We start from the raw sequence: 57,671 nt of genomic DNA on the forward strand, positions 1-57,671 counted from the left end.
ACCAAGACCGAGATCAAGCGCGACTTCGACTATCTCGCCCGCCTCTGGGACGAACTGCGCGAACAGACGATGCGCTCCGCCGCACCGGCGCTGATCCATTCGGACAGCGACCTGATCAAGCGTGCCATCCGCGACATCTACAACCGCGACATCGAGGAAGTGATCGTCGAGGGCGAGGAAGGCTACCGCGCGGCCAAGGACTTCATGAAGCTCCTGATGCCGAGCCACGGCCGCAGGGTGAAGCCTTACGCCGATCCGGTTCCGTTGTTCCAGCGCTTCGGCGCTGAAGACCAGCTGACGGCGATGTATGACCCTGTCGTGCAGCTGCGTTCGGGAGGCTACATCGTCATCAATCCGACCGAGGCGCTCGTCTCGATCGACATCAACTCGGGCCGCGCCACCAAGGAGCACGGCATCGAGCAGACCGCCGTCGCCACCAACCTCGAAGCCGCGCAGGAAATCGCCCGCCAGCTTCGCCTGCGCGACATGGCCGGCCTTGTCGTCATCGACTTCATCGACATGGAGTACGGCTCCAACGTCCGCAAGGTCGAGAAGGCGATGAAGGAAGCGCTCAAGAACGACCGCGCACGCATCCAGGTCGGCCGTATTTCCAGCTTCGGCCTGATGGAAATGAGCCGCCAGCGCCTGCGCACCGGCGTTCTGGAAGCAACCACCCGCTCCTGCCCGCATTGCGATGGCACCGGCCTCGTCCGCACCGCCAGCTCGGCCGGCCTTTCCGCGCTTCGCCTCATCGAAGACGAAGCCGCCAAGGGCAAGGGCATCGTCGTTTCGCTCTTCGCCTCGACCGAAGCGGCGATCTACCTGCTCAACGCCAAGCGCACAGACCTTGCCGACATCGAGGAACGCTACGGCGTTGCGGTGGAAGTGATCCCCGAAGGCGAGAACGAAGGCGCAAAGATGCGTGTCGTCTCTTCAGGTCCGCGCAACGAGTTCGTGCCCCGCTTCGAGCCGATCGCCGAAGACGTCGAGGATGATTTCATCGACGACGAGGAAGAGATCGAGGAAGAAGAGCGCGAGGAAGCGCGCAGCCGCGACGAGGACGGTGATGGCGGTTCGCGCCGCAAGCGCCGCAAGCGCCGCCGTGGCCGCAACCGCCGCGACGAGCAGACCTCGGAAGACACTGAAATCGAAGCCGAAGGCGACGAGGAAGCAAGCGAAGCCGAAGACGAGGTCGAATCCGACGACGACGCGGGCCCTGCCAGCGAAGGCAACGGTGACGACGACGAATCCGAAGCGCCGCGCAAGCGCCGCCGCCGTGGTGGTCGCCGCCGTCGCAATCGCCGCAATGGTGAGAACGGCGAAGGCGAAAACGCCGGCGATTCGGCCGAAGGTGACGATGGTGACGAAGCACCGGAGGTTGAAGCTGCACCTGCGGCAAACGCCCCGGCTGTCGAGGCCTCCGTTGCAGAAGCCGCAGTGGAAACCGTTGCGGAAGTCGTGGCCGAAGTGACAGCACCCGAAGTGGAAGAAGCCCCGAAGCCGAAGAAGCGCGCTCCACGCCGCAAGAAGGCAGAGACTGCAGAAGTCGAAGCACCTGCCGTGACCGAAGCGGTTGCGGAAGAAGCACCGGCTCCGGTCGCCGAAAAGCCGAAGCGCACGCGTCGCAAGAAGGCCGAGCCCGCCGAAGCGGTTGCCGAAGTCGCAGCCGAAGAAGCTCCGGTTGCCGAAAAGCCAAAGCGCACGCGTCGCAAGAAGGCCGAGCCCGCCGAAGCGATTGCCGAAGTCGCAGCCGAAGAAGCTCCGGTTGCCGAAAAGCCGAAGCGCACGCGTCGCAAGAAGGCTGACCCGGTTGAGCCCGTTGCCGAAGCCGTGGCGGAACCCGCCGCCGAACCGGCTACAGTGGAAGTTGCAGAAACCGCCGACGAACCCGCCGCACCGCGTCGTGGTTGGTGGCAGCGCACCTTCGGCGAATAATGCCGTTGGATCTGCTGCCGGCAGATCCAACACCTGAACAAAGCTCCGCATGGCAACATGCGGGGCTTTTTCATTATGCTATGGGCCTTTGATCCGCCCCCGTCAGGCCAGTGAACAACGCTCCGTGGTCGGGTCGATCACGCTTGCGACCTCGGTGATGCGTGTCGCCGGGAAGCCGGACAGTTCGGCATGCCTGCGAATCTGCCCCTCGTTCTCGGCCAGATAGATGCAGAATGTCTTGTCGGCAGCGACGTAGGAGTGTTCCCACTGCACACCCGCGACCTTCGCGAGCGCTTCATTCGAAGTCCGGGCCGCGCCGCCCAGTTCCGACTCGCTCATGCCGCCAACCCCCGGGAGATCACGTTCAATTACAAATCGCTTCATCATGGCCTGAACCTTTCCCATGCCAAACCCCGCCCTTTCCTGTGGGCGGAGCCATCACCCCACTGGCATTCTACCCTCAAACAACAGCGTTTCCGTGCGAGAATTTGGTCAAGTCCGTGACATTTGCGCCCGCCCGGGCGCTTGCAATTGTCGTCACGGCACTTGCAATCCGCCATGGCGTGCACACTTGCCCTTGCTACGCGCCGCACAATCGCTAGAGGGAGGTCAACTGTCGCGGCTCATGCCGCAGTGCAAGATCACGGGGATTCTTTCATGGCGACCTTCACCCTCCCGGCCAACAGCAAGATCAAGAAGCAGGGCAACGTCCACAAGGCCGAAGGTGCGACGCACGCCAAGAAGTTCACCGTCTACCGCTACGACCCGGATTCGGGCGAGAATCCGCGCTACGACACGTTCGAGATCGATCTCGACAAGTGCGGCCCGATGGTTCTCGACGCGCTCATCAAGATGAAGAGCGAACAGGACCCCTCACTGACCTTCCGCCGCTCGTGCCGTGAAGGCATCTGCGGCTCCTGCGCAATGAACATCAACGGCAAGAACGGCCTCGCCTGCACCACCGCGATCGAGGACCTCAAGGGTGACATCCGCATCACCCCGCTGCCGCACATGGAAGTGATCAAGGACCTCGTTCCCGATTTCACGCACTTCTACGCGCAGTACGCCTCGATCCGTCCCTGGCTGCAAACCGTCTCGACCACGCCTTCGGGCAAGGAACGTCTTCAGAGCCCCGAACAGCGCGAAAAGCTCGACGGCCTCTACGAGTGCATCCTGTGCGCCTGCTGCTCTACTTCGTGCCCGAGCTACTGGTGGAACTCCGACAAGTTCCTCGGCCCGGCCATCCTTCTCCAGGCCTACCGCTGGCTGGCCGACAGCCGCGATGAAATGACCGGCGAACGTCTCGACGAGCTGGAAGATCCCTTCCGTCTCTACCGCTGCCACACCATCATGAACTGCGCCAACGTGTGCCCCAAGGGTCTTTCGCCCGCACGCGCCATCGCCGAAATCAAGAAGATGCAGGCCGAACGTCAGGTCTGATCGACCTGACTGCCGGCCCCGGATCTCTCGTGATTCGCATTGACCCAGCGCGACGCCGGCCCGATTTTCGGGCGGGCGAGCGCCGCGTCGTCGCCGTCGCGACTATCCGCAAGCACGCCCTGCCATGACTGCCATGCTTGAACGCTACGAAACGCTGGTTGCGACCGGCGAGCTTCGCTCCGACCCGGAGCAGGCTGCTGCCGCGCAGCGTCTGGATCGCCTCCAGCGCGAGCTCTACAAGGCCAACGCGGCCTCCGGGCTATTCGGCAAGCTTCTGGGCAAGAAGGCAGCCCCGCCCCGCGGCCTCTACATGTGGGGCGGCGTCGGACGCGGCAAGTCGATGTTGATGGACCTGTTCCACAACACGCTCGACATGCCTGAAAAGCGCCGCATCCATTTCCACGCCTTCATGCTCGAAGTTCACGCGCGTCTGCGTGAAGAACGCAAGAAGGAAACCGGCGACCCCATCCCACCGGTTGCCGCCGCGATCGCACGCGATGTGCGTTGCCTCGCGTTCGACGAGATGGTCGTCAACAACTCTGCCGACGCCATGATCATGAGCCGGTTGTTCACGCACATGATCGTAAACGAGGGCGTGACCATCGTCACCACCTCGAACCGAGCACCAAAGGACCTCTACAAGAACGGCCTCAATCGCGAGCATTTCCTGCCCTTCATCGATCTGATCGAGAAGGAACTGGACGTGCTGACGCTCAACGGCCCGACAGACTATCGCCTGCACCGCCTCGGCGGCATGGCCACCTGGCATTGCCCGCTTGGTGAGGAAGCCACGAACCAGACCCGCGAAGCCTTCTACCGCCTGACCGACTATCCCCCGGAGGATAGCGAGCACGTGCCGTCGGCCGAGTTGGATGTCGGCGGCGGCCGCTTGCTACACGTCCCCAAGAGCCTCAAGGGCGTAGGCGTTTTCAGCTTCAAGCGCCTTTGCGGCGAGGCCCGGGGTGCGGCCGACTATCTGGCGGTTGCCCGCGCCTACCACACGGTGATCGTCGTCGGCATCCCCAAGATGGGGCCCGATCGCCGCAACGAAGCCGCGCGATTCGTGACGCTGATCGACGCTCTGTACGAGCACAAGGTCAAGTTGATCGCTGCAGCCGACGCCGTTCCTGAGGATCTCTATGCCGCAGGCGACGGACGCTTCGAGTTCGAGCGCACTGTCAGCCGCCTCAACGAGATGCAGAGCGCGGAATATCTCGCCAAGGGGCACGGGGAAGACTGACCGCCGGCGGGACGACAGTCCATGCGTCCTGCAATCCACCACCGATCGCCGAGCCGGATTGAGGGCATTGTGCTGGCGTAGTGCCAGCAAGGTAGCAGCACCTCGATGATGCTGCGTTACGCCCACCCAGAACACATATAGGCAAGATAGTCGGACAGGCGGTTAACCACGCTTTCCAGTTTGCGCCAGAAGCGCAATCGCCCCGCATGCCGAGAGGCAATGGCGTGATTTTCCGTCAGACTGCGGAAGTCTCTCTCGGGCCAAGAACAGGTCCAATCCTACACGCAATCGGTGCGCGGCCTTTGAGGCTAGCAGTTCGGCAACCTGTCAACCGGCGCGCAAAACTGACCCCCTATCGGCGCCCAATATTGACCCCACCTTTCGGTAGTCTGGCGGTTATCCCGGTAGTCGATAGGAGGGGCCCACGGACGACGACGCGCACCGTCAGGTGTGCTGGCGGCGGCGTCCGTGGGAGGTCCCTGTTGACCCACCGGGTTAACCGCCGGGGATGGGGGTCCGGGGGAAGGGGTTTTCGGCTCAGTTCCGGTTTTTGAACCGCCAGCTGTCATTGCCCGTCTCGATGATGTCGCAGTGGTGCGTGATGCGATCGAGAAGAGCGGTGGTCATCTTGGGGTCGTGGAAGACGCTCGGCCATTCGCCGAAGGCGAGATTGGTCGTGATAATGACCGAGGTCTTTTCGTAGAGCTTGCTGATCAGGTGGAAGAGCATCTGGCCACCGGACCGGGCGAACGGCAGGTAGCCGAGCTCGTCAAGCACCACGAGATCAAGCCGCGAGAGTTGGGTGGCAAGGCTGCCGGCCTTGCCCAGGCGAGCCTCTTCCTCAAGCCGGTTCACCAGATCGACCGTATTGAAGTATCGGCCTCTGGCACCGGCGCGCACCACTGCGGCGGTGATGGCGAGAGCCAGATGAGTCTTGCCCGTGCCTGTTCCGCCGATCAGCACGATATTGCGCCGTTCCGGCAGGAACGAGCCCGTATGAAGCGAGCGGATCAGTCCTTCGTTGATCGGCGTGCCATCGAACATGAACCCATCCAGGTCCTTGATCGCCGGAAGCTTGGCTGCGGTCATGCGATAACGGATCGATGCCGCATCCCGGTGCGCCGTCTCCGCACGCAACAGGTCGCCCAACATCTCCATGACCGTTCTGTCTCGGCGGATGCCGTTGGTGACGGCATCATCGAAGGCCGCCACCATGCCCTTGAGCCCCAGCCCCTTGAGGGCGGCCATGATCTCATGCCGCTGCATCGAGGTCTCGCACGGTATCGTAGCGGCCGCAGTTCGCCTCTGGCGGATGCTTGAGCTTCAGGTTGACGACGACGTCCATAGCCTGGGCATCATGAGGCTCGCGGCGACGGGACAGGATGTTGAGGATGATCTCGTCGCTGATAGTACCGGCGCTGAGTGCCTCGCGCACTGCGGCCTCGACAGCCTCCAGGCCATCTTCGGGGACAGCGGCGAGGACGCGTACAAAGCGCCGGTCGGCATCGTCGCCCTTGCCCAACTTACGCCGCAATTGGGCCAGTGCAGGTGGGAGAGCCCAGTCCTGGAAGGGAGCACCATTGCGCAACGCACCGGGCTTGCGGGCGAGGATGGGCAGGTAGTGCCATGGATCGAAGATTGTCTGGTTCCGGCCGAAGACCCGTTCGTGTTCGGCCACGACAGCGCCGTCGCAGCGGATCACGATGCGCGTTGCATAGGCCCGCACCTGCACAGCCTGATGGGCCGCCTTTGCCATCACCGAGTACCGATTGCGATCGAAGCTCACGAGGCACGTCGAACTGGCTACGTGTTCGCTCTCGAAGAACCCGTCGAAGGGAACCGGTAGCGGTTGCAGCATCGGCCGCTCCACCTCCAGCGCCTGCGCGATCGTCATGCCTTCCTGGTCAGGATGCTGGTTGCGTTCCGCCCAGCGCCGGCACTCGGCTTCCAGCCAGATGTTCAGTTCCTCGAGGCTGGCAAAGCGCAGGCGCGGCTTGAACAGGCGCTCCCTACTGGTCTGAACCTGGTTCTCGACCTGACCCTTCTCCCACCCTGCGGCAGGACTACAGGCCACCGGCTCAACGCGATAGTGGTCCGTCATGATCAGAAACCGCCGGTTGAACAGGCGTTCCTTGCCGGTGAACACCGTCGTCACCGCCGTCTTCATATTGTCGTAGATGCCGCGCGTCGGAATCCCACCGAAGAAGGCAAAGGCGCGGGCATGTGCGTCGAACACCATCTCTTGCGTCTCGCGAGGATAGGCACGGACAAATGGTGCCCGTGACCAGCAAAACCGCATATGCGCGACCTTCACGCGCATTGGCTTGCCGGCGATCTCGACGTCCTCATGGCTCCAGTCGAACTGGTAAGCCTCGCCGGGCCGGTACATCAACGGGATGAACGCCTTGGTCATATCGCCGGCGTCAACGCGACGCTCACGCTTCCAGCGTGCAGCATAGCGCCGCACAGCGTCATAAGAGCCGCCAAACCCTTCGCGCTGAAGCAGATCATGGATCCGCGTCATGCGAAGCCGGTCACGCCGGGGCAGCCCTTCGTTCTCTTCAAGCAGTTCTTCCAGGCGAGTGCTGAAAGGGCCGGTCTGCGGCCGATGCTGTTCCTTGCGCTCGTAACTGGCATCCGCGTTCGGCGCCCGGATCGCCTTGCGCACCGTGTTGCGCGACAGCCGCAAATCCCGCGCTATCGCCTTGATCGGCTTACCGTCCCGGTGCTCCCGACGGATCCTCGTAATCGTCTCCACAACCAACATCCCTGTACCCGCCGTCCGGAACCGAAACGGCGGCGCTTCTCACAATGAGATGAAGGGGGTCAATTTTAGACGCCGATCACCCCGCTAAGGGGGTCAATTTTGCACGCCGCTCCACAGGCAACCATCCTGACGGCGTCATTGGCCCTTGCCCGCAATATCGCAGCCTGGTGTTTCCTGCGACAATCGCCAGTTTCATGTCGCGTAAACACGCTACCGATTGGCCGCCGAGAGGCATCGCGCCAATCAGCGCATTCCTCTCAACCGATTCGTTAAAATATTGAAACGCCCCTCCCGATCCGGCCTTTGGGAAGCGTCTCCGCGCTTCAATGGGGTTAACGCTGCTCCCCCCGGTTAACGATTCTCCGCCCCCAGACCAATTACGCGCAAATCGGGAAAACGCTTGCCGCACGCATTCATCACCTCAGGCCCAAGCAAAATTAAAGCGCCCGATCCGTTTAGGAGGGCGCTGCCTGAAGGTGGTATTCATGAGATAGGATGGAGGACAACGCCTCGAAATTTCCCAGAATTCCGTCAATTTTTATTGATTTAGTTACGGCGTTCCACGGTTATTACCGTGAAACGCCGCAAAGTACTTAAAGGATTAACGGCCGCCGAGGCCGCCCCAGTACCAGCTGTAAAGACCCTTGGTCATTGTAGTTACCCCATGTGAACCACCGCTGTTTCGCGGCTGACACAATGGATAACAATAGGTTAAAGGGTCATCAAGACTTTTTTAACCAGTTCGCCTCGCTTCCCGCTCCTTGATTTCAGCCAGCAAATCCCGGAATGGGACGGGACGACAGACGTAGTATCCCTGAATGGTGTCGCAGTTCATGCCCTTGAGAATCTCGAGAGCGGCAAGGGTTTCCACGCCTTCAGCGACAACAGTGCGGTCCTGCGAGTGCGCCATCTCGACGATCGACTGCACCAGCAGGAGATCCTCCTTGTTCGCCTCCATCGCCTGGACGAAGACCTTGTCGATCTTGACTTCCGTGGCCGGCAGATAGCGCAGGTAGTCAATCGTCGCGTTGCCGGTTCCGAAATCGTCGATCGAGAGCCGCAGCCCTGCCTGGACAAGCTTCTGCAACATCTGAAAAGTCCGCGAGCTGCGATCGAGACGATCAGTCTCCGTGATCTCCAGCGTAAGCTTCTCCGGCTCAAGCCCATGGACGGCAAGAATCTCGAGAATCGTGCCCGGCAAGCCCGGATTGCGCAGCAGCTGCGCCGAAATATTAACCGACATCGAGAGTTCAAGGCCCTGACGACGAAGCTCGACGGCGGCACGAACGGCATCGTTGACAACAAAGCGCGTGATACGCTCGATCCGGTGGAATTCCTCGGCGATGCGAATGAACTTGTCCGGGCTGATCGGCCCGCGTTCGGGATGCGTCCAGCGCACCAGTGCCTCGGCACCGGTCACGCGATTGGACGCGACGTCCAGCTTGGGCTGATACGCGACCCATACCTCGCCATTGTCGATGGCGCGGTCGAGTTGGGTCAACAACGAGATTTCCCAACGGGCCTCATGCTTGTGGCTGTCGTACTTGTAGACGAGTTCATCGTTGCGAACCGCCTCCTCGGCCGACTGCATGGCACTGGCGACACGGCTCGACACCGGGCGGTCGAATTCGGAATCAATACCGCAGTTGAACGACAGGTCGATGTCGAGCCCGCCGACCTGAATGCCGTTCTGAACGATGCGGTGGAGGCCCTCGAGATTCTCGAACAGGTCGAAGGTACTGCGGATGGTCGACAGCCAGAGGAACATTCCGCCTTCGTGATAGACCACCACCTGGCTGTCGCTGATGCGGATGCGCCGGACGATTTCGTGCGCGATCTGGGCCTCGACCTCGCCTGCGAAACTGCCAATAATCGCCGAATAGTTGCGTATCTTGAGCGCCACCAGGATGCGGCTCGAAACGGCGTCATACTTGCGCAGTACCTGCACGCTCGGCAGGCCGGACCCTGCATTGGTTTCACCCGCGACTTCCACCTTGTCGAGATGCCGCATCCGGAAGACCGCCACTGCCGCCATCGCGATTGCGGGAACGATGTCGATCTGAATGCGTAGCCCGTCGAGCGCAAGCGGCGCAGCCACAAGAATGGCCACAAGCCCGGTAAAGCGATAGATATCCAGCGAACGCCCGCGGCCGACGCCGGTAATGATCACGACCAGCACTAGCAGAAACGCAGGAAGCCATCCCAATTCCAGCGGGACACCTTGCTTCAGCGTCTCCGCCGCAATCGCATGGAAAAACGCCCCCGGCGTATAGCCCTGCGTGGGCAGCGGATGAATGTCATGATAGACGTCCGCGCTTGGCGCGATAATGATATCCTTGCCGCGCACGATCCGCGGATCGGCACGCCCCTTCATGACATCGACGTAGCTTACCGTGGGTATCGTTGTATGATCGATCGAATAGTCGGGGCGGAACACGCGATCGATCGAACCGGACACACCGGCAATCCTGGCCGCCAATCCCGGGATCTTGCCGATCGGGCTGTCCGACGCGAAGGGAAGGCTCATGCTGAGATTGAACGGGTGGTTGAGCGCCAGCAGGGACACGACGTCGACGTTCGCCCGGAAAGCCGCTGCCGGGACCATGCCGGCATAATTGCCATGGGCACCATCGCTGCTGGGCAAGGCACCCAGAAAGATCCTGCCCTGATTGGCCTTGAGCGTGTCGATAAAGGCGTTCGTGCCCTTATCCTCATTGATGTAGGCCAGCGTCCGATCGAAAAACACGCGCTTGGCACCGCTCGCAAAGAGGTTGCGTACGGTCGCCGCATCCTGTCCGCGGGTGATGTCGTAAGTGCCCAGTTCCTGGAGCGTCCTCTCGTCCTGCAGGACGATCACGATCTGGCCATCGGATGGATGGCTGCGCAACATCGTTCGTCCGTTGACGGCGACGTCCTCCAACGGCAACCCGACTTCTGTGACGCCAAACAGCACTCCGGTGAACGCCGCCCAGAAAACGATCCTGAACCGAGGGCTTTTCCAGATCTTGGCTAGGCGCGCGAGCAAGTCAGCCATCGGTACTCTCACCCATGGCTGCATCGCGCACGGTTTCGCGAGGCGCGAGATATACGCGCTGTTGCGTCCGACATTGGCGACCTACTGTCTTCATGCACGTCCCGTGATGAGGCCTGGACACTCGACCTAAGCCGAAGATCCTAAGAATAGGTTAGGTTAATCCACGTTCACGATGATTGGTGACGATGCATGATCGCGCCCACCACGCAACTGCCCGCAGGGTGAACATCCCCATGGAATTGCTTGGCAGGCGCATGTTCTAGGCGATTCCCAAACCTGCAAGGGACTTATCCAGCATCAGAAGTTGCCACAGGAGTCTCGAATGGTCCGAAACTCCACCGATATGCGCCTCGGCAAGTTCAGAAATACGCCGCGAATCGAACCACCCTGTGCGGGTGAGTGCCGCACTGGCGGCAATATCGCGGGCCGCTCCCGCCAAAGGTCCGCGCAGCCATTGCGCGATCGGCGTTACGAACCCCTGTTTGGGACGGTAAAGAATAGGATCGGGAAGCACGCGGCGCATCGTCCGCTTCATCAGCCACTTGCCCTGCCCCCCTTGCACGCGCATCGCTTCGGGCAGGCTCGCGGCAAATTCGATCAGACGGTGGTCCAGCAACGGCTCGCGCGCTTCCAGTCCGACTGCCATGCTCGTGCGGTCGACCTTGGTCAGGATATCGCCGGGCAGCCAGTGCTTGAGATCCGCATACTGCGCGCGGTCCAGCCCGGACCGCGCAGGTGCATCTCGCATGAGCTGCGTCACCCCGTCCTCGGCACGATAGTCGCCCCGCAAGCGCTGAAACGTCTCGGAATAGAGCGTTTCGCGCAGTTCCGGCGACGTGACACCGATGGAGCGCGCGTATCCGGTAGCGCTGTCCGCTGCGAGCGAGAGCAGCGTCGCCTTGGCCCGCAACGGCCGCGGCGCCCAATCCGCCTTCGGCCAAGCCCGTCCGAGCGCGCCGAACACGGGACCGCGCAGTCCCTGCGGAAGCAGCGCCCGCACCCGATCCTCGCCATGCTGGAACACGTGCCGACGGTAGCCGGCAAAAGCCTCGTCCGCCCCATCTCCCGAGAGGGCAACGGTCACCGATTCGCGCGCCAGCTGGCAGACCCGCCAGGTCGGCAAGGCCGATGCGTCGGCGAAAGGCTCGTCGAACATCGCGGCAAGGCGGTCGATCGCCGTAAAATCATCCGGCGAGACCCGCCGCGACACATGATCGGTGGCGAACCTGCGGGCCACTTCGTCGGCATAGGAACTCTCGTCCAGCGCCGCGACATCAAAACCGATCGAGCAGGTTTTCACCGGACGGGCACTGACTTCCGCCATCAGCGCCACCACGCTGGAACTGTCCACCCCGCCCGAAAGGAATGCGCCCAGCGGTACATCCGCCACCATGCGCGATGTGACGGCCTCGCGCATCAGGTAGAGCAATTCGGCCTCCAGGTCGGCGACCTTGCCCTTGCGGCGCTCGGCAAACGAAACGTCCCACCACTGCACGGGCTTCGGCACCGGGCCGCCATGGCGCAGCAGCAACGAGTGCCCGGCCGGCAACTTCGAAACGCCCTTGAGGATCGCGCGCGTGTCGGGCACGTGGCCCCAGGCAAGGTAGTCCTCGACCGCCAGCGGATCGACCTCGCGCCGCAGCAGGGGATGCGCCAACAGGGCCTTAAGCTCCGAACCGAAGACCAGGCTCCCATCGCTCAGCGATGCGTAGTGGAGCGGCTTCACGCCCAGCCGGTCGCGCGCCAGGAACAGCGTGCGAGCGTCCAGATCGTAAATGGCGAAGGCGAACATGCCGTGGAGGCGTGTAACGCACTCGGGGCCCCAGCGCTGCCACGCCGCAAGAATGACCTCGCTGTCCCCTTCGGTACGGAAGTGCACCCCATGGCCTGCCAATTCGCGGCGCAATTCCCGGAAATTGTAGATCTCGCCGTTGAACACCAGCATCGCCCGGCCGTCGAGCGAGGCCATCGGCTGGGGAGATCCTTCAAGGTCGATGATCGACAGCCGGCGATGGCCAAGCGCCACGCCGGGTGCGGTCCATATCCCCTGCCCGTCCGGCCCGCGATGGGCTATCGCGTCGCACATGGCCTCGACCCGCGCCGGATCAACCGGCTTGGGCGTTTCGAGATGGTAGATACCGGCTATCCCGCACATAGGCGCCGTGCCTAGCGGAGCTTGGCGGTGCGGTCCATCCAGGGACCGGGGGAACCCGTCGCCGCAAGGAACCGGCCAATCGCGTCCGCAGCACGAGGACCATGATGGCCTTCTTCGGCGGAAACGATGAGCATGGCAGTCGGACGCGCCCGCAGCAGCAGATGGTCGGCGATTACCGCCAGCTTGAGGCGCGAGTTGCTCCCGGTCGTCACCGGGCCGGTGCGATACCACGTCACCGCCAATCGCTCGACCGCGCCATGTCCCAGCAGGCGCTCGCTGCGCGCATCCGCGAAGTCCGGCCCTTTGCCCTGCCAGGCCCAGGGACTGGATGGCATGAGCGCCCCTTCCCCGAAACCGCCAGCCTCCCGCCCCTCGCCCTGCCCGGCATAGAGTGCATAGAAGACGTCCACGGCATGCCCCCTGTCATCGGCATAACGTCCCAACAGGCGGTGGCCTGCGCCGCCCGCACGCGGCTCCCACCAGATCGTCGGGGCATAATCGACGCGGTGCCATCCCGGAACTTCGGGCAAGTCTATGGCCGCAGGCAGCGGCGCCGCCAACCGCTCTGCCATTACCGCCCAACACAGGACCGCACCGACCAGAGCAGCCAGACCAAGCAACGCACCTGTCGCGGCAATGGTTGCGGTCGCCATGCGGGACAGGAACGGACTTGCCCCGATGCGTGCGGCATCGATCATCGGCACGTCAAGCGGCCGATCGAAGAAACGCCAGCCTCCGGCAATCACCGCAGCAAGCACCAGTGCGAAGAATATCCAGCCATAGACGATATGGTCAAAACCCGCGGCTTTCTGGGCGCCCACGAACTGCGCCGCATAGATCGTTCCCCATGCCCGCGCGCCGTTGGCAAGGATCGGCACGACAATACAGGCGCCCATGAACACCAGACGCCGGCGCCAGCGAACGAAGCACACATTCGCGGCCAGCGCACCAAAAGCAAACATCGCGATCAGGAACTTCACGCCCGAGCAGGCCTCGGCCACTTCGAACAGGCCTGCCGGAGTATCGATGAAAACGCCGTCGATCCGGGCCGGAATGCCCGAAAAATGGGTAAGTGCAACGGTGATCTTGGCTGTCACCGTTTGCAGCACTTCGACCAGTTCCTCGCCGAAAGGAACCAGGAGAGCCATGTAACAGAGTGGAAACAGCAGCCCCGCCGTCACTTGCGGCCCCAGCAGCAGGGGAACGACCGCCCCCAAAAGCGCTACCGCCCCCGCCTGCCGCGCCAGGTCGAGCCCCGAAATGCCGCCCAGCAACCACACGAAGGCAGCGCCTGCCACGACAAGCAGGCCGGGCCACCAGCACGAAGGCGTCAACCGCGCGAGTTCGCCGCGCCGCTGCCAGACCAGCCAGCCAATGATCGGCGGGATCAGCAGAACATGATTGTAGGTCGATATGTCCCACCACTGACGGGCCATCGCGGTCCAATCGGCGTGAAAAACCGCCAGCAGCGCCAGCCATGACGCGGCCAACCGCAGGAGCGCCTTGCGCCATGGGGCGGGTATTGCCTGCAGGAATGAACGATTTTCGAGCGGCATCGTCTCAGGCGGCATCGCTGATGCCCGGCTTGCTCAAGCCCAATAGCGCGGGAAGCCCTGCAAGCGCAGCGGGCCATCCGGCGTGGGCGTCGACCCACCCTCGCGCCGCAAGGCCGATGCTGCGCGCCCGCGACGGCGCACCGGCCAGCGCGCAGATCGCTTCTGCAAGGGCAGCATCGTCGGTTCCAACCAGAAATTCCCGGCCATCCTGCGCCCCGATACCCGTGGCTGCCCCCGGCGACAGCACCACCGGCAAGCCCATGCTCATCGCCTCGAGCACCTTGTTCTGCACGCCGCGCGCGATTTCGAGCGGCACCAGCGCCATGTCGGCGGCTGCCAGGAAAGGCCGCACGTCGGCGACACGCCCCCAGATGCGGATGCCGTCCTGCCCGTCATGGCGGGTCAGAGACGGCGGGGGATTGCGCCCTACGACATGGAAGCTTGCGCCAGGAAAGCGCTTACGAACCAATGGCATGATCCGACTGATCGCCCGCTCTGCGGCGGCGATGTTGGGCGCGTAGTCCATCTGTCCGGTAAACACGAGGCGCGGCGCGGGCCAGCCCGCCATCGCCGGTTCCGGTATGACCGCGGCGGGATGGTAGACCGCGCTGTCGATCCCGTTGCCCAGTGCAGCGACCGCGCATCGCGGATCATCAAGGCGCTGACGGAACAGGGCAGCCTCGGCTTCGCTGACCAGTAGCGTGGTGTGGGAGCGGCGGGCGATCCGGCTTTCCTCGGCACGCAGCAGGCGGCCTTCACGGCGTTCCATCCAGGCCCGGAAACCTCGTCCCGCAGCGCCATAGGCCTCGAACTTGGCCGAATCGACATCGACCAGATCGGCGATCACGCGGCCGGAAAAACCATCGGGTACATATTGCCCCATCTGCCCGGAAAACAGATAGATAGCACCGATCGGACGCGCCTGGAGGGTCTTTTCCACCCAGCGTGCCATGCGGCGGTCGCGAAACGCGGTGACGCTGATCGGCAGCCCGCCGGCCAACGCCTCAAGCCCCGCGACCGGCAGGGATTTGCGGCGTTCGAGCAGCAGGTGGCTGGTCGCCATGGCCGCCAGATCGCCTTCGCAGGCGCGGTCTTCGGGGTCATCCGCAAAGCAACCTAGATGCACCTGAGCCAGGGCTGAAAGGCACCTAAGCACGTGATGGGAGCGGATCTTGTCACCGCGATCGGGCGGAAACGGGATACGGTGGGCGAGGAACAGGATTTCCATCATCCGATCCCCCGGGCGATCAGCGGCCCCAGCCGATTGGCCACCGCAAGCGGCAATTTTTGCCACAGCCTGATCTGCAACGAGAGCCCGGCACTGGTTGGATCGGCATCGCGCTTTTTCGCGCCCGGGGCCGTCCAGTTGGCGTAGCTCAACGGCTCGGGTTCGAAGCCCCAGTTGCGCTTGAAATGATAGGCCCCGCTGCCGGTTTTCGAGCGGCCGAAATCGAAATGGCTGCAGCCGCGCGCGCGGGCGTGTCGCATGAGTTCGAAATACATGCGGTCGTTGGCGCGCAGCCCTCGTGCGGCATGGGTGCCGCCGCCCCAGTAGGGCATTGCGGCGCCGCGGTGATAGAGCGTGATAACGCTGGCCACCGGTTCTCCGCCATGGCGCACGGTGAGGATGTCGGCATCGTCTCCAAAACCGTCGATCACCGAATCGAGCAGCGCGCGCGGGAATACCGGAGTGCCGAGATTGCGATAGCTTTCAGCAAAGACGGCATAGTGCGCCGCCCGGTCCCGCTCGCCGCGGCCGGTCTCGATTTGCAGATCGCCCGCCAGGCCCTTGCGCACTTCCGCCCGCTGCTTGCGGGGAATGGCGAGCAATTCGGCCTCGTCGTCCGCCGCCAGCGCGCGCGCGAAGTTGCAGTGGCTTTCGCGCTTGTGTGTCCAGCCGCCGAGGGCTTCGGGCAGCACGCCTCCGCGCAGTTCGATCGACGGGCACGCGAGGCGCAGCGCCAGTTCCTCCAGCGCCGCAAAGACCGCCCCCTCGTCCGCGTCCGGGGTGGTCAGCAGGCCGCCGCCGACGGCAAAGCCGCTGGAGGCGAGCAGGCGTCCGAAGACCGGCGAATGGATGGCATCGAGCGGCAGGAAAGCAACGATCTCGCCCCCGCGTTCCTGCACCAGAGCCAGCGCGCGATTGCCGGTGGCGCGGGCCACCGAGACGAACCAGCAGGGCCGGTGGAACGCGGACGCACCATGATGCCGGGCGAGAAAGCCCTCGATCCGCGCCAGTTCGCCGGGATCGTCGAGATCGAGCAGGCGCATGCTGCCTGGCAGCACGAAGGGCGCGTTCATGCGGCCAGCGCCGTCGCCCGCAGGGCTTCACGCGCGGCCAGTTCGTCCATCCGGCCCCAGCGGAATTCCCCCACCAGCCGCCGCAGCTTGTCGGCCATCACGCCGAGATTGGTATAGTGGCGCAGCCGCGAGCGCAGCGGCGCCTTGTCGACACGCGGCTGGCCGGGATCGATTTCCCAGGGGTGAAAATAGAAAATCGCCGGGCGCCCCTCGCCATTCACCTGCCGGATCGCCCAGCGCGAGAAACCATAAGGCAGCACCCGGAAGAAACCGCCGCCGCCCGCCGCCAGCCGGCGCCCGGCGAACAGTGCCGTGGTCACCGGGATTTCAACAAAATCGCGGCCGGGGAGCGGATGGAACGCAAACCGCGGCGCCTCGCGCCAGCCGTAATGATCGTGCACGACCGGCGCGACGCTGGAGGAATAGCGGTAGCCCTGCTCGGCCAGCACATCGAAGGCCCAGGGCGTGCGCGCGTCGATCGAAAAGCTCGGCGCGCGGTAACCGGTGACCGCCGCGCCCGCCGCATCCTCGATGGTGCGGCGGGCGCGCGACAGGTCTTCCCCGAAGCGGCGCGCGTCCATGCGGAACACGCGCTCATGATCCCAGCCATGGCTGGCGATCTCGTGCCCCGCCTCGACGATGCGCCGCACGACCGCCGGATGGCGCTCGGCGATCCAGCCCAGCGTGAAGAACGTGCCGACAACGCCCGCCTCGGCAAAGAGCGCCAGGATCTCCTCGCAGTTACGCTCGACGCGGCAGGGCAGCGAAGGCCAGTCCGCGCGGTCGATCACGGTCTCGAAGGCACCGACCTGAAACCAGTCCTCGACATCGACCGTAAGCGCATTGACCGGCCGCGTGTCCGTCATGTCTCGCACTCCGTGTGCTCTGTTCTCGGGTGCCGTCAGGCGGCGGCGCGTTGCTCGCCGCCCTCGAACCATTCGATCAGCATCGTCAGCATGTGGCGCAGCGTGGCCTCCTGCTCCTCGATCCGCGCTTCAAGGCGGGCGATGTGCGCCCGGGCATCGGCAAGCTGCTCCTGCAGCGCGGCAGCCGGCGTGCCGTCGGGCGCCGAAGCACCGCTTTCGGATGCAACCCGACGCGCATGTTCGGCAGAAGCGGCGACTTCCAGCACGGCCTGCTGCAGTTCGTCGATCTGGGCATCGCGGTGCGCCAGCGCCGCTTCGATCATCGCCGCCGCCGCCGCCGCGTCGAGGCCGGAGACGACTGGCGCCTGTGCGACCTGTTCGGCTACGGTAGCGGCCGGCGCCGCCTGAAGCGGTTGCGCCGCCCTGGCCTGGGGAGCGACCAGCGCGATCGCGCCGTCGTCATCCAGTTCGCCCAGCACTTCCTCCAGCATCGCCACCTCGATCCGCGAACGCTGTTCGACGGCGCCGAGCAGCAGCAGGCGGTTGAGCACCTGGTTGATCCGGCGCGGGATGCCACCGGTGGCGGCATGGATGCGGGCGTGGACCGCCTCGTCGAAGCTCGGGCTGCCCTGCCATCCGGCACAGGCAAGACGGTGCTCGATATAACCGCGCACTTCCCCGGCGGTCATCGCGGTCAGGTGATGGGTCGCGATCACGCGCTGGCGCAGCTGTTCGAGCTGGTCGCTTTCAAGCAGCAGCTGGCGGAACTCCGGCTGGCCCAGCAGCAGGGTCTGCAGCAGCGGATGCGCGCCAAGCTGGAAGTTGGACAGCATGCGCAGTTCCTCGATCGCCGCGACCGAGAGGTTCTGTGCCTCGTCGACGATCAGCAGGCAGCGCCGTCCGGCCCGTGCCTCGGCGTGGAGGAAACTCTCGATCGCGCCGAGCGCCGAGGCCTTGTCATGGCCTTCGACCGCCAGCCCGAAGGCCTGTGCGACGACATGGACGATCTGCTCGCCGTCGAGCGCGCTGGTCACGACCAGCGCGGCGGTGAGCCGCGCGGGATCGATGGTCGCCATCAGGTGCGCGACCAATGTCGACTTGCCCGCACCGACTTCGCCGGTGATGACCACGAAGCCCTCCCCCTGCGCCAGACCGTAGCCCAGGTAGGACAGCGCCTTGCGGTGCGTCGCGCTCTCGAAATAGAACGCCGGATCGGGGGTGAGTTGGAAAGGCCTCGCCCTGAGCCCGTAGAAGTCTTCGAACATTTCGCTGTTCTCCCGCGAAATTCTTAAAAACTGTACCGCAGCCCGGCGAGGGCCGATGCGGTCCAGTAATCGTCGATCAAGGCGTCATCGCGGCTCGATCCGTCGATGCTCACGGCCAGAGTAGCGCGCAATCGCCGCGCAAGCATCCGATAATACGAGATGCTGCCGCCATAGCCCATGCTGTCTCCGGTCAGCGGATCGTTGCTGGACAGCAGGTTGGCATAGACACTTGTCGACCAGCCCGCCTCGCGGCCGAGGCGGCCGGACAGGTAGGCGCTCAGCCACCAGTTCTCGTCGACCACGCCGTTGGCGGCGGCGAGGATGGAATCTTCCCGCGCAATATAGCTGCGCCGGTCGTAACCGAGGCCGATCCCGGCATCGAGACGGCCGATCCGGGTGGCATAGCTCGCCGCGAACCCACGCGAACGGAACACCGCCGAACGCACCGAGCCCAGCGCGCCCGAAAGGCAGTTGCCGCCATCCGTCGAGGACACGCAGCCGCGCAAGTCACCCGTCACCGGATTGGTCACCACCGTGAAATCGTCCGGCAGCGAATCGAGCGTCCGGTTGAGCTGGCCGCCGAAGGCCGAAAGGTTGTTGTAGACCGCCAGGCTCAGGCTGCTGCGGTCGTTGGGCGCCCAGGCCAGCGTGCCGCCATAGGCCGTGCCGCCGTACCGCCTCCCGAAATGGGCCGAAAGCGACGTGCGCGGGCTCGGCCGCCACATCACCGCCGCATCCCACAGCAGGCCGCTGACGTCGTAGGCCAGTTCGCGCGGCGCGCTCTTGTTGGTCTTGTAGCGGCCGTTGCTGCCGATCTCCGGGTTGCCCTCGGCATCGCGCTGGACGTCGCGGCTGGAGACCTCGACATCCTCGTAACCCAGCGCACCGACCACCTGCACGGTGCGGCTGACCGGCACCGTGACCATGGCCCGCCCCTGCAGGTCGCGCACGCGCTGGTCGAGGTTGGAGACGTCCTCCTGATAGAAGCTGCCGCCGACGCCGAGCCCGACCGGGGCCACCACATGCGGCTTCACCCCGGCCTCGACATTGGCCATCTGCGACACGCTGTGATCGAAGATGTCGGCGGCATCGCTGCCCGGCGCGACCACGTAGGCATTGGGCTGCTCCACCTGCGTATAGCCGAGCAGGTAGTTCGCCTTGAGATCGATGTCGCCCGCGCGCGTCTGGTACGACGGGCCGCCGTAGACCGAATAGATGTTGGTGCGCGAGGAGCCCGGCACGAGGCCGCCGGACAGGGCCGAACCGTCGTTCCCGACACGCGCCTGGGTGGCGAGCGCCCCTGCCTCCAGCGTCAGGCCGGGCAGCAGCGTGGTATAACCGCGCGCGACGCCGCTGATGATGTCCCCGTCCCGCGCCCTGCCCCAGCCGATCTGCTTCTGGTAGCGGACCGAGGCCGACAGCGCGTTGTTGCGCCCCGATATGCTGGCATCGGCGCCGACCGAAAGCTGCGTCCAGGTCAGCACGTCATTGCCCGGCGAAAGTTCGGCGGTGACGACCTGGTCGACTTCGATGTAGGGCGTGACTTCCAGGCGGCGTGCGCCCTTCTGGCCGTTCCCGCTGCGGCGGGATGCCTTGTCGGACACGGCATCGCCCTCAGCGCTTGCGCCACCGCTCGGAGTGGTCGCATCGTAACCGATCGTCTGCGCCGCGCCGCCCGAGGGAGCCAGCAGCGCCGCCCCCAGCACACCGGCCAGGCAGGAGAGAAAATGGACAGGCTTCATCCGCTATACCCATAGTAGGCACCGAAGCGCCGTCCGCTCGGGCTGAACTGTGCCCCGTTGAGCAGCAGTTGCACGTTGGGACAGGCCGCCAGCAGCGACACCGCATCGTCGATGGCGCCCTGCCCGGTGCGGTCCGCCCGCACGATCACGACCGCCTGGCCGACATGCTTGGCCAATTCGGCGGCGGGCGATGCGGCCAGCGCAGGCGGGGAATCGAAGATGACGATGCGGCGCGTGGTGCCCTCGGTCAGCCGGTTCAGCACTTCCGCCGCGCGCGAGGAGGACAGATATTCGCTGTCGTTGACGGTGGTATCGCCCGCGGGCAGCACCCAGAGACCGGGCACGTCGGTGCCCAGCACGCAGTCGGCGACGTCGATGCGCTCGTCCATCAGTGCGTCCATCAGGCCCGGGCCGCCCGGCAGCCCCAGCGCCGAGAGGATCGAGGGCTTGGCGAAGTCGGCATCGACCAGCAGCACCTCGCTTTCCTTCTCCGCCGCGATCGCGAGTGCGAGATTGAGCGCGCAGTAGGTCTTGCCCTCGCCCGGATGCGGCGAGCCGATCAGGATGCGCTGGGCGGCGGGACCGGCGTTCTGGCGGCGCAGGTCGGCGGCCTGGACCAGCAACCGGCGCTTGACGATACGGAACTCTTCGAGGAGCGCGCTTACCGCGCCTTCCGGCTCGATCAGCCCCTGCGCGCGCAAATGCTCACGGTCCACCGGGTGGCGGGGACCGGAAAAGACCACCGGAAGCAATCTGGCATCGGCAAGCGGACGGGCGAACGGGGCGGCCTCCGGCGGCGTCGCCATGAGCGGCGCTGCCGGCTCTGCCGGGGCGGCTTCAGGAATTGGAGCGGCTTCGGGAATGTCAGCGGCAGGCACTTCCGCCATCGGCTGAACTGCCGGCGCAAGGGCGCCGCGAGGCTCTGGGCGAGGCTCTGGGCGAGGCTCTGGGCGAGGCACCGGGCCAGCGACCGGCGGCGCCACTGGAGGAACCACCGGCGGCGTCACGCGCGCAAAATCGAAGCGGCCTGCCGCCCGCTCGAGCAAGGACTCGCGGGGGCGGGGCTTGGGTTCGGTGTCGTCGGGCATGATGGGGGTGCTCCGGGCAACGCTGCTCTGATCCGTCATCGTCACGTCCCTTACGTCACCGTGCCGCGCTGGATGAACTCCACCGCGAGCAGGACAACAAAAAGACCGCAAAGCGCCGCGCCGGCACCGCAGAACAGCTTGATCCCGCGCCAGCGCAAGGCGCGCGCGCTATCGGTCATGTGCTGCGAGATCGCGCCGAGCACCGGCAGCCCGGTCGCCTTTTCGAGGCCTGCGCTGGTAGCGAACACCGAACGCACCTTGCCGAGCGCAAAGGCCGCCACGCAGCCGCCGCCGATACCGGCGATCAGCACGCCCAGCAGCAGCAGCGGGCGGTTGGGTGCCACCGGCTTGCGCGGGCTCGTCGGCGGATCGACGACCTGGAACTTCACCGCCTCGCGCCCGGTCTTCACTTCGCCGCGCAGGCGCAGTTCCTCGCGGTCCTGCAGGAGCTTGTCGTACTGGTCCTTGAGCACGTCGTAGTCGCGGTTGATGCGCTGGGCCTGGGTCGCCAGTTCCGGGTCCTGGATCGCCGATGCCGTCAGCGAGGCGATGTCGGACTGGAGCCCGGCCTTGCGGGCAAGCAGCGCCTGCACCGATGCCTGGCGCTCCGCCCGGATCGACTGCAGCGAGCTGTAGGCCGGGTTCGGCGTGCCGCTGCCGCTGGCCGCCTCCTGCGCGGCCGGTCCCCTGAGCGCGGCGATCTGGTTGCGTGCGGCGATCACGTCGGGGTGATTGTCGGTCAGGCCCCGCGCGCGCATCGAGGCGAGGTCCGCCTGTGCACGGGATAGCGCCGCCCCCGCCCCGCCGCCGCCCGCCCCCGGGATCGTGCGCGGGATGCTGGAGAGCTGGCCGTCCATGGCCGCCAGCGCGCTCTGCGCGGCGATGAGATCGGCCTCGACGTCGCGCAGCTGGGTGCGCGAGGCATCGAGCCGCTGCACCACCGCCACGCCGCCTTGCGCCAGTTCGGGATGCTGCGCCTCGAAGGCGGTGCGGCGCTGTTCGGCGCTTTCCAGTTCCTTCTCGCGCTGGCGCAGCTGCTGGTTCACGAAACTGATCGTCTCGACCATGTCGCCCTTGTCGCCCGAAAGGTTTTCCTCGCGGAAGATGTCGATCATCTTCTGGGCGATCTCGCGCGAGAGCGTGGCGTTTTCGGCATCCGAGAACGAGCGGTAGTCGGCCGTGGCGCTGATCTCGAAAAGATTGTCCTCCTGGCTGACGACCTTCACCTTGTTGCCCAGCTGGAGCACGGCCTGCTCCATCTGGCTGGGCGAGGCGATGGTGTTGCCAAGGCGGGTGCCGCGCACGACCTTTTCCAGATTGACCGCACTGGTCAGGGTCTGGCGGATACGTTCGATGTCGCGTTTCTTGTCGGCCACGCCGATGCCGACCTGCTCGGCCAGGGCATCGTCCAGCTGGATGAAGATACGCGCCTGCGATTCGTAGGCGTTGGGGATCAGGGCCACCGCCAGCCAACCGGCAAGACAGACCGTCCAGGCAACGGCCAGCGCGATCCAGCGCCGGTGCCAGACGCTGTAGATCGCCCCCATCAGTTCTTCGTAAAGGCCGTTCATCTCCCCCGCGCCTTCCTCAGAACATGCTCTCGGGAATGATGATCACATCGCCCGGGCTCAGCATCACGTTGGCCTTGCTGTCGCCCTTCTTGAGCAAGTCGCCGAGCCGCAGGGCATATTCCTTCTGGGTGCCGCTGGACTTGTCGAAACGGATCAGCTTGGCGCGGTTTCCGGCAGCGTATTCCGACAGACCGCCCACCGCGATCATCGCGTCGAGCACGGTCATGTTGGCGCGATAGGGGATCGACGCGGGCTTTTCGGTAGCGCCGACCACGCGGATCTGCTGGCTGAACGTGCCCGCGAAACCATCGACGATCACCGAGACGAGGGGATCCTGGATGTACTGCGAGAGCTGGAGGCGGATATCCTCGGCCAGCATCGCCGGCGTCTTGCCGACGGCGGGCATGTCGGTGATCAGCGGGGTGGTGATGCGCCCGTCGGGCCGCACCTGCACTTTCGCCCCGAGTTCCGGATTGCGCCAGACAAAGATCGTGAGCTGATCGAGCGGGCCGATCACGTATTCCTCGCCGGGGCCTTCCTGCATCGCCACGAACTGCGCGGGCGGCAATTCGGGATGCGAGGCCCCGCCCGCGCACCCGGCGAGCACCGTGCTGGCCAGCGCGGCGCCTCCGAGAAGTCGGGCAAAACGGGGGTACGACATAGGTTCTTCCCTCCAGCACCAGCTCCCGACCGGATGCTTCCCGATCGCGGATATGGCAGAATTCAGCCTCCGCTATCGGTTAAAAGGGTGAACATTGCGTTAGCCAAATTACCCCGCATCCGCGAAAGTCCCAAAATGAGACAGGTCATTCATTTGTGTTAACGCGCTTTCAAACCAGCATTTCCCGGGCCGGCCCCTGCCCCAGAAACGCGGCCGGACTGGCGCTGGCTCCGTAAGCTCCCGCACAGAACACCGCGATCAGGTCTCCCACTTCGGCGCGCGGGAAACCGCCCTTGTCCGCCAGCTTGTCGAGCGGGGTACACAGGCAACCGACGATCGAGGCCTCCTCCTCCACCGGGGCACCAAAGCGGGTGGCGATGGCGGATGGATAATTGCGCCGCACCACGGTGCCGAAGTTGCCGGAAGCCGCCAGTTGGTGATGCAGCCCGCCATCGGTGACGAGGAAAATCTCGCCATGGCTTTCCTTCCGGTCGACCACGCGGGCGATGTAGACGCCCGCCTCGCCCACCAGATAGCGGCCGAGTTCGATGCAGAAATCGGTCTGGGCGAGGCTGTCGGGCAGGGATTCGAAACGTGCGCCCAAACGCTCGCCCACCAGCGCGAGATCGAGCGGGACGTCGCCCGGGAAATAGGGAATTCCCAGCCCGCCGCCGAGATTGCAGTGCGGCAGCGCCACACCGCTTTCCTCCGCCAGCCGCGCGGCAAGGTCGAGTGCCTGCCCCTGGGTTTCGGCAATCGCGGCCCCGTCGAGCGCCTGCGACCCCGCAAAGATATGGAAGCCGCGCCACTCGGCCCCGCTGGCGGCGACCTCGCGGACCAGTGCCGGCACCCGCGCGGCATCGATGCCGAATGGCTTGGCACCGCCGCCCATCTTCATGCCCGACCCCTTGAGGTCGAAATCCGGGTTCACGCGAATGGCCAGACGCGGCGTGCGGCCAAGTTTCTCGCCGATCGCAAATGCCCGCCGTGCTTCGGCTTCGGATTCCAGATTGAGCGTCACGCCTGCTGAAATGGCCGCTTCCAGTTCGCGGTCGCGCTTGCCCGGCCCGGCAAAGCTGACTTTGCCGGGCTCGATTCCCGCGCCGCGCAGAATCTCCAGTTCGCCGCCCGAGGCGATATCGAACCCGTCGACCAGCCCGCTCATCAAGCCCAGCACCGGCGCGAAGGGATTGGCCTTCACCGCGTAATGCAGCGCCAGCCGCGCCGGCATCGCCGCGCGCAACTGCGCCACCCGCTGGCGGACCAGATCGGCGCTGTAGAGGAACAAGGGCGTATCGCCGGCCTGTTCCACCCAATCGGTCACCGGCCTGCCGCCGACCGCCAGCACGCCGCCAATCGCATCATAGCCTGCCGGGATCGGCCCCAGCGGCTTCACGAAACCGCTCCCGCCAATTGGGCCGCCAATTCGGCCGCCAGCCCGGTGCGGTCGATCTTGCCATTGGGGCCGATCGGCATCGCCTTGCGCCAGTGGATGGCCTTGGGGATCATAAAATTCGGCAAATCTTCCTTGAGCTTGCGCAGCAATTCTGGTTCCCGTTCCGAACTTTCCGAAGCCCCCCGGACAACAAGGTGGACCGCCTGACCCAGCCTGGGATCGGGCACCCCCAGCGCCGCGGCTTCGAGCACCAGCCCGGTCGCCAGCGCAGCCTCCTCGACTTCCTGCGGGCTGATGCGATTGCCCGCCGACTTGATCATGGCGTCACGGCGGCCGACAAAATAGAGCAGCCCCTCGGCATCGCGCCGAACCCGGTCGCCCGACCACACCGCCATGCCGCCATAACGCGACGCCGCCGGAGCAGGCTTGAAGCGTTCCGCCGTGCGCTCCGGGTCCTGCCAGTAGCCTTGCGCCACGAGCGGCCCGGAATGGACCAGCTCGCCTTCCTCATCATCCTGAGAAACTTCGCCCAAATCATTGATTACAAGGACTTCTGCGTGGGGAATTTCCTTGCCCATCGACGTCGGATAGCTGTCGATCAGGGCGGGATCGAGATAGGTCGAGCGGAAAGCCTCGGTCAGGCCGTACATCGCAAAAAGGCGCGCGTCCGGGAACAGACTGCGCATGCGGCGGACGAGGTCGACCGTCAGCGCACCGCCGGTATTGGTGAGGCGCCGCAGTTTCGCGGCGGTCCCGGCAGGCCAGTCGACCTCGGTGATCTGCACCCAGAGCGGCGGCACCGCGCCGAGCGTGGTGATGTCATGGCGTTCCACCGCCTTCACGACGTCGCGCGGCATCAGGTAGTCGAGCGGCACCACGCAGCCCCCGGCATGCCAGGTCGAGAGCAACTGGTTCTGCCCATAATCGAAAGACAGCGGCATCACCGCCAGCGTCCGGTCGTCCGCCGCCAGTCCGAGATAGTCATGGACCGCATCGGCACCCAGCCAGAGGTTCGCATGGCTGAGCATCACGCCCTTGGGCCGCCCGGTGGAACCGCTGGTGTAGAGGATCGCGACAAGGTCATCGGGATCGGCCGCGGACGGCGGCAGGTTGCCGCCCAGCGCTTCGGCGGCGGCGAGTGCGGCACCTTCCTCGAAACGCTGGCAAGTATCGGGCACATCCCCTTCGCCCAGCGTCGCCAACCGGGCGGGCGTAGCGATCAGCATCACCGCGCCGCTATCGGCCAGGATATGGGCAACCTGCGCATGCTTGAGCAGGGGATTGATCGGAACATGGACCAGTCCCGCCCGCGCGGCCGCCAGCGGCATCAGGCAGGTCACTTCCCCCTTGGCCGCCCAGGTCGCGACACGCGCGCCTTTTTCGGGAATTTCCTGCGCCAGCCATGCGGCAAGACGCGAGACACGCGATCTTAAGGCCTTGTAGTCCAGCGTCTCGCCGCGCAACACCAGTGCGGGGGCACCGTCGCTCCCGCGCAGCGCCAGATGGTCGAGCGGCAAGATCGGGTTTTCGGCAATGCCGCTCATGTCGAGGGAAGGCTCCGCAAGAGGTTTATGGCTACGTGGTAAAGATCGATTATCACCGCGATCTTAAGCAAGTGCAATCGGACGGCCAGCTAGCGCTGTGGCTTTCCGAGAGCAACCAGCACGCACCTTTCGACCGGCTGGAGTGGTTCACGATGCTGGCCGAGCACTGCGACCTTGCTCCGCTGATCGCCACGGCGCGCACCGTCAGCGACATCGCGGTGCTGCCACTAACCTCGAATCATTCTGAGATCATCTCTCTATCAAACTGGTACACCTTTCGTTTTCGGCCACTGCTATCCGACGAACGGTTGCTGACCGCGCTGGCGCGAGACCTCGCCCGGTCCACGCACCGCGTCTCGCTGCAAGGCATTCCTGACGAGGACGACAGTGCCAGCGTGCTTTCCCGCGCCTTCCGCAAGGCGGGATGGGTCGTCTTGCGTGAAGTCTGCGATTCCAATCATGTACTGCCGGTTGGTGGGCGCGATTATGAGGACTATCTCGCCTCGCGCCCCGGCCCGCTGCGCACGACGCTGAAACGCAAGTCGGGCAAAGTCGCGACGACGATCTTCGATCACTTCGATGCCGGGGCATGGTCGGCCTACGAAGAGATCTATGCCGAAAGCTGGAAAGACGCCGAGGGCAGCCCCGCTTTCCTGCGCGCCTTTGCGGTTGCCGAGGGCAAGGCCGGGCGTCTGCGTCTTGGCGTTGCCCATGCAGGCGGTGAGGCGGTGGCGGCGCAGATGTGGACCGTGGAAGGAGGCACCGCGTGGATCCACAAGCTCGCCCACCGCGAAAGCGCCAAGGCGCTCTCGCCCGGATCGGTGCTGAGCGCGGCGCTGTTCCGTCATGTCATCGACATCGACAAGGTCGACCTCGTGGACTTCGGCACCGGCGACGATCCCTACAAGCGCGACTGGATGGAAATTGTGCGGCCGCGGTACAGGTTGGACATCTACCGCCCGCTCGATCCCAGAAACTGGCCCAGAATCTGGCGGGCAATCGCCAAACACGGCGCGCGGCGCCTTGCCGCAGCCGCGAAGCGCGGCTAGAGGCGCGAAAGGTTAAGACAATGCCCGAAGAGAGGGGCCATGCAAGACGACACCGACCTGCTGCTGCGCCGCATCCTGACCGATGTGCTGGGTCTGAAGCAGGGACAAGCCGAGACTTTCCAAGCCGATACCGGCCTGTTCGGACACCTGCCCGAGCTCGATTCGATGGCCGTCGCGGGTCTCCTGACCGAGCTGGAAGACCGGCTGGACATCATCATCGAGGACGACGAGATCGACGGCGAGATGCTGGAGACGTTCGGCGGCCTGCTGGACTTTGCCAAGGCCAAGCGCACCGCCGCCTGAGCGGTCTTCATGGGGGGATCGACCGATGACCCCCCACCTCTGGCCCTGCCCTTTGCCTCATGGGGGAACCGGCGAGGAATACGCCCTCGCCTGCGATTCCGGCCGCGCCTTGCGCCTGCTGATCATCCCGGCCCTGTTCGAGGAGGCAAACCGCTTGCGGCGGTTCTGCGCGGAGGTGATGCGCCGGCTCGACAGGGGCGGTATCGATAGCTTCCTGCCCGACTTTCCCGGCACCAACGAAAGCCTGCGCCCGCTTGGCGATCAGGACGCCGAGACATGGCGCGCTTCGATGACGGCGGCGGCCGATCATTTCCGCGCAACGCATGTGCTGGCGCTGCGCGGCGGCTGCCTGTTCACGCCCGCAGGGCTACCCGCATGGCATTATGCACCCGTCAAAGGCGCCAATATCCTGCGCGCGATGATCCGGGCCCGCATCCTGGCGAGCCGGGAGGCAGGCCTGGACGAGAAGCGCGAGGCGCTGACCGAGGCGGCGCAGGACCATGGCATCGTGCTGGCCGGTCATGCGCTGGGCCCGGCGCTGTTCCGCGACCTGGAAGCCTTTGCGCCCGATCCCGCCGTCCCGATCATCACCCAGGAGCAACTGGGCGGCAGCGGCCTGTGGCTGCGGGCCGAGCCGGACGAGGACGGCGCGCAAGCCGATGCCCTCGCCGCGCTGCTGGTCGAAGGGATGCGCGGATGACCCGGCGGCATTTGACCTTTGCCTGCGAGGGGGCGCAGCTTGTGGCAACCCTCGACGAAGCGCCGGGCACCACGGCCCTGCTGATCGTTTCCGGCGGCAACGAGACGCGGGCCGGGGCATGGAACGGACAGGCCCTTCTCGCCGCCCGGATCGCTGCCGAGGGCTATCCGGTGCTGCGCTTCGACCGGCGCGGCGTGGGGGACAGTGAGGGTGACAACCGGGGCTTCCGCTCCAGCGCGCCGGACATGGCCGCCGCGCTGGCCGCCCTTCGCGCGCAGTGCCCACACGTCTCGCGCGTGGTCGCATTCGGGAACTGCGATGCGGCGAGTGCGCTGATGCTCGCCGGTGGGGCCGGTCTGGACGGGCTGGTGCTGTCCAACCCCTGGACGTTCGACGAGGACGCCGCCGACGAGGCGCCCGCCGAAGTCGTGCGCGATCACTATCGGCGCAGGCTTGCCGATCCGGCAGCCTTGAAGCGGCTGCTTAGCGGCAAAGTCGCGGTTGGGCCGCTGCTGCGTAGCTTGCTAGCGGCTGCACGTCCGGCTCCGGCTATGCCGAAGGGACTCGCGGCCGAGATAGCAGTGGGAATTGCGGACTTCGCGGGGCCAATCCGGTTTCTGGTCGCGGAGCGGGATCGCACCGGTCTCGCCTTCGTGGCGAACTGGAACAGGGCGGACGCCCGCCTGCAGCTATGCGCAGAGGCTTCGCATAGCTTTGTCGAGCCGATGGCGCAGGACTGGTTGGTAGATCAGGTGCTGGAATGTCTTGAGGCCGTGGCAGCGCGCTGAACCAGTCGCCTCCTATCCCAACTCCATCGCTCCCGCGAAGGCGGGGGCCCCGCTTCGTCCGCGCTACGTCTCAAGAACAAGCGGGATCCCCGCCTTCGCGGGGATGACGGAATTTGGGTCAAGGCACGCGGAGCGATTTATATCGAGCGATGATCGAACGGGGCGGGAAAGCCGCACTCTCCCGCCGCGCCCAATCTTATGCCTCGACCTTCGCCGCTTCGGCGAAGTCGCGGTGGGCGAGGTAGCGCTCGGCATCGAGCGCGGCCATGCAGCCCGTACCGGCGGCGGTGATCGCCTGGCGGTAGGTGTGGTCCATCACGTCGCCGCACGCGAAAACGCCCGGGATTTCGGTCTTGGGCGTGCCGGGTTCGACCAGCAGGTAGCCGGTTTCGTCCATCGGCAGCTTGCCCTTGAACAGTTCGGTCGCCGGGGCGTGGCCGATGGCGACAAAAGCGCCGTCGGTGAGGATCTCGCTCTGCTCGCCGGTCTGGGTGTCGATCAGGGCCAGCGCGCGCAGTTCGCCGTTCGCACCGTCCAGGAAACGCTCGACGCGCTGGTTCCACACGACCTTGATCTTCGGGTTGGCGAAGAGGCGGTCCTGCAGGATCTTTTCGGCGCGCAGCGTGTCGCGGCGGTGGATCAGGGTCACTTCGTCGGAGTGGTTGGTGAGGTAGAGCGCTTCCTCGACCGCGGTGTTGCCGCCGCCGATGACCACGACCTTCTTGCCGCGATAGAAGAAGCCGTCGCACGTGGCGCAGGCCGAAACGCCCTTGCCCGACAGTTCCTGCTCACCCGGAACGCCCAGCCACTGCGCCTGCGCGCCGGTGGCGATGACGAGGGTTTCGCCTTCGTAAATATCACCCGAATCGCCGATCGCCTTGAAGGTCGGGCCTTCGAGGTCGACCGAGGTGATCACGTCGTACATCATGCGGGTGCCGACATGGACGGCCTGCGCCTCCATTTCCTGCATCAGCCAGGGGCCCTGGATCACTTCACGGAAGCCGGGATAGTTCTCGACATCGGTGGTGATGGTCAGCTGGCCGCCGGGCTGGAGACCCTGCACCACGATCGGCTGCATGCCCGCGCGGGCGCCGTAGATCGCGGCGGACAGGCCGCCGGGGCCGGAGCCGATGATGAGCATGCGGGTCTTGTGCGTGGTCGCCATTTACGAAGCCTCCGGCCTTGATCTCAAAGAATGCGATGCGTGAAAATCGTCGGGGCGCGAGATAGGGGCAAGACCCCCGGTTTGCCAAGCGTTGCGCGCCTCATGGAAATACTTGATCCCCGCAAATCATCGCTTCGCCGTGGTTGACGGGCCCCACGCGGCGGCTCACGCTGGGGCATGGACTATCAACTCGGGCCTACTTCCAACCACTTCGTCTCGCAGCGCCTGCGGCTCAACTATGTCGACTGGGGCAATGCCGAAGCGCCGCCGCTGATCCTCCAGCACGGCGGGCGCGACCATTGCCGCAGCTGGGACTGGGTAGCCGAGGAATTGCGGCGCGACTGGCACGTGATCTGCCCGGACCTGCGCGGCCATGGCGATTCCGAATGGTCGCCCGAAGGCCATTACAGCATGGACGCGATGGTCTATGATTTCGCGCAGCTCGTGCACACGCTGGGGCATGAGAAAGTCACGATCGTCGCCCATTCTCTGGGCGGCAATGTCGCCACCCGCTTCACCGGCCTCTTTCCCGAGAAGGTGGACAAGCTGGTCAATATCGAGGGGCTCGGTCCGCCCAGGCACATCCGCCAGCAGATGGAGGAACGCGGGGTGGTCGTGCGCATGCGCCAATGGATCGACGACAAGCGCAAGGCCGCCGGTCGCTCCCCGCGCAAGTACGCCACCCGGCGCGACGCCTATGAGCGCATGAAGGAAGAAAATTCCTTCCTCACCGACGATCAGGCCCGCCACCTCACCATCCATGGCACCAACCGCAACGAGGACGGCACCTGGAGCTGGAAGTTCGACAACTACGTCAACGTCTGGTCGGCGGCCGACATGCCCACCAGCGACGTGATCGACCTGTGGCAGGCGATCACCTGCCCGATCCTGATGCTCTGGGGAAAGAACAGCTTTGCGCAGAGCCCCTCGACCGATGGCCGGATAGACCACTTCCCGACCGCCCGCCTGATCGAGTACGAGGATGCCGGACACTGGCTGCACCATGACCAGTTCGACCGCTTCATGGCCGACGTGAAGGCGTTCCTCGCAAGCGGATGAGCGCTGAGCGTCAGTTCAGCAGGAAATATCCAAGACCGAGCCAGCACACACCGCACATCGCAACCGCGATGATCAGCGAACGGGCATCGTGCCCGCCGGACAAGCCTTCACGCGCTTGGCCGTCCAGCACTGCGCCAAAGCCCGCGCCTGCCGGATCGGAGCGTTCGAAACGGATAATTCTCTCGTCAGCGACCTTCATCCACGCATCCTCTTTCGTGCGTGGGGCGATTGGAGCCGTCGCTTTTGGCGATTTTCCCGCCTCGTGACTGATTGCACGAACGAGGCCCAGATCACTCCCACCAGTCCCCATCCGCTCGCCTTTTTGACGTAGCGGCCAGAAGCCACGGGCTTCCTGAGGGCATGATAACAGATCGTTTCGTCCGCACAATCGTGTCGTTGCGCCTTTCGAAAGTGGTCCTTTCGAAAGGCCTAGGCAGCGTGGACACATTCCGCATTGCCTAGGCAAGGCCGGTACGACCATATACAGCCCGATATAGCTTGATGCGGAGATCCCAGAACGTGCGCCGGTCCCTTGCCCTTGTTCTTTCCATGCTGCTGGCCCTCACCGCGATCGGCCGCCCGGCCATGGCCCAGAGCGAAGGCCCGCTCGTCCTTGCCGCCGCCAGCCTTCAGGAAGCGATGACCGCCGCCGCGGACGGGTGGGCCGCCAAGGGCCACCCGCGCCCGCGCATCTCCTTTGCCGCCTCTTCCGCGCTTGCCCGCCAGATCGAGGCGGGCGCCCCGGCCGACATGTTCGTCTCGGCGGACGAGCCATGGATGGACGAAGTCCAGACCAGGGGCCTGCTGCGCAAGGGCACGCGGGTCTCGTTCCTGACCAACAGCCTCGTGCTGGTCGCCCCGCGCAGCCGCACGCAGGCCATCACCGTCAAGCCCGGTTTCCCGCTCGCCCGTGCGCTGGGCAATGGCCGCCTCGCCGTCGGCGATCCCGCTGCCGTCCCTGCCGGGATCTACGCCAGGCAGGCGCTGACCCGCCTTGGGGTGTGGGATTCGGTGAAGGACCGCCTCGCCCCGGCCGAGAACGTACGCGCCGCGCTGGCGCTGGTGACGCGCGGCGTGGCACCGCTCGGCGTGGTCTACGGCACCGATGCGCGCGCCGATCCGGGCGTCCGGGTGGCGGGCACTTTCCCGGCGAGTTCGCATGCCCCGATCAGTTATCCGGTCGCGCTGCTGGCCGCCTCGCGCCACCGCGACGCCGAAGGCTTCCGCCGCTACCTGCTCTCCGCCGAAGGCAAGGCCGTGTTCCGCCGCTTCGGCTTCGGAACCCGGTAAGCCGCCAGCCCCATGAGCGCACTGACCCCGGAGGAATGGGAAGTCCTGCTGCTGTCGCTCAAGGTCAGCGGCGCGGCGATGGCCTGCGTGCTGCCGGTGGCCTTTGCGCTCGCCTGGGCGCTTGCCCGCTGGCGTTTCCCGGGACTGATCCTGCTCGACGCGCTGGTTCACCTGCCACTGGTGCTGCCGCCGGTGGTGACCGGCTGGCTGCTGCTGATCGCGCTGGCCCCCAATGCCCCGCTCGGCCGGTTCTTCGCCGATGCGCTGGGCATGACCTTCCTGTTCCGCTGGACCGGCGCCGCGCTGGCCGCCGGGGTCATGGCGCTGCCGCTGATGGTTCGCGCCATGCGGCTGTCGCTGGAAGCGGTTGACCGCAAGCTCGAGCAAGCCGCGCGCACGCTGGGGGCCGGGCCGGTCCGGACGTTCGTCAGCGTCACCCTCCCGCTCGCCATGCCGGGGGTTCTCGCCGCGCTGGTGCTGGGCTTCGCCCGCTCGATCGGCGAGTTCGGGGCGACGATCACGTTCGCCTCGAACATTCCCGGCGAGACCCGCACGCTGCCGCTGGCGATCTACAATGCACTGCAGATCCCCGGCTCGGAATGGCAGGTCACGCGCCTTGCCGGGCTGTCGGTGCTGCTGTCGCTGATTGCGCTCGTGCTGTCGGAATGGCTGGCCCGCCGGGGCCGCGCCGAGGGGATGCACCATGTCCTTTGACGTTGCCGTGACGCTCCGGCGCGGCGGGCGTCGTTTCGATTACCGGTTCAAGACCGAAAAGGGCGGCCTCACCGCCCTGTTCGGCCCCTCCGGAGCGGGCAAGACGACATTGCTCGACATGATCGCCGGACTGGCGCGCCCGGCCTCAGGCCACATCACGGTGGCAGGCGAGCCCTTGTTCGACAGTGCCGCCGGGATCGATCTGCCTCCCGAACGTCGCCGCTGCGGCTATGTCTTTCAGGACCTGCGCCTGTTCCCGCACCGCAATGTGCGCGAAAACCTGCTCTACGGCTGGAAGCGCGCCCGCCCCGAGCACCGCTGGCTCGATGTGCCCACCACGCTCGACGTGCTGGGCATCGGCCATCTGCTGACGCGCGCGCCGCGCTCGCTTTCGGGCGGCGAGGCGCAGCGTGTGGCCATCGGCCGCGCGCTGCTCTCGGGGCCGCGTTTCCTGCTGATGGACGAACCGCTGGCCTCGGTCGACGCCGAAAGACGCGAGGAAATCCTGCGCGTGATCGAGCGTGTGCGCGACGAGCTGCGCATGCCGATCCTCTACGTCAGCCACGACCGCGGCGAGGTGGACCGGCTGGCCGACCGGATCGTCCCGATCGGCACCGCCGAGGCTACTTCGCCGCCAGCACCGCAGGTCTGGGGCCGAACAACCGGGTAGCCGCCGCGACCAGTGCGGTCCGGCCCGGCGTATGCGCAAGATCGCGCGTCACCTGCCGCAGTTCCGAACAGCTCGCCCAAGGGTGCCCGGCGCCGTACTGGTTGGCCATGATCACGCTCATCTTGTCGAGCGCCAGACGCGCGTTGCGTTCCCCGACCTGCTCGGCAAGATCGGCCTGCATGACCCGCGCGGCCTCGTTGAGTTCGGCAAGGTGGCTGCTGGTGAAATCGCCGTAGTCGGCCTGGAAATCGTCCACCGTGGTGCGGCAGCGCAGGCCGGTCACCATCAGCATGATGTCGAGCCGGCGAAGCTGCTCGGCCGTGGAGTCGGCTGGCGGCCGGTCGGCCTCGGCAGCGATCTCCTGGCCATGGGCGGGATCGGCCATCCCGATCGCCACGGCTGCCCCCAGCCCGACCAGCGAGGCCAGCAGCAAGCGGAATTCCGACTTGCGATGTGTCATGCCGGCGCGCTTCGTCGCGCGCGGCTCATGAAGGCAGGTGCTTTGCATGGTGCTCCTCCGATCCCCGGGCGCTTTCCGCCCTGTGGATAAGATTCGCAGACGATGGTTGCGAGCCGTTTGCGCAGTACGGTGAAGGCATCTTAACGAACGGGACATTGCCCCGCTCGCCGACAGGCCTATATCTCGGCTCCGCGATTCATTTGCAGACAAAGGACATTCCCATGACCATCGCCGTTGGTGACAAGCTGCCCGACGTGAAGCTCATCAAGGCCGGCGAAAGCGGCCCCGAGCCCGTGCAGACCGCCGATTTCTTCGCCGGCAAGAAAGTCGCGCTGTTCTCGGTTCCCGGCGCCTTCACGCCGACCTGCTCGGCCAAGCACCTTCCCGGCTTTGTCGACAAGGCCGCCGAACTGAAGGCCAAGGGCATCGACGCGATTGCCTGCACCGCCGTCAACGACGCCTTTGTCATGGGTGCCTGGGGCAAGGCCTCGGGCTCGGACGAGGTGGCGATGCTGGCCGACGGCAACGGCGACTTCGTGAAGGCCATCGACCTCGTCATGGACGGCACCGGCTTCGGCATGGGTGAGCGCGGCAAGCGCTTCTCGATGGTCGTCAACGACGGCGTCGTCGAGCAGCTCAACGTCGAGGCGCCCGGCGCGTTCGAAGTCAGCTCGGCCGACTACATGCTCGGCCAGCTCTGATTTCAGGCTGACGGTTGGAAAGGCGGCGCTTCCCGCGGGAGGCGCCGCCTTTTTCATGCCCTCGGCATCGGCGGGGCGCTTCCTTGCGGATGAACGCCCGGCCCTGCTTGTTCCTCTCTTCGCCGCGCTATAGCCTTGCGGCAAAGAGAGGAGTTTCCATGTCCCGTTCGGTTATCGTCACTGGAGGTTTCGGCGTGCTCGGCCATGCCGTGGCCTCGGCTTTTGCCGCCAAGGGCGACCGCGTGACGCGGATCGACTTTGCGCCTTCGGCCAGGGAGGCGCTCGAAGGCGCGCTCGACATCGGCGGCGTCGACCTGACCGACGAGGCCGCGACCCGCTCGGCGCTCGACCAGGTTGTCGCGGCGCATGGCGGCATCGACGTGCTGGTGAATGTCGCGGGCGGTTTCACCTGGGAAACGCTCGAAGGCGGATCGCTTGCCTCCTGGGCCAGGATGCAGGCGATGAACCTGACCACCGCGGCCACGATCACCCAGCTGGCGCTGCCCATGCTCAAGGCCTCAGCTGCCGGGCGCGTGGTCAACATCGGCGCGGGCGCGGCGATCAAGGCGGGCATGGGCATGGGCGCCTACGCCGCCTCCAAGTCCGGCGTCCACCGGCTGACCGAAGCGCTGGCCGAGGAACTGGCGGGCACCGGCGTCACCGTCAACGCCGTCCTGCCCAGCATCATCGACACCCCCACCAACCGGGCCGACATGCCCGATGCCGATTTCTCAGCCTGGGTGCAGCCGCAGGCGATTGCCGAGGTGATCGAGTTCCTGGCTTCAGGCGCAGCGCGGGCGGTGACCGGCGCACTGGTGCCGGTCACGCGCGGCGGATAAGCGCGCCCGCTACGTCCTGCGTATGTAGACCACCACGCCGTCCGCACTGCGGAATATCCGCTTCCAGCGCCGTGAATGCGCCAGTTCGCCCGCGAGCGGCGCATTGTGGTCTTCCTGGATGACAAAGGCCACCGGGTTCCACTTGGCGATCACGTCGACCAGCGGAACATAGCCGTTCTCGATACCGCCGTTGTACTGCCATTCCTCATGGCTGTAGCGATAGTAACGCCCGTCGTAGGCCACGCGCCAGTCGGGCCAGCCGGCGTCGATGACCGGCCCGCCGAACGGGAAATCGGCATAGACGGTTCCGCGCAGATGCTCCTGCCGAAGCCGGTCGATCGCATCCAGCGGCAGGCTGGGCGCAAAGCGCGTAGGCGCGAGAAACGGCAGCGCCAGCGCGGCAAGCACCACGGCAAGGGCAGGAAGCCAGCGCGGCACAGGCTCTTGCCGCGACGGCCCGGTCGCCATCCCTGTCGCAGCGCGCGCGATCACCGGCACCATCGCCAGCGCCCAGAACAGCACGAAACGATAGGCCAGCACCGTCATCGCCAGCAGGGCCAGCGCGGCCAGCACTTCGGCGATGTCGAACCGGCGCGTGCGCGCCGCGATGCCCAGCGTCAGCAGCAAGACCGCCAGCACCGGTACGGCATTGGTCCAGTTCGCCTCGATCCACAGCGGCCGCCACTCGCTGGCACCGATGGCAAGGCTCATCTCGGTATTGGTGGTCGATATGTCGAGGATCGAGACCCCGTCCGGCGTCGCGAACATCGCCGCGACGGCGACCAGCGTCAGCACCGCCGCCGCTATCGGCAAGGGCCGGCCGCGATCCCGCAGCCATGCGAACAGGCCGCTCGCGGCATGGATGCCCAGGGTCAGCACGCCGATGCTCACCGAAGGGTGGAAATTCTGCCAGAGCACCAGCAGCGGCGCGCCCAGTGCAACCGTCGCCAGCGGCCGCAGCCGCAAGTGCATGAGCGCCAGTAAGAGCCCGCAGCTCAATGCGGCAAAACTCTGCGGGCGTATGCTGGCGCTCGGCAGCGCCGCACAGAACGAGAGCGCGAGTGCCAGAGCCACCGCCGTCGCGCTCGCACCGCGGCGGCGGCAGGCGGCGGCGATCACCCAGAAGCCGCCGAGCCAGACCAGCGAATCGAACACCCGCAAGGCGCCCCATCCGCCCAGCGCGCGCACCCAGGCCATGCTCGCCTGTGCCAGCCAGCCCACCGCCGGAAGCGGCTCGCCGAGATGGAGCGCGGCGAACGGTTCCCGCGCAACCGGGCCGCCGCGGGCGAGAATGATCTCGCCCAGCTTGAGCTGCCAGAAGATATCGACGTCCCAGACGGCGCGCAGCAACAGTACGCAGAGCATCGCTGCCGGAACCAGCGCGGCTCCATATCGCAGCAGGCGCCCGCCCTGCTCTTCGACGCTAACGTTCCGACCGCTCAAGTTTCCCCCGGCGCGGCGCAAATGGTGCCGCCACGCCTCCATCGCTGCAGGCCGGGGGGCGTTTCAAGCCCCCCGGCCTCGCGGAAACGGGGATAAGAGAGTGTTTTCAGATCCGCTGCGCGCGGATTTCCCAACGGCCTCTCAGTAGCCCATCAGGCTCAGCACTTCCTTGCGGCTGCGCTCGTCCTCGAGGAACGTGCCCATCATGCGGCTGGTGATCATGCTGACGCCCGGCGTGCGCACGCCGCGCGCGGACATGCAGGCATGGCTTGCCTCGATCACCACCGCCACGCCGTGCGGCTTCAAGTGGGTCCAGATGCATTCGGCCACTTCGGCGGTCAGGCGCTCCTGGATCTGCAGGCGGCGCGCATAGCCCTGCAGCACGCGCGCCAGCTTGGAGATGCCGACCACATGATCGCGCGGCAGATAGGCGATCGCCGCCTTGCCGATGATCGGCGCCATGTGGTGTTCGCAGTGCGACTGGAACGGGATGTCCTTGAGCAGCACGACTTCGTCATAGCCGCCCACTTCCTCGAACACGCGGCTGAGGTGAATGGCCGGATCCTCGCCGTACCCCTGGCAATATTCCTTCCACGCCCGTGCCACCCGCTTGGGCGTGTCGAGCAGGCCCTCGCGCTCCGGATCGTCGCCCGACCAGCGGATCAGGGTGCGGATCGCCTCTTGAACTTCGTCCGGAACCGCAGGCTTCTTTTCGAAAGGGCTGTCCTCGTCGGGACCGACCAGGCTGCTCATCCCTTGATACTCCTTCGCAATCTTTCCTGTAGGTGCAGCCGCATGAGCTGCCCCTTGCGGCGGAACAGACCGCGCCGCTCGATCGGCTCGAACATCTCCCCGGGTCGTTCCGGATCGAGCAGAGCGCTTTCGCCAAGCGCTCTTTCAGCATCGGAGAGATGTTTCAAGGGCAAGCGTTCGAGATGTTTGCCCGCAGGCACAAGAGTTTCGATCATTTCGGCCATGCGGCCATGGCGATCCAGCGCCGCGGCGATCACGGCTTCCTCCTCGCCGCAATGTTCGGCGAGCAGGCGAAGGCGCAGCGCGCGGATCGCCGGAACCACGTGGCCGTTCGCCGGCCGCGCCGCATCGATGAACACGTCGCACTCCGAATCGAGCCCCATCGACCGGTTGTTCATGTTGGCCGAGCCGACCCGCAGGATCTCGTCGTCGACGATCATCAGCTTGGCATGGACATAGATCGGCGTGCCGTCGGAGGCGACCGGGTGGAAGATGTGGAAACGCCCCAGCCGGTCGGCATTGCGCAGGGTCTGCACCAATTCCACGCGCGCGGTGTCCATCGCCACCTGCTCCAGCCAGCCATTGGCGGTAAGCGGATTGATGATGAGGAATTCGGGCGGGTCCTCTTCCAGCAGGCGTTCGGCGATCGCCTCGGCCACCGCGCGCGAGGCGAAGTACTGGGTCTCGGCGTAGACAAAGCGCCGGGCGCGGCGGATCTGCTCGACAAACAGCGCCTCGATCTCGGCAACCTGCGAACAGGCCCCATAGTGCGCGCGCGTGCGCGCGATGCCGATCTCGACATCGTGGAACTCGGCCCGCAGGCTCCCCGGCCAGGGGCTGAAGTCCTGCGGCGCACAAGGGACGATGTCCTGCCCGCCGGCAACCTTCCAGCGTTCGCGGCCGAGTTGGCCGAGCGCCTTGGCGACATCGCCTTCCATGACCATCGTCACGTCGTGCCAGGGCCCGTAGAGCCACCCGCTCGGCTTGCGGCGGCGCGGATCGCCGGGACGGTGGTCGGGCGTATCCCAGCGGTCGGAGGTCATGTCGATGCCGCCGCAGGCCGCAAAGACATCGTCGATGACCACGATCTTCTGGTGATGGCTGCACCCGATCGGGTGCGCGCCGTCGAACTTGAAATGGATGCGCTTGCGCGCCGCCCAGCGGATCAGGTCGAACACCATGGTGCCGCGGAACAGCGACTTCACCAGCGAGAAATTCCACTTGAGCAGCCGGATCTCGAGACCGGGCTGGGTACGCACCAGCCAGACGATGAACGAACCCAGTCGCGCCGGAAACCGCGCCTTGCGCCCGCCCTGCCACCAGCGCCGCCCGGACGAGAGCAGGATGCGCGAATCGAAATCCCAGCCGATCATGAAAATGCGCTGGCGCGCCTCGTCCATCGCCTCGCGGATCACCCCGAAGTAGGCGGCGGCGTCGATGACCACGTGGGCACGCCGAGCCATCGCATAGCGCCACACCGAAGGAGACACGCCCCGATCCGTTTCGTGCCCCTTGTCCTGTTCGTCCACCCGCCCGATCCCTGATCCGCGATTACGCAATCGTGTGCAAAGCGAACAAGAGCGCAACATGTTCCACAGGGCAAGTGCGCGGGCCAATGCGTGGGACAATGGATAGGCCGCCTGGGGGTGAATCCGCAGTTCACCGCAGGTAGCGACCGTAACGGCGGATTAGCGGCGGTTCACCGCAAACTCGGCTCATCCGAACGGTTGATCCGGCACCGTTCAGCCGCCAGACCGTTACGCACATGCAACATAGCATGTCTTCGCCCCGCTCCTTCCCACGCGCCTCGGCGCGCGGAGCGGGTCTCCGGCCAGATGGCCGGGCCAAGCCGTCCGGGTCGTGAATATTTCCGGACCTGTTTTTCAAGCCCTCTCGCGTTGGAGGGCAGCGAGTCGGTCGCCGTTGGGGCGGTGGCCGCGTCGAGAAGGAGTACGCCATGAAGAAATCCATCATCGCCGCCGCACTGGCCGCCGCCACGCTCGTGCCCGCCGCCGCCATGGCCCAGGCTGCACCGGCCGCCGCTCCTGCAACCGCAAGCGCCAGCCCGACGGCGGGCGCCAAGGTCTACGACACCGATGGCAATGAAGTGGGTACGATCGAGGCCGTCCAGGGTGATGTCGTGACCGTCAACACCGGCACCGCTCGCGCGGGCCTGCCCAAGTCGGCGTTCGCGACGCGCGAGAAGGGCCTGACGATCGGCATGACCAAGGTCCAGCTCGAAGCCGCCGTCCAGGGCGCCCAGGCAAAGACGGGTGAAGCCCTTGCCGCCGCGCTGGTCCCCGACGCTCCGGTGAAGAGCAGCGACGGCGTCGTCATCGGCACCGTCAGCAAGGTCGAAGGCGACAACGTGACCATCGCACTGCAGGGCGGCACGCCCGTGGCATTGCAGAAGGCCGCGATCGGCCTTGCCGCCGACGGCGGCCTGGCGATCGGCGTGACCGCCGCGCAGTTCACCGCCTCGGTCCAGGGCGCGACCGGCGGCAACAGCGGCAAGTAACTTTGCCCGACCTTCGGACGGCTCCCAACCGGTGAGACCTCCCCGAAGGCAAGGCCGAAAGGAAAGGCCGGGATCGCAGTGCGGCCCCGGCCTTTTCCATGCCCCTCGCCGATCTCTGCATTTTTCCGGTAAAATGCTTGCGGGCAGGAGGAGGACGGCTCAATAGGGCGCCAAGCCCGTCGCACGGCTCGGTGCGGCGCCTCCCTGCCCTCCAGCGATTGGCCCCTGCTTTGACTCCTCTGGAGCATATCCGGACCTTCCAGAAGTCCGTCCCCGGTCTCGATGCCTCGATCGACATGGCCCGCCGCCGCGCCGCCACCATCGCCGGGGCCGTCGCCCTCGGCCTGGTCGCGATCGTCTTTGCCCGCATGGGCGACCTTGCACAGAAGGTCTTCACCGAGTTTCAGGCGCAGCATCGCTACGCCCCGCTGATCCTCACCCCCTTGGTGTTCGCCGCAACCGTCGCCGTTACCCTGCGCTGGGCACCGGCCGCCAAGGGCTCCGGCATTCCGCAGGTCATGGCCGCCGGTCATGACATCCAGCTTGCCTCCTCGCGCCTGCTCGCCCTGCCCACCGCCATCGCCAAGCTGCTGCTCACCACCTTCATGCTGCTGGCAGGCGGCTCGGTCGGCCGCGAAGGGCCTACCGTGCAGGTCGCGGCGGCCATCATGGTCACCTGCCACCGCATCCTGCGCGTGCCGATCTCCGCAGGCGTGCTGATCGCCGGCGGCGCGGCGGGCGTCGCGGCAGCCTTCAACACCCCGCTGGCCGGCGTCGTTTTCGCGATCGAGGAACTGGCCGCCGCGTTCGAGCAGAAAGTCGCCGTGCTGGTCATGGGCGCGGTCGTCATTTCCGGCCTCGTCAGCCTCGCGGTGGCGGGCGACTACGTCTATTTCGGCGCGATGCGCCAGACGCTCGACGTCCGCTCGGTGCTGATGGTGACCCCCGTGGCAGGGATCGCCGGCGGCATCCTGGGCGGCCTGTTCGCCCGCATGATGCTGGCCTTCGCCCGCAGCGCCCATCCCGCTTTCCTGGCGGTGCGCGCCCGCCCCGTCACGCTGGCCTTCGCCTGCGGCCTGGTCGTTGCCGTGGTCGGCATCGTCACTCACGGCTCGACCTGGGGCACCGGTTACGAAACCACCCGCCACATGATCGAGGGGCAGGATGATACCTCGCTGTGGTTCGGCCCTGCCAAGTTCCTGGCGACCGCCGCCACCGCCGTCTCCGGGGCGCCCGGCGGCATCTTTGCGCCCTCGCTTTCGGTCGGCGCCGGGTTTGGCCAGTTGCTCGCCCTGTGCTTCCCGGACGACCCGATGCCCGCCGTGATCCTGCTCGGCATGGTCGGCTATTTTGTGGGCGTCGTACGCGCGCCGCTGACGGCGGTCATCATCCTTATGGAAACCACCGCAAGCCGCGGCATGATCGTGCCGCTATTCCTGACCGCGATCATCGCCGACGCCGCCAGCACGCTGGTCTGCAAGGAAAAGCTCTACCACGGCCTGTCGCGAGGATTTGCCCGCGCCGCAGCCCACCCGACTTCGGGGCCTACCTCAGAGCCTAACCCGGAGCCGGAACCCGCGCGAAGCTGATTCGCGCGGGGCAACCGCCTGGATGCCACCGGGCGGTTCGCACCAGACACGAAAAACCCCGCCGAGGTGATCCTCGCGGGGTTTTTCGTGTCTGGTAGCAAGTGGCGCCCCGCGCTGGATAAACATAACGAATATGTGTCGCCGCTTACACTACTCTAGAACCGCCTTCCCCCGCATCACGCTGCCGCGCGTCGTCGTTATGTGACAATCGGCGCTTCGTCGATGAAGTGCGCGATCAGCCGGAGTCAGGCCATGCGGGCGATCTGCGCGAACTTCCGTCACAGGAACTCTCCATTCATGCGAGGACGACATAGGTTGCGCCGAGGCCGGCGCAGGCGAACAGCACCGGGATCATACCGACCTTGAACCGGAACACCGCGATCGCGGCACCCGCCGCCAGCAGCAGCGCGGGCAGATTCAGGGAGGCAAGGACCGGCGTCTCGAACACGGCGCCTGCGATCCTGACCTCGCGCACTTCGCCGAACAGCGTGTGGATGGCGAACCAGAGCGCAAGGTTGAGGATGACGCCGACCACCGCCGCCGTGATTGCGGTGAGCGCTGCCGAGAGCGCCCGATTGCCGCGCAGCCGCTCGACGAATGGCGCACCGGCGAATATCCAGAGGAAGCACGGGAGGAACGTCACCCAGGTCGTGAGGATCGCGCCCAGCGTTGCGGCGACTAGCGGCGGCAGGCCGGTCGCATCGCGGAAGGCCGCGAGGAAGCCGACGAACTGGACCACCATGATGAGCGGTCCCGGCGTCGTCTCGGCAAGGCCGAGGCCGTCGAGCATCTCGCCGGGCCGGAGCCAGCCATAGGTATTCACCGCCTCCTGCGCGACATAGGCGAGCACCGCATATGCACCGCCGAAGGTAACAACCGCCATCTGGCTGAAAAAGGTCGCGATGCGCGTGAACACATCTTCCGGGCCGAGCAGCGCGAGCAGCAGGATAACCGGCGCCAGCCACAGGAACAGCAGCGCGCCGGAAATCTTGAGCGACCAAGCGAGATTGGGCCGGGCATGATCGGGCAACCCCTCACCGAGCGCGGTGTCGCGATCATGGACCACATTGCCGCCTGTCGATCCGTGTCCGCCGCCACCCTTAAACGCGGCGAACCCTCTGCGGCCGCCGATGTATCCCGCAAGGGCAGCGGTCAGCACGATCAGGGGGAACGGCACATGAAGGAAGAAGATGGCGACGAACGCCGCAGCGGCGATGCCGCGCATGACGTTGTTCTTGAGCGCCCGCGACCCGACGCGCACGACGGCTTGTACCACCACAGCAAGCACCGCCGCCTTGAGGCCGAAGAACAGCCCTTCGATCAGTGGTGCATGGCCGAGCAGCACATAGAGATAGCTCAGGCCCAGGATAGCGAGGAAGCCGGGCAGGACGAACAAAGCTCCCGCGACCAGCCCGCCCTTGGTCTTGTGGAGCAGCCAACCGATATAGGCGGCGAGTTGCTGCGCCTCGGGACCGGGGAGCAACATGCAATAGTTGAGCGCGTGCAGGAACCGTTCCTCCCCGATCCACTTCTTTTCGTCGACCAGGATACGGTGCATTACGGCGATCTGCCCGGCAGGACCGCCGAAGCTGAGTGCCGCGATCCGTGCCCAGACACGCATGGCCTCGCCGAATGGGATACCATGATCCCTGTAGGGCACGTCTGACCGTTCCAGCGAGTCGGTGAGGACCGGGCTCATCGCTCGCCCTTTCGGCTGCTGAAATAGGCGTGGAACTGATCGAGCGCGTCGCCGCCGCGCGCGATCCGCTCAAGATCATCTTCGCTGGACGCGCAGACGCCCGACAACATCGCGTCAAGCCCGGCCGCCTCGGGCCGGTCGAACTTGCCGTCGCCAATGTCCAGCTCGTGGATGATTTCCGCGATCGAAACTAGCGCTGGATCGCCGTCCAGCCCGGCGCGAAACACCAGCGTCTCGAAGCTGCACCGATCGCCCTCATGGGTGAACTCGGCATCGGCCATGTCGAAGCGCAGCTCGCCGGGCTCGGGCGCATAGCTCTTGCCGTCGATGAACTTGAAACCAGCCTTGGGGTCGATGAAGCGGCGGATGAGCCAGGCGCAGGCGATGCGATCGACATGGACGCCGCGCCGCGTGACCCAGGTCCGGCCCTTGAGATCGGCGGGTGTCAGCTCGGGCGGGGTGTCCAACCGGCTGACATCGGGATGCGCGTAACGCTGCGCATCCAGCTCGCGCAGCGCCGCTTCGGCGCCTTGCCGGCCATGCGCGCCGAAGAAGTCGAGCCGGACGATTTCGGCAAGCCGCCTCTGGAGTTTGGCGATCTCGGGACCGGACGCCGGACCCGTATCGAGCAGCCGTCGCGCGGCGTCGGCCAACTCGTCATAGTCCGCGTCGCGCGCCGCATCGAACAGCGTGCGCAGCTCGGCATCGCTCTGGCCCTCGATCAGACGCGCGTCGATCAGCACGGCTTCGCCGCCGCTGGCAATGATCTCGCCGAGCAAGTCACGAAAGGCGATCTCGGCATCCTCGCGACGCGGCAGCACATGGACGGCATTCTTGAGCGGCACCGCGCCAATCGCCTGCAAGCGGCGCCAGATTTTCACGCGCAGATAAGGCGGTTTTGCCGGGAGCTGATGCAGCAGCGCCAGCCAGTTTTCGGGACCGGTTGTATCAATCATAGTGCATATGTATCATTTCACGTGATTCGATGAAACATATATATCTCATATCGGCTTTCGCGCTCACCGCGACCTTCGCCCAACCTGCTCGGGCGCAGCAGGCGCCGCCGGACGGCCTGACGCTCTCCGGCTCGGTGCGCGTGCGCTATGAGACGCTGGACGGCCAGGCACGCGCCGGGTTCGGTGCCGAGGATGAGTTGTTCAGCATCCGCACCACGATCCTCGCCGAATATCGGGAAGATGGGTTCAGAGTCGGGGTCGAGCTTTACGACAGTCGAGCATATGGCAGCGAGCCGGGCAGCGCGATCGGCACGGCCGAGGTAAACACGCTGGAGCCAGTGCAAGCCTATGTCGGCTATGAGGTCCGCGAACCCTTTGGTCGGGGCACGGCGCTGGCCGTGCAGGCGGGACGGTTCACCCTCAATCTCGGCTCGCGGCGTCTGGTCGCGGCCGACGATTATCGCAACACCACCAACGGCTATACCGGCCTGCGCGCCGACATCCGTGCGGGCGACGGCACGGCGGCGACGCTGATCTACACGCTGCCGCAGGTGCGCTTGCCCGACGATCTGCCCGCGATTCTCGACAACAAGGTCCGGCTCGATCGCGAGAGCTTCGACTTGCAGCTTTGGGGCGGGCTGGTGAGCAGGCCGCGCGTGATTGCGGGCGCGTTGGCGGAGATTGGCTATTTTGGCCTTGCGGAACGCGATGCGCCGGGGCGGCCGACGCGCAACCGCCATCTCCATAATATCAGCGCGCGGCTGATCCGTGATCCCGCGCCGGGCAAGGCGGATTTTGAGGTCGAGGGCATCTATCAGCTCGGCTCGGCTCGTTCCTCGCTCGCGGCTACCGCGCCCGAACTCGACGTATCGGCTTGGTTCCTACACGCCGATGCGGGCTATACCTTCCACGGTCCGCTTAAAGCACGGCTGTCGGTCGAATATGACCATGCCAGCGGCGACGGATCGGGCCGCTCGTTCGGACGGTTCGATACGCTGTTCGGGATGCGACGAGCCGATCTCGCTCCGGCGGGCATCTACGCGCAGATCGGACGGGCCAATATCAGCACGCCGGGCGTCCGGCTGGAAATGGCACCGACATCCCGGCTTGACGGCTTCGTTGCTTATCGGGCGATGTGGCTTGCCGAGCGGACTGATGCTTTTTCGACGACGAGCGTGCGCGATCCCTCCGTGCGCTCGGGTTCGTTCGCCGGGCACCAGATCGAAGGCCGGGTGCGCTGGTGGCTGGTCCCGAAGCGGTTTCGCGCCGAGATTAATGGCGCCTGGATTGGCAAGGGGCGGTTTCTGGAAGCGGCGCCCAATGCACCGCAAACCGGCAATACACACTATATCTCGATCGCGGTGACGGCGGCGTTCTAGTGCGACCCGGCCGCTTCTCCGGCAGCTATCAGCAACGCAGCGTGCCGCACATCGTTGTTGTCGCGCAGGGCTGGCAATGCTCGATAGTTGGCCCATCGGACGGAAATGGGCCTAGCATCTTCCATTATATCCGTTATGCTGGATATATGGAAAATGAGTCGGCTATCGTTGCGCTAGGCGCGTTGGCACAGGGCACACGGCTTGATGTGTTCCGCCTATTGGTGCGGCATGAACCGGTTGGTTTGGCCGCTGGCGAAATCGCTCGCCGGCTCGATGTGCCTCAAAACACCATGTCGGCGCATCTTGGCATCCTCGCCCGCGCCAGCCTTGTGCGATCCGAACGGCACAGCCGGTCGATAATCTACCGCGCCGATCTCGACGGGCTGCGCGCGCTAATACTGTTTCTCTTGAAGGATTGCTGCGCCGGCAACACCGAGCTGTGCGCGCCCCTCTTGGCCGAACTTGCCCCCTGCTGCTGATGGAACCACCATGTCTGACAATTCGCCCACTCGCATCTTCAACGTGCTGTTTCTCTGCACTGGTAATTCGGCCCGCTCGATCCTTGCAGAAAGTGCGCTCAACAAGCGTGGAGGGCCGTTCCGCGCTTTTTCTGCCGGGAGTTTCCCCAAGGGCGCGGTCAATCCCGATGCAATCGCAGTGCTCGAACGGATCGGCTATCCAACCGAGGGGCTACGCTCGAAAAGCTGGGACGAGTTCGCCGCTCCCAGCGCGCCGGTCATGGATTTCGTCTTTACCGTCTGCGACAACGCAGCCGGCGAAACCTGCCCGGTATGGCCAGGACACCCGATCTCCGCACATTGGGGGATCGAAGATCCATCTTCTGTCCAGGGCAACGACATGGAGCGCCAACGGGCGTTCGTCACGGCGCTGCGCCACCTTGAAAACCGCATAAGTCTGTTCACGGCGCTACCGATCGACAAATTCGAAACCTCGGCGCTCACCGCCAAGGTGCGCGAGATAGGACAGAGCGAAGGCGCCTCCTCTCCCCGCCCGGATGTGGCGTGATGACGACGGACATCATCATCTATCACAACCCCGAGTGCGGAACCTCGCGTAACGCTCTCGGACTGATCCGCAACGCCGCCATTGAGCCGCATGTGGTCGAGTATCTGAAAACTCCGCCTTCTCGCGCATTGCTGGTTCAGCTTATCGAACGCGCCGGGATTACCACGCGCGAACTACTACGCGAGAAGGGCACGCCTTACGCCGAGTTGCGCCTTGCCGACACGTCGCTTTCCGACGACGCGCTGGTGGATGCGATGATGGCGCATCCGATCCTCATCAACCGTCCGCTGGTAGTCTCGCCGCTCTGCGTGAAGCTCTGCCGGCCATCGGAAGCCGTGCTCGATCTGCTCCCGAACCGCCAACAGGGCGCGTTCGCGAAAGAGGACGGCGAGCGGGTAGTCGATGCCAATGGCGAACGGGTCGCCTGAACCATGTCCAGTGTCGCACCCGCTGCCGGCTCCGTGTCGGCCCGCCCAAGCATGGGGACGTTCGAGCGCTATCTGACTCTATGGGTGGCGCTGTGCATCGTCGCTGGCATCGGCCTCGGGCATCTGCTGCCCGGCCTATTCGCCTCAATCGCCTCGGCTGAGGTCGCGCGTGTCAACCTGATCGTCGCAGTGCTTATCTGGCTGATGATCGTGCCGATGCTGCTTAAGGTCGACTTCGGTGCGCTCGGTTCGGTTCGCCAGCAGTGGAAGGGCGTAGGCGTCACCCTGTTCATCAACTGGGCGGTCAAGCCGTTCTCGATGGCGGCGCTCGGCGCGCTGTTTATCGGATGGCTGTTCGCACCACTGCTCCCGGCCGGCGAAGGCCCGTCCTACATCGCAGGCCTGATCCTGCTCGCCGCCGCGCCTTGCACAGCGATGGTGTTCGTGTGGTCCAACCTCTGCGAAGGCGATCCCGCCTATACACTGTCGCAAGTGGCCCTGAACGACGTGCTGATGGTCTTCCTCTTCGCGCCGCTGGTGGCGCTGTTGCTCGGCGTCGCCTCGATCTCGGTCCCGTGGGACACGCTGCTCATTTCGGTCGTGCTCTACATCGTCGTGCCGGTGATCGTGGCGCAGTTCGTGCGCCAATCGGTCCTCGGCCGTGGCGGACAACCCACGCTTGATCGGCTGCTTGCCCGGCTCGGGCCGGTATCGCTAATCGCACTGCTGGCGACGCTGGTGCTGCTGTTCGGATTCCAAGGCGAGCAAATCGTGGCGCAACCGCTGGTGATCGCACTTCTGGCGGTGCCGATCCTCATCCAAGTCTATTTCAACGCTGGCCTGGCATATTGGCTCTCGCGTCGGTTTGGAGTCGCCTGGTGCGTCGCCGCGCCGGCAGCACTGATCGGCGCATCCAATTTCTTCGAGCTGGCGGTCGCGGCGGCCATATCGCTGTTCGGCCTCAAGTCGGGCGCGGCCCTTGCGACGGTGGTGGGCGTGCTGGTCGAGGTGCCGGTGATGCTCTCGGTAGTGGCGATCGTGAAGCGGTCGCGCGGTTGGTATGAGCGGGGTGCGACTGCGTGAAGGGGCTGACCGTTGCCCGCTACAATCCCGACGCGCCGAGCGAACTGTCGGGCGTGCTCGACGCCGCTATGCTGCCGACCACCGATCTAATGAAAGTCTCCTGATGCCGCTGCGCCAGCTCCCCGATTCCGACAATCTACCGGCGCTCAATCCCGCCTATGTCCGCCAGCGGCCTGCGCTGGGGCTAGGGCCAGCCGATCCCGCGCCGCGCATTCTGCTTCTCTACGGTAGCTTACGCGAGCGGTCGTTCTCTCGATTGGCGGTGGAGGAAGCCGCTCGTCTGTTAGGCCTGTTCGGCGCGGAAACTCGGATATTCGACCCCGCCACGCTGCCGCTGCCCGATCAGGTCAAGGGTGACGATCATCCCGCCGTGCGGGAACTGCGCGAGCTGTCGATGTGGTCGGAAGGGCAAGTTTGGTGCTCGCCCGAACGCCACGGCCAGATAACCGGGCTGATGAAAGCGCAGATCGACCACCTCCCACTAGAGATGAAGGGGATGCGTCCGACGCAGGGGCGCACGCTCGCCGTCATGCAGGTATCGGGTGGGTCGCAGTCGTTCAACGCGGTCAACACGCTGCGCTTGCTCGGGCGCTGGATGCGGATGTTTACGATTCCGAACCAGTCCTCGGTCGCGATGGCCTGGAAAGAGTTCGACGAAGCCGGCCGCATGAAGCCGTCCAGCTACTATGACCGCATCGTGGACGTGATGGAGGAACTGGTGCGCCTCACAGTGCTGCTCCGCCCTCATACGGTCCAGCTCGTTGATCGCTACTCTGAACGGAAGGCGGCCGGCGCGCCAGTCGATCAAGAAACAGACCTCTCACCCATCGCAAGCAGGTCTCAGGCGCTTGTCCTTTGATATTCGCCAGCTTCAATATGCTGTCGCGGCTGCGGATCATGGCAGTTTCTACCGCGCGGCGCGCGCTCGACCTCGAAGAATCAACCCTAAGTCGCAACCTTCGGCCAACTCACGGAGAACAAATCCAGCGTCCACGGTGTATTATGGATAATGGCGTGATGATAGCGTCAATTCAAGTTTACAGATTTTTCTGTAATTCATAAGAGTCTATTTTGACTATATTTAAATAGCGAGATTGTTATTTCTATTTCTTGTCGGAGGTAGATGGCATGTTACAAGGCAAGACACTCATCATCGTGCTGGTTGCGTTGGTCATCGGGTTTGCCGGAGGGTTCGTCCTAAGGCCCATCATCATTCCAGCGCAGCAATCGGTGGCGGACGCCAACGCGGCGCCCATCGCGCCGACATCGACCGATGCACGCGGCACCCAGTATTTCTTGGTCCACATCGACGAGGCGCGGCAGGTCGTTACCGGATGCCGCAATGGTTCGGTGCGGGGTAGCGAATGCACCACCGCCGAGGAAGCGATTATCAAGGCCGATGCCCAGGAACGGCGCAAGCGATTCTTGGGCAACTGACGGCTATGCGCCAGAATAGTTTTTCGCGGCCGCATCGTCAGAATGCGGTCAGGTTCATCCTGTAGCCGGCTAAGCTGACAATAACGATACTTCCGATCAGTCCAATGATCGGTGAGCTTGATGGCGCAGGCCGAAACTCGAACTGAATCATCGCCGGACCGGGACGATGTCACAAGTGGAGCGTTAAGGATGAGTGGGAGCCTGAAATCCGGACGCTACGGCAGCTTGAGCATCGCGCTGCATTGGCTGATGCTGCTGTTGATTGCGGTCGTTTATGCCTGCATCGAACTTCGCGGATATTATCCAAAAGGGAGTGACATCAGGGAAGGCATGAAAGCGTTGCATTTCATGCTGGGCCTGACAGTCCTGGCCTTGGTCATTATTCGCGTGATCGCCCGCATAGTGGGGACCACGCCTCGAATCACGCCTGAACCAAAGGCATGGCAACGCTTCCTGTCGCGTTCTGTCCACCTAGCATTGTATCTGTTCATGATTTTCATGCCCGTGGCCGGTTGGCTGGTTCTGAGCGCTTCGGGCAAGCCAATCCCGTTCTTCGGCCTCGTCTTGCCTCCGCTGATGGGAGAGAACAGCGATGCCGCCCACCAGATCAAGGAACTGCACGAAACGGTGGGGACTATCGGCTATTACCTGATCGGCCTTCACGCCCTCGCTGCACTCGTCCATCACTATGTCATGAAGGACGATACATTGCGCAGGATGCTGCCATGGCGCGCCTAGAACAGCCGGCCCGCGCCGCCGGGTCAGATCGCGTGGGGACCAAGCGATGAGCAGACTACGAACTCATCCTGAGCGCCACGCAGTGAGCCGCATCGGCTGGCTGCGCGCTGCCGTCTTGGGCGCCAACGACGGGATAGTGTCGACAGGGAGCCTGATCGCCGGTGTCGCTGCTTCCGGCGCGGATAAAGCCGCTATCCTGATCGCAGGCGTTGCGGCGTTGGTTGCCGGCGCAATGTCGATGGCGGCGGGTGAATATGTTTCGGTCAGTTCGCAGTCGGATACAGAGAAGGCCGATCTTGCGCTGGAAAAGCGCGAACTCACAGATCAACCCGATTTCGAGCGCCAGGAACTGGCGAATATCTACGTCGGACGAGGACTCGATGTCGATCTCGCCTTGCAGGTTGCCGATCAACTTATGGCCAAGGACGCTTTGGGAGCACATGCTCGCGACGAACTTGGCATCTCGGAAGTCTCGACTGCGCGCCCCCTGCAGGCCGCGCTGACTTCGGCGATCACCTTCAGCGCCGGAGCGGCGGCGCCCCTGGCCGTCATTGCGCTAGCCCCGCAACAGTTCCTGATCCCGCTAGTGATCGCCACGTCGCTGGTTTGCCTGGCTGTGCTCGGATTCCTCGGCGCCCAGGCGGGCGGAGCTGCACCTATCCGCGCCGTGATCCGAGTCACCTTCTGGGGCGCACTGGCGATGGCTCTGACGGCGGGTATCGGACGCCTTTTCGGGACATCTCTTTGAATTTTCGCATCGCATCGAGAAATCTCTACCGTCAGGGTGATTTCGGCCATGGGACGTATCGCGACGAGGGCCGATCATCTTCTCCCGAAGTGCAGCAGATATCCATGCGATTTCCGTCATTGTGATTGGAGAACGCAGGTCGAACACGACCGCGCCGGAACTCTAGACTAGAGAGTCGCCCCTCATGCGAGTGCTTATCGTCGAGGACAACGACCGACTGGCAAAGCTGATGGCCGAGGGGCTTCAGCGCCGTGGCTTCTCCTGCGACATCGCCGGCAATCTCACCGATGCGGACAGCGCCATGGATGGAGCGGCCTACGACGCGATCATCCTCGACCTCGGCCTGCCGGACGGTGATGGCGTCGACTGGCTTGGCGCAAGACGCCGCGCACAACATGTCGCACCGGCGCTCATCGTGACAGCGCGCGGCGCACTGGAGGACAGGGTTGCGGGACTCGATGGTGGCGCGGACGATTATGTCGTGAAGCCGATCGAGATCGAGGAACTCGCGGCTCGGGTCCGGGCGCTGCTGCGCCGTCCCGGTCCACGAGCGCAGACCGTGATCGAAATAGGAGCGCTAAGTTTCGACACGGCGGCCAGAGCGGCGCGCTACGAAGGTAATGAGATCGACTTGTCCCGCCGTGAAGCCGATCTTCTGGAACTACTGATGCGGCGCGCGGGCACGGTTGTCCGGCGCGGCGCCATCGAGGACGCGCTTTACAGCTTCAACGAGCCAGTCACGCCTAATGCGGTGGAAGCCGCAATGTCGCGATTGCGACGGAAACTCGACGAAGCTGGTGCGGGCGGAAAGCTGAATACGATCCGGGGCATAGGCTATATGCTGCGAGAGACAGCATGACACATCGGCGATCCGTTTCCCGGCGTCTGGCAAGAGGGCTCGGTCTGGTCGGATTGATCGGCTCGATCCTATTGCTCGCTGCCGTCGTCTTCTTCTACCGTCTTTCGTTTGTCGATCTCAGCGCGAAGCAGGCCACGGATCGCGCGATCCGCGAGATGCTCGAACATGTCGGTCTGCCGGTCCTTGTCCTGATGGTGCCAATGGCGTTTGTCGGTCTCAGGGTCATCCGACAGGCCTTCATGCCGCTGGAAGAGGCCGCCATGGAGATCGAGGCGGCGCGCGGGCATGAGCGCGGATACCGGATCGACACGTCGCGGATGCCTGCCGAAGCCCTGCCGTTCACGGATGCCGTCAACGATCTGCTCGCGCGGCTGGATGACGCTGCCACACGGCAGGAAGCGTTCGCCGCTGATGTCGCGCACGAACTGCGCACCCCGCTTGCGGTGCTGTCGCTCGAACTCGACCAGTTCGACCATACCGAGGCAAGTCGCCTGAAAGCCGATGTCGCGGCAATGCGACGGCTGATCGATCAATTGATGCTGCTCGCCCAGATCGACGCGGCGGCGGCGGCGCAACTGGCACCCGAGGCCGTGCCGTTGACCGATGTAGCGACCGATGTCGTTAGCCTATTGGCGCCGGGTGTGATCGCGGCCGGCAAGACGATCGCCCTGGAAGCCGGGGCGGAATCGCCGATCGTGCGCGGCCGGCGCGAAGCGATAGCGGCGGCGCTCCGCAATCTGGTGGAGAATGCGGTGCGCGCAACGCCTGCCGGTGGCGCCGTGCAGGTGTTCGTCGGCCCTGGGTGTGCCATCCGGGTCAAGGATCAGGGGCCGGGCCTGTCTTCCGATCGGCTGCATGATCTGATCCGGCGCCACAGCCGCGCCGACCATGCCAGCAAGGACGGCGCGGGCCTCGGGCTCGCGATCGTCGAGCGAATCATGGCCGCGCATGGCGGCGCGCTGACCACCGATCCGGGCGCACGCGAACTGACATTGCGGTTCCCGAAGAATAGCTGAATCTCCTCGCCGTCAGGGAGCCGTCAGTTTGTCCCTCTAGGCGAAGGGCATGAACAGCCGAGCCTATCTTTCCATTGGCGCCATAGTAGCGGTCGGCATCGTGGCCGGCCTGTGGTGGATCGCTGCTGACTCGAACGCGCCGGCACCCCCTGCGGCACGGCCGGGGACGGTTCAGGCAAATGCTGGAGCCGTCCCCGGTGATCTCAGGGTGGACGGCAAGCAGGCGGCACAGCTTGGTATCCGGCTGGCTCCTGCGGTCGCCGTTGAAGACGCCCCGCTGGCGACGGTGCCGGCGGTGATCCAGCCTCCGGCGAATGCGCGCGTGGCGGTGGCAGCGACCTTCCCCGGCGTGGTGATGCGCACGCTGGTCGTCGAGGGCGACACGGTGCGGCAGGGACAGCCGCTGGCGGTCATTTCCAGCCGCGAGGTGCTGATGATGGGCGCGGACCTGACGCGGGCAAATGCGCGCCTCGGAGTTGCTCGGTCGAATGCCGCCCGCCTGTCACAACTCAGCCGCGAGGGCATCATTGCCGGCGCTCGCGCCGACGAGGCCAGTGCGATGGCTGTGGAAACCAGCGCCGACGTTTCCGAGAAAGCGCGCATCCTGCGGATGGTCAACGGTCATGGCGCAAGCGGCAGCTATACGCTGACGGCGCCGATTGCAGGCCGCGTCACGACCGCCAGCATCCAGGCGGGAGGTTCGGTGGACGGGACGACCGCGCCTTATGTGATCGACGCGGCGAACCGTTACGAAGTGCTCGGCCAGTTGCCCGAGCGGCTGGTGGGGCTGGTCCACCCTGGCATGACCGTGCGGATCGATCCAGACATCAGGGGCCGCGTGACGGCGGTCGGATCGACCATCGATCCGGCAACCCGGTCAGCCAGCGTGAAGGCCGAGATCGCCGCCGGTCCAGGTATCGTGGCCGGGCGGGCAACCAGCCTGTCGATCGCCGGCCCAGCGCCTGCGGGTGCGGTTGGTGTGCCGGCTGCCGCAGTCGCCACGGTGAACAACAGGACTGTCGTCTTCGTCGCCACCACCGGCGGCTTTGCCATGCGCGACGTAGAGATCAGCGGGACGGGCGGCGGCCAGGCCGTATTGCTGTCCGGCGTGAAGCCCGGCGAACAGGTCGTCATCGCTGGCACGAGCGCGCTCAAAGCGCTCGCCCTGTCGCGGTAATCGGCCATGCTTCGCGCGCTGGTCGCCACGGCCCTATCCTATCGCCTGCTCGTTCTCGCTCTCGCCCTGACAGTGGCGGGCCTCGGCGCATGGGCATTCGTAAACCTTCCTGTCGATGCCTATCCCAATATCGCCCAGACGCAGGTCAAGATGATCCTGAAGGCGCCTGGTATGACACCCGAGGAGGTGGAGAGCCGCGTCATCACGCCGATCGAGATGGAGATGCTGGGTATCCCCAATCAGGCGATCCTGCGCTCGACCGCCAAATATGCCATCGCCGATATCACCATCGACTTCACCGATGGGACCGACATCTACTGGGCACGCCAACAGGTCGCCGAGCGCCTGTCCGGCGTGCTGGCCGACTTGCCGGCTTCGGTCGGCGGCGGTCTCGCCCCGATTTCGACGCCGCTGTCCGATATCTATATGTTCACGATCGAGGGGCCGCTCAGCCTCCAGCAGAAACGCGAACTGCTCGACTGGACGATCCGGCCCGCGCTGAGGACCGTGCCCGGCGTCGCCGACGTCAATGCGCTCGGCGGCTATGTGCGGACCTTCGAGGTCAGGCCCGATCCGGTGGCGCTGGCCAGCGCGAAACTCTCTATCGCCGACCTGCGCGGCGCGATCGAGAGCGGAAACCGCAATGACGGCGCGGGACGACTCACCAGCGGCGAGGAATCGCTGATCGTGCGCGCGGTCGGTGCGATCCGCACGATCAACGACCTGCAGTCGCTTGTGATCGCCAGCCGCGACGGCCGCATCATCCGTCTGGGCGACGTCGCAGCAGTCGGGACCGGCAGTCTCACCCGCTATGGCGCGGTCACCAAGAATGGCAAAGCCGAGGCGGTCGAAGGGCTGGTGATCGCCCTGCGCGGCGCCGATGCCCGCATGGTCGTCGATGGCGTGCGCGCCCGGCTGGCGGAGCTTGAGAAAACCCTGCCGGCCGGCACCCATGTCGATGTCTTCTACGACCGATCCGATCTGATCGGGCACGCCGTCGGCACGGTCGAGGAAGCGTTGCTCGAAGCCACGATCCTCGTGGTCGTCCTGCTCATCCTGTTCCTGGGCGACTGGCGGGCCGCCGCGATCGTGGCCGCTACCCTGCCGATGGCGGCGCTCATCACCTTCCTGTTCATGCACGGCATGGGCCTGTCCGCCAATCTGATGAGCCTGGGCGGACTCGCCATCGCCATCGGCATGCTGGTCGATGGCGCGGTGGTGGTGGTCGAGAATATCGTCGAGCGGCTCGGGCGTCCGCATGAGGAAGGCCATCCGCGCCTCAATCAGATTTTCCAGGCGTCAAGCGAGGTCATCGTGCCGGTTTCGGCCGGTATCATCATCATCGCACTCGTGTTCCTGCCGCTGCTTGCGCTCCAGGGACTTGAAGGCAAGCTGTTCGCGCCGGTGGCCCTCACCATCGTCTTCGCGCTCGCCGGATCGCTGCTGCTGGCGCTCACGCTGGTGCCGGTCCTGTCGTCGTTCGGACTCAAGAGCGGCCATCATGGCGAGCCGTGGATCATGCGCCAGCTCTCACCGCGCTATCATGCGCTGCTGGCGACCGCGTTCGCTCACAAGCGGGTGGTCTATGGCCTGGCGGCGGCGGGCCTGGTGATCGCCGGCATGGCCTATGGCGCGGTCGGCAAGACCTTCATGCCGACGATGGATGAGGGCTCGGTGATCGTCCAGCTCACCAAGCTGCCTTCGATCAGCCTCGACCAGTCGGTGAAGGGCGACCTGGCGGTGCAGCGCGCGCTGCGCGCCGTGCCCGAGGTGCAGGATGTGATCGCCCGCGTAGGCTCCGACGAGATCGGCCTCGATCCGATGGGGCCGAACGAGACCGACAGTTTCGTGCGCCTGAAACCGCAGTCCGAGTGGCGCGGCGACAAGGACTTCGTGGTCGGCGAGATGCGCAAGGCGATCGAGGGACTGCCCGGCATCCAGCCCAGCTTCACACAGCCGATCGAGATGCGTGTGTCGGAGATGTTGACCGGCGCGCGCGGCGATCTTGCCGTCAAGATATTCGGCCCGGACCTGGCGACGCTCGGTGATCTTGCCGGGCAGGTCCAGCACGCGCTCTCGGGCATAAGCGGCGCCTCGGAAGTCCTGACCGTCGCCAATGACAGTGTTGATTATCTTCAACTCGGCATCGATCGCGCGGCCGCCGGACGCTTCGGGATGCCGGTCGACCAGATGCAGGATGCGCTTCGCGCTCAGGTCGAGGGGGTTCGGGCCGGCATCGTCGCCGAGGGACAGAAGCGCGTGCCGATCGTCATCCGGGGTGACGAGAGCCTGCGCTCCGATCCCGCCCGTTTCGCCGACCTGCAATTGCGCACGCCGGACGGAGGGTTGGCGCGCGTCAGCGACATGGCTCGGGTCGAGACGACACAGGGTCCGGTCAAGCTCGATCATGAGAACGGCTCCCGCTTCGCGCTGGTGCAGGCGTTCGTTTCTGGCCGCGACCTGGTGGGCTATGTCGATGAGGCCAAGGCGGCGGTCGCCGCAAAGGTGAAGCTGCCGGCCGGC

52 protein-coding genes (2 of these 52 only partly in view) are annotated in these 57,671 nt (G+C 65.3%); 28 read left to right on the plus strand and 24 right to left on the minus strand.

Annotation, left to right across the window (positions count from 1 at the left end; translation table 11 throughout):
* Positions 1-1,935: the 3' portion of a ribonuclease E/G gene (locus tag DM450_RS09120; protein ID WP_142634210.1), read on the plus strand. Its footprint begins 867 nt before the window's first position; the window shows 1,935 of its 2,802 coding nt (coding positions 868-2,802); the start codon falls outside the window, past its left edge; it ends in the stop codon at positions 1,933-1,935.
* 102 nt (positions 1,936-2,037) lie between these two features.
* Here DM450_RS09120 and DM450_RS09125 read toward each other — a convergent pair whose 3' ends face one another.
* Positions 2,038-2,340, minus strand: a complete 303-nt coding sequence (locus DM450_RS09125) for a DUF4242 domain-containing protein (protein ID WP_312846173.1) — start codon at positions 2,338-2,340, stop codon at positions 2,038-2,040.
* Positions 2,341-2,592: 252 nt separating this feature from the next.
* On the opposite strand from DM450_RS09125, the gene DM450_RS09130 reads away from it, so the two are divergent.
* A complete protein-coding gene (locus tag DM450_RS09130) occupies positions 2,593-3,375 on the plus strand; it encodes a succinate dehydrogenase iron-sulfur subunit (RefSeq protein ID WP_142634212.1) in 783 nt (260 codons plus the stop codon).
* Between the two features lie 124 nt (positions 3,376-3,499).
* A complete protein-coding gene (gene zapE, locus DM450_RS09135; RefSeq protein WP_142634214.1) occupies positions 3,500-4,615 on the plus strand; it encodes a cell division protein ZapE in 1,116 nt (371 codons plus the stop codon).
* A gap of 537 nt (positions 4,616-5,152) precedes the next feature.
* Here the strand turns inward: zapE and istB are convergent.
* The 15 genes from istB to DM450_RS09210 form a co-directional block, all read right to left on the minus strand.
* Complete coding sequence (gene istB, locus DM450_RS09140; protein WP_013831348.1) at positions 5,153-5,881, minus strand: IS21-like element ISSsp4 family helper ATPase IstB; 729 nt, start codon at positions 5,879-5,881, stop codon at positions 5,153-5,155.
* A complete protein-coding gene (gene istA / locus DM450_RS09145; RefSeq protein WP_142632652.1) occupies positions 5,868-7,382 on the minus strand; it encodes an IS21 family transposase in 1,515 nt (504 codons plus the stop codon). The genes istB and istA overlap by 14 nt, the downstream gene beginning before the upstream one ends.
* A 733-nt stretch (positions 7,383-8,115) precedes the next feature.
* Positions 8,116-10,416, minus strand: coding sequence for an EAL domain-containing protein (locus tag DM450_RS09150; RefSeq protein WP_142634215.1), 2,301 nt, complete (start codon positions 10,414-10,416; stop codon positions 8,116-8,118).
* Positions 10,417-10,675: 259 nt separating this feature from the next.
* Positions 10,676-12,571, minus strand: coding sequence for an XrtA/PEP-CTERM system amidotransferase (locus tag DM450_RS09155; protein ID WP_142634217.1), 1,896 nt, complete (start codon positions 12,569-12,571; stop codon positions 10,676-10,678).
* A gap of 11 nt (positions 12,572-12,582) precedes the next feature.
* The gene (gene xrtA / locus DM450_RS09160) at positions 12,583-14,142 is read right to left on the minus strand and encodes an exosortase A (protein ID WP_260610351.1); all 1,560 of its coding nucleotides are present in this window, start codon (positions 14,140-14,142) and stop codon (positions 12,583-12,585) included.
* Positions 14,132-15,358 carry a TIGR03087 family PEP-CTERM/XrtA system glycosyltransferase gene (locus DM450_RS09165; RefSeq protein WP_142634219.1) on the minus strand — a complete coding sequence of 409 codons (1,227 nt, stop codon included), beginning with the start codon at positions 15,356-15,358 and terminating at the stop codon, positions 14,132-14,134. Before DM450_RS09165 ends, xrtA begins: the two co-directional genes overlap by 11 nt.
* Positions 15,355-16,428, minus strand: a complete 1,074-nt coding sequence (locus DM450_RS09170) for a FemAB family XrtA/PEP-CTERM system-associated protein (protein ID WP_142634221.1) — start codon at positions 16,426-16,428, stop codon at positions 15,355-15,357. Before DM450_RS09170 ends, DM450_RS09165 begins: the two co-directional genes overlap by 4 nt.
* On the minus strand, positions 16,425-17,294 hold the full coding sequence (locus DM450_RS09175; protein WP_142634222.1) for an XrtA system polysaccharide deacetylase: 870 nt from the start codon (positions 17,292-17,294) through the stop codon (positions 16,425-16,427). The genes DM450_RS09170 and DM450_RS09175 overlap by 4 nt, the downstream gene beginning before the upstream one ends.
* A gap of 35 nt (positions 17,295-17,329) precedes the next feature.
* Complete coding sequence (locus DM450_RS09180; RefSeq protein ID WP_142634224.1) at positions 17,330-18,559, minus strand: XrtA/PEP-CTERM system-associated ATPase; 1,230 nt, start codon at positions 18,557-18,559, stop codon at positions 17,330-17,332.
* Positions 18,560-18,582: 23 nt separating this feature from the next.
* Complete coding sequence (locus DM450_RS09185; RefSeq protein ID WP_260610354.1) at positions 18,583-20,301, minus strand: preprotein translocase subunit YajC; 1,719 nt, start codon at positions 20,299-20,301, stop codon at positions 18,583-18,585.
* Positions 20,298-21,428: a capsular biosynthesis protein gene (locus tag DM450_RS09190; RefSeq protein WP_409529355.1), complete on the minus strand. Its 1,131-nt coding sequence runs from the start codon at positions 21,426-21,428 to the stop codon at positions 20,298-20,300. The genes DM450_RS09185 and DM450_RS09190 overlap by 4 nt, the downstream gene beginning before the upstream one ends.
* A gap of 11 nt (positions 21,429-21,439) precedes the next feature.
* Entirely contained in the window at positions 21,440-22,960 is a 1,521-nt protein-coding gene (locus DM450_RS09195; protein ID WP_142634228.1) for an XrtA system polysaccharide chain length determinant, read from the minus strand.
* 16 nt (positions 22,961-22,976) lie between these two features.
* Positions 22,977-23,621, minus strand: a complete 645-nt coding sequence (locus tag DM450_RS09200; protein ID WP_142634230.1) for an XrtA/PEP-CTERM system exopolysaccharide export protein — start codon at positions 23,619-23,621, stop codon at positions 22,977-22,979.
* Positions 23,622-23,790: 169 nt separating this feature from the next.
* The gene (locus tag DM450_RS09205; protein ID WP_142634232.1) at positions 23,791-25,017 is read right to left on the minus strand and encodes a pyridoxal-dependent decarboxylase, exosortase A system-associated; all 1,227 of its coding nucleotides are present in this window, start codon (positions 25,015-25,017) and stop codon (positions 23,791-23,793) included.
* Complete coding sequence (locus DM450_RS09210) at positions 25,014-26,561, minus strand: acyl-CoA ligase (AMP-forming), exosortase A system-associated (protein ID WP_142634234.1); 1,548 nt, start codon at positions 26,559-26,561, stop codon at positions 25,014-25,016. The genes DM450_RS09205 and DM450_RS09210 overlap by 4 nt, the downstream gene beginning before the upstream one ends.
* A gap of 35 nt (positions 26,562-26,596) precedes the next feature.
* Between DM450_RS09210 and DM450_RS09215 the strand changes: the two genes are divergently transcribed.
* The 4 genes from DM450_RS09215 to DM450_RS09230 are packed head-to-tail and all read left to right on the plus strand — an operon-like array spanning position 26,597 to position 29,401.
* Positions 26,597-27,610, plus strand: coding sequence for a GNAT family N-acetyltransferase (locus tag DM450_RS09215; RefSeq protein ID WP_142634236.1), 1,014 nt, complete (start codon positions 26,597-26,599; stop codon positions 27,608-27,610).
* 39 nt (positions 27,611-27,649) lie between these two features.
* Positions 27,650-27,913 carry a phosphopantetheine-binding protein gene (locus tag DM450_RS09220; protein WP_142634238.1) on the plus strand — a complete coding sequence of 88 codons (264 nt, stop codon included), beginning with the start codon at positions 27,650-27,652 and terminating at the stop codon, positions 27,911-27,913.
* 25 nt (positions 27,914-27,938) lie between these two features.
* Positions 27,939-28,613, plus strand: coding sequence for a hypothetical protein (locus DM450_RS09225; RefSeq protein WP_142634240.1), 675 nt, complete (start codon positions 27,939-27,941; stop codon positions 28,611-28,613).
* The gene (locus DM450_RS09230; RefSeq protein WP_142634242.1) at positions 28,610-29,401 is read left to right on the plus strand and encodes a hydrolase 1, exosortase A system-associated; all 792 of its coding nucleotides are present in this window, start codon (positions 28,610-28,612) and stop codon (positions 29,399-29,401) included. Before DM450_RS09225 ends, DM450_RS09230 begins: the two co-directional genes overlap by 4 nt.
* 196 nt (positions 29,402-29,597) lie before the next feature.
* On the opposite strand, the gene trxB is transcribed toward DM450_RS09230, so the two are convergent.
* Positions 29,598-30,566, minus strand: coding sequence for a thioredoxin-disulfide reductase (gene trxB / locus DM450_RS09235; protein WP_142634244.1), 969 nt, complete (start codon positions 30,564-30,566; stop codon positions 29,598-29,600).
* A gap of 177 nt (positions 30,567-30,743) precedes the next feature.
* Here trxB and DM450_RS09240 point away from each other — a divergent pair, with 177 nt between their 5' ends.
* Positions 30,744-31,625, plus strand: a complete 882-nt coding sequence (locus DM450_RS09240) for an alpha/beta fold hydrolase (protein ID WP_142634246.1) — start codon at positions 30,744-30,746, stop codon at positions 31,623-31,625.
* Between the two features lie 10 nt (positions 31,626-31,635).
* Here the strand turns inward: DM450_RS09240 and DM450_RS09245 are convergent, their stop codons facing one another.
* Positions 31,636-31,824, minus strand: coding sequence for a hypothetical protein (locus DM450_RS09245; protein ID WP_142634248.1), 189 nt, complete (start codon positions 31,822-31,824; stop codon positions 31,636-31,638).
* A gap of 350 nt (positions 31,825-32,174) precedes the next feature.
* Between DM450_RS09245 and modA the strand changes: the two genes are divergently transcribed.
* The 3 genes from modA to DM450_RS09260 are packed head-to-tail and all read left to right on the plus strand — an operon-like array spanning position 32,175 to position 34,299.
* Positions 32,175-32,915 carry a molybdate ABC transporter substrate-binding protein gene (modA, locus tag DM450_RS09250; RefSeq protein WP_142637692.1) on the plus strand — a complete coding sequence of 247 codons (741 nt, stop codon included), beginning with the start codon at positions 32,175-32,177 and terminating at the stop codon, positions 32,913-32,915.
* 12 nt (positions 32,916-32,927) lie between these two features.
* The gene (modB, locus tag DM450_RS09255) at positions 32,928-33,629 is read left to right on the plus strand and encodes a molybdate ABC transporter permease subunit (protein WP_142634250.1); all 702 of its coding nucleotides are present in this window, start codon (positions 32,928-32,930) and stop codon (positions 33,627-33,629) included.
* The gene (locus DM450_RS09260; RefSeq protein ID WP_142634252.1) at positions 33,619-34,299 is read left to right on the plus strand and encodes a molybdenum ABC transporter ATP-binding protein; all 681 of its coding nucleotides are present in this window, start codon (positions 33,619-33,621) and stop codon (positions 34,297-34,299) included. Before modB ends, DM450_RS09260 begins: the two co-directional genes overlap by 11 nt.
* Here DM450_RS09260 and DM450_RS09265 read toward each other — a convergent pair.
* Positions 34,253-34,807 carry an S-adenosyl-L-homocysteine hydrolase gene (locus tag DM450_RS09265; protein ID WP_242526116.1) on the minus strand — a complete coding sequence of 185 codons (555 nt, stop codon included), beginning with the start codon at positions 34,805-34,807 and terminating at the stop codon, positions 34,253-34,255. The genes DM450_RS09260 and DM450_RS09265 overlap by 47 nt on opposite strands.
* 173 nt (positions 34,808-34,980) lie before the next feature.
* Between DM450_RS09265 and DM450_RS09270 the strand changes: the two genes are divergently transcribed.
* Positions 34,981-35,460 carry a peroxiredoxin gene (locus tag DM450_RS09270; protein WP_142634254.1) on the plus strand — a complete coding sequence of 160 codons (480 nt, stop codon included), beginning with the start codon at positions 34,981-34,983 and terminating at the stop codon, positions 35,458-35,460.
* A 158-nt stretch (positions 35,461-35,618) separates the two neighbouring features.
* Entirely contained in the window at positions 35,619-36,299 is a 681-nt protein-coding gene (locus DM450_RS09275) for an SDR family NAD(P)-dependent oxidoreductase (RefSeq protein WP_142634256.1), read from the plus strand.
* A gap of 9 nt (positions 36,300-36,308) precedes the next feature.
* Here DM450_RS09275 and DM450_RS09280 read toward each other — a convergent pair whose 3' ends face one another.
* The 3 genes from DM450_RS09280 to DM450_RS09290 all read right to left on the minus strand — a co-directional run bounded on the left by DM450_RS09280 (position 36,309) and on the right by DM450_RS09290 (position 40,024).
* Entirely contained in the window at positions 36,309-37,742 is a 1,434-nt protein-coding gene (locus tag DM450_RS09280; protein WP_142634258.1) for a hypothetical protein, read from the minus strand.
* A gap of 141 nt (positions 37,743-37,883) precedes the next feature.
* Entirely contained in the window at positions 37,884-38,495 is a 612-nt protein-coding gene (gene folE / locus DM450_RS09285) for a GTP cyclohydrolase I FolE (protein ID WP_142634261.1), read from the minus strand.
* Positions 38,492-40,024, minus strand: coding sequence for a phospholipase D-like domain-containing protein (locus tag DM450_RS09290; protein WP_260610356.1), 1,533 nt, complete (start codon positions 40,022-40,024; stop codon positions 38,492-38,494). The genes folE and DM450_RS09290 overlap by 4 nt, the downstream gene beginning before the upstream one ends.
* 428 nt (positions 40,025-40,452) lie before the next feature.
* Between DM450_RS09290 and DM450_RS09295 the strand changes: the two genes are divergently transcribed.
* Both DM450_RS09295 and DM450_RS09300 read left to right on the plus strand, forming a co-directional pair.
* Positions 40,453-41,013: a hypothetical protein gene (locus tag DM450_RS09295; RefSeq protein ID WP_142634263.1), complete on the plus strand. Its 561-nt coding sequence runs from the start codon at positions 40,453-40,455 to the stop codon at positions 41,011-41,013.
* Between the two features lie 296 nt (positions 41,014-41,309).
* Positions 41,310-42,602, plus strand: coding sequence for a chloride channel protein (locus DM450_RS09300; RefSeq protein ID WP_185928764.1), 1,293 nt, complete (start codon positions 41,310-41,312; stop codon positions 42,600-42,602).
* Between the two features lie 295 nt (positions 42,603-42,897).
* Here DM450_RS09300 and chrA read toward each other — a convergent pair whose 3' ends face one another.
* Positions 42,898-44,301: a chromate efflux transporter gene (chrA, locus tag DM450_RS09305; protein WP_142634267.1), complete on the minus strand. Its 1,404-nt coding sequence runs from the start codon at positions 44,299-44,301 to the stop codon at positions 42,898-42,900.
* Positions 44,298-45,257: a chromate resistance protein ChrB domain-containing protein gene (locus DM450_RS09310; protein WP_177178983.1), complete on the minus strand. Its 960-nt coding sequence runs from the start codon at positions 45,255-45,257 to the stop codon at positions 44,298-44,300. Before DM450_RS09310 ends, chrA begins: the two co-directional genes overlap by 4 nt.
* Positions 45,258-45,286: 29 nt before the next feature.
* Here DM450_RS09310 and DM450_RS09315 point away from each other — a divergent pair, with 29 nt between their 5' ends.
* The 13 genes from DM450_RS09315 to DM450_RS09375 all read left to right on the plus strand — a co-directional run.
* Complete coding sequence (locus tag DM450_RS09315) at positions 45,287-46,636, plus strand: alginate export family protein (protein ID WP_093063436.1); 1,350 nt, start codon at positions 45,287-45,289, stop codon at positions 46,634-46,636.
* Positions 46,637-46,782: 146 nt separating this feature from the next.
* Positions 46,783-47,115 (plus strand): ArsR/SmtB family transcription factor, encoded by a 333-nt coding sequence (locus DM450_RS09320; protein WP_093065128.1) that lies wholly within the window; start codon positions 46,783-46,785, stop codon positions 47,113-47,115.
* Positions 47,116-47,125: 10 nt separating this feature from the next.
* Positions 47,126-47,662: an arsenate reductase ArsC gene (locus DM450_RS09325; RefSeq protein WP_142634269.1), complete on the plus strand. Its 537-nt coding sequence runs from the start codon at positions 47,126-47,128 to the stop codon at positions 47,660-47,662.
* Entirely contained in the window at positions 47,662-48,090 is a 429-nt protein-coding gene (arsC, locus tag DM450_RS09330; RefSeq protein ID WP_093063434.1) for an arsenate reductase (glutaredoxin), read from the plus strand. The genes DM450_RS09325 and arsC overlap by 1 nt, the downstream gene beginning before the upstream one ends.
* 3 nt (positions 48,091-48,093) lie before the next feature.
* Positions 48,094-49,173 (plus strand): ACR3 family arsenite efflux transporter, encoded by a 1,080-nt coding sequence (gene arsB, locus DM450_RS09335; RefSeq protein WP_221889458.1) that lies wholly within the window; start codon positions 48,094-48,096, stop codon positions 49,171-49,173.
* 103 nt (positions 49,174-49,276) lie between these two features.
* Positions 49,277-50,032 (plus strand): arsenical resistance protein ArsH, encoded by a 756-nt coding sequence (gene arsH, locus DM450_RS09340; protein ID WP_093063433.1) that lies wholly within the window; start codon positions 49,277-49,279, stop codon positions 50,030-50,032.
* A gap of 269 nt (positions 50,033-50,301) precedes the next feature.
* Complete coding sequence (locus DM450_RS09345) at positions 50,302-50,610, plus strand: hypothetical protein (RefSeq protein WP_142634271.1); 309 nt, start codon at positions 50,302-50,304, stop codon at positions 50,608-50,610.
* Positions 50,611-50,730: 120 nt separating this feature from the next.
* Complete coding sequence (locus DM450_RS09350; protein ID WP_235890259.1) at positions 50,731-51,348, plus strand: cytochrome b; 618 nt, start codon at positions 50,731-50,733, stop codon at positions 51,346-51,348.
* Between the two features lie 46 nt (positions 51,349-51,394).
* Entirely contained in the window at positions 51,395-52,096 is a 702-nt protein-coding gene (locus DM450_RS09355; protein ID WP_093063430.1) for a VIT family protein, read from the plus strand.
* 184 nt (positions 52,097-52,280) lie between these two features.
* Positions 52,281-52,955, plus strand: coding sequence for a response regulator transcription factor (locus tag DM450_RS09360; RefSeq protein ID WP_093063429.1), 675 nt, complete (start codon positions 52,281-52,283; stop codon positions 52,953-52,955).
* Positions 52,952-53,971, plus strand: a complete 1,020-nt coding sequence (locus DM450_RS09365) for a sensor histidine kinase (RefSeq protein WP_142634273.1) — start codon at positions 52,952-52,954, stop codon at positions 53,969-53,971. Before DM450_RS09360 ends, DM450_RS09365 begins: the two co-directional genes overlap by 4 nt.
* Before the next feature lie 49 nt (positions 53,972-54,020).
* Positions 54,021-55,148 (plus strand): efflux RND transporter periplasmic adaptor subunit, encoded by a 1,128-nt coding sequence (locus tag DM450_RS09370; RefSeq protein WP_142634275.1) that lies wholly within the window; start codon positions 54,021-54,023, stop codon positions 55,146-55,148.
* 6 nt (positions 55,149-55,154) lie between these two features.
* A protein-coding gene (locus DM450_RS09375; protein WP_142634276.1) for an efflux RND transporter permease subunit crosses the window boundary here: on the plus strand, positions 55,155-57,671 show its 5' portion. The gene runs 555 nt beyond the window's last position; the window shows 2,517 of its 3,072 coding nt (coding positions 1-2,517); the start codon lies at positions 55,155-55,157; its stop codon lies beyond the right edge, outside the window.

Origin of the sequence: Sphingomonas sp. IC081, assembly GCF_006874585.1 — a bacterium.
Lineage (GTDB): Bacteria > Pseudomonadota > Alphaproteobacteria > Sphingomonadales > Sphingomonadaceae > Novosphingobium.

Coding starts and splice junctions, on each gene's coding strand:
- istB (WP_013831348.1), bottom strand. CDS start 5,881: ATGCAGCGGCATGAGATCATGGCCGCCCTCAAGGGGCTGGGGCTCAAG.
- DM450_RS09355 (WP_093063430.1), top strand. CDS start 51,395: ATGAGCAGACTACGAACTCATCCTGAGCGCCACGCAGTGAGCCGCATC.
- DM450_RS09155 (WP_142634217.1), bottom strand. CDS start 12,571: ATGTGCGGGATAGCCGGTATCTACCATCTCGAAACGCCCAAGCCGGTT.
- DM450_RS09200 (WP_142634230.1), bottom strand. CDS start 23,621: ATGTCGTACCCCCGTTTTGCCCGACTTCTCGGAGGCGCCGCGCTGGCC.
- arsC (WP_093063434.1), top strand. CDS start 47,662: ATGACGACGGACATCATCATCTATCACAACCCCGAGTGCGGAACCTCG.
- DM450_RS09190 (WP_409529355.1), bottom strand. CDS start 21,428: ATGACGGATCAGAGCAGCGTTGCCCGGAGCACCCCCATCATGCCCGAC.
- arsB (WP_221889458.1), top strand. CDS start 48,094: ATGTCCAGTGTCGCACCCGCTGCCGGCTCCGTGTCGGCCCGCCCAAGC.
- DM450_RS09170 (WP_142634221.1), bottom strand. CDS start 16,428: ATGAACGCGCCCTTCGTGCTGCCAGGCAGCATGCGCCTGCTCGATCTC.
- DM450_RS09165 (WP_142634219.1), bottom strand. CDS start 15,358: ATGATGGAAATCCTGTTCCTCGCCCACCGTATCCCGTTTCCGCCCGAT.
- DM450_RS09300 (WP_185928764.1), top strand. CDS start 41,310: ATGGCCCGCCGCCGCGCCGCCACCATCGCCGGGGCCGTCGCCCTCGGC.
- modB (WP_142634250.1), top strand. CDS start 32,928: ATGAGCGCACTGACCCCGGAGGAATGGGAAGTCCTGCTGCTGTCGCTC.
- DM450_RS09275 (WP_142634256.1), top strand. CDS start 35,619: ATGTCCCGTTCGGTTATCGTCACTGGAGGTTTCGGCGTGCTCGGCCAT.
- xrtA (WP_260610351.1), bottom strand. CDS start 14,142: ATGCCGCCTGAGACGATGCCGCTCGAAAATCGTTCATTCCTGCAGGCA.
- DM450_RS09180 (WP_142634224.1), bottom strand. CDS start 18,559: ATGTTCGAAGACTTCTACGGGCTCAGGGCGAGGCCTTTCCAACTCACC.
- DM450_RS09325 (WP_142634269.1), top strand. CDS start 47,126: ATGTCTGACAATTCGCCCACTCGCATCTTCAACGTGCTGTTTCTCTGC.
- DM450_RS09125 (WP_312846173.1), bottom strand. CDS start 2,340: ATGGGAAAGGTTCAGGCCATGATGAAGCGATTTGTAATTGAACGTGAT.
- DM450_RS09310 (WP_177178983.1), bottom strand. CDS start 45,257: ATGATTGATACAACCGGTCCCGAAAACTGGCTGGCGCTGCTGCATCAG.
- trxB (WP_142634244.1), bottom strand. CDS start 30,566: ATGGCGACCACGCACAAGACCCGCATGCTCATCATCGGCTCCGGCCCC.
- DM450_RS09130 (WP_142634212.1), top strand. CDS start 2,593: ATGGCGACCTTCACCCTCCCGGCCAACAGCAAGATCAAGAAGCAGGGC.
- DM450_RS09220 (WP_142634238.1), top strand. CDS start 27,650: ATGCAAGACGACACCGACCTGCTGCTGCGCCGCATCCTGACCGATGTG.
- DM450_RS09175 (WP_142634222.1), bottom strand. CDS start 17,294: ATGACGGACACGCGGCCGGTCAATGCGCTTACGGTCGATGTCGAGGAC.
- DM450_RS09320 (WP_093065128.1), top strand. CDS start 46,783: ATGGAAAATGAGTCGGCTATCGTTGCGCTAGGCGCGTTGGCACAGGGC.
- modA (WP_142637692.1), top strand. CDS start 32,175: ATGCTGCTGGCCCTCACCGCGATCGGCCGCCCGGCCATGGCCCAGAGC.
- DM450_RS09295 (WP_142634263.1), top strand. CDS start 40,453: ATGAAGAAATCCATCATCGCCGCCGCACTGGCCGCCGCCACGCTCGTG.
- zapE (WP_142634214.1), top strand. CDS start 3,500: ATGACTGCCATGCTTGAACGCTACGAAACGCTGGTTGCGACCGGCGAG.
- istA (WP_142632652.1), bottom strand. CDS start 7,382: ATGTTGGTTGTGGAGACGATTACGAGGATCCGTCGGGAGCACCGGGAC.
- DM450_RS09210 (WP_142634234.1), bottom strand. CDS start 26,561: ATGAGCGGCATTGCCGAAAACCCGATCTTGCCGCTCGACCATCTGGCG.
- DM450_RS09260 (WP_142634252.1), top strand. CDS start 33,619: ATGTCCTTTGACGTTGCCGTGACGCTCCGGCGCGGCGGGCGTCGTTTC.
- folE (WP_142634261.1), bottom strand. CDS start 38,495: ATGAGCAGCCTGGTCGGTCCCGACGAGGACAGCCCTTTCGAAAAGAAG.
- DM450_RS09315 (WP_093063436.1), top strand. CDS start 45,287: ATGAAACATATATATCTCATATCGGCTTTCGCGCTCACCGCGACCTTC.
- DM450_RS09265 (WP_242526116.1), bottom strand. CDS start 34,807: ATGCAAAGCACCTGCCTTCATGAGCCGCGCGCGACGAAGCGCGCCGGC.
- DM450_RS09350 (WP_235890259.1), top strand. CDS start 50,731: ATGGCGCAGGCCGAAACTCGAACTGAATCATCGCCGGACCGGGACGAT.
- DM450_RS09240 (WP_142634246.1), top strand. CDS start 30,744: ATGGACTATCAACTCGGGCCTACTTCCAACCACTTCGTCTCGCAGCGC.
- DM450_RS09185 (WP_260610354.1), bottom strand. CDS start 20,301: ATGAAGCCTGTCCATTTTCTCTCCTGCCTGGCCGGTGTGCTGGGGGCG.
- arsH (WP_093063433.1), top strand. CDS start 49,277: ATGCCGCTGCGCCAGCTCCCCGATTCCGACAATCTACCGGCGCTCAAT.
- chrA (WP_142634267.1), bottom strand. CDS start 44,301: ATGAGCCCGGTCCTCACCGACTCGCTGGAACGGTCAGACGTGCCCTAC.
- DM450_RS09195 (WP_142634228.1), bottom strand. CDS start 22,960: ATGAACGGCCTTTACGAAGAACTGATGGGGGCGATCTACAGCGTCTGG.
- DM450_RS09370 (WP_142634275.1), top strand. CDS start 54,021: ATGAACAGCCGAGCCTATCTTTCCATTGGCGCCATAGTAGCGGTCGGC.
- DM450_RS09360 (WP_093063429.1), top strand. CDS start 52,281: ATGCGAGTGCTTATCGTCGAGGACAACGACCGACTGGCAAAGCTGATG.
- DM450_RS09225 (WP_142634240.1), top strand. CDS start 27,939: ATGACCCCCCACCTCTGGCCCTGCCCTTTGCCTCATGGGGGAACCGGC.
- DM450_RS09365 (WP_142634273.1), top strand. CDS start 52,952: ATGACACATCGGCGATCCGTTTCCCGGCGTCTGGCAAGAGGGCTCGGT.
- DM450_RS09270 (WP_142634254.1), top strand. CDS start 34,981: ATGACCATCGCCGTTGGTGACAAGCTGCCCGACGTGAAGCTCATCAAG.
- DM450_RS09345 (WP_142634271.1), top strand. CDS start 50,302: ATGTTACAAGGCAAGACACTCATCATCGTGCTGGTTGCGTTGGTCATC.
- DM450_RS09150 (WP_142634215.1), bottom strand. CDS start 10,416: ATGGCTGACTTGCTCGCGCGCCTAGCCAAGATCTGGAAAAGCCCTCGG.
- DM450_RS09230 (WP_142634242.1), top strand. CDS start 28,610: ATGACCCGGCGGCATTTGACCTTTGCCTGCGAGGGGGCGCAGCTTGTG.
- DM450_RS09245 (WP_142634248.1), bottom strand. CDS start 31,824: ATGAAGGTCGCTGACGAGAGAATTATCCGTTTCGAACGCTCCGATCCG.